The following is a 43925-nucleotide window of genomic DNA, read 5'->3' on the forward strand; positions in this document are numbered from 1 at the left end:
CGCTGGCGCGCTGTTGGGTCCTGAGGCAACACACGTTGTTTCTGGTGTGGTGTTTGAGAACTGTAGAGTGGATGCGAGCATCTTTGTGGTCAAGTTGTTAAGGGCACATGGTGGATGTCTTGGCTTCAGGAGCCGATGAAGGACGTGGGAGGCTGCGATATGCCTCGGGGAGCTGTCAACCGAGCTGTGATCCGAGGATTTCCGAATGGGGAAACCCAGCACCAGTGATGTGGTGTTACCTGCCGGTGAATGTATAGCCGGTGTGGAGGGAACGCGGGGAAGTGAAACATCTCAGTACCCGCAGGAAGAGAAAACAAAAGTGATTCCGTGAGTAGTGGCGAGCGAAAGCGGACGAGGCTAAACCGTTTGCATGTGATACCTGTCAGGGGTTGTGCGGGCGGTGTTGTGGGACCTGTCTTCTCAGGGCTGACACTCTGGGCGTGATGCGGCATGGTTAGCGGAACCGTTTGGGACGGCGGGCCGGAGCGGGTGAGAGCCCCGTACGCGAAAACTGTGTTTGTGTTGTGTGACGGTGTTCCCGAGTAGCAGCGAGCTCGTGGAATTTGCTGTGAATCTGCCGGGACCACCCGGTAAGCCTAAATACTTCCTGGAGACCGATAGCGGACGAGTACCGTGAGGGAAAGATGAAAAGTACCCCGGGAGGGGAGTGAAAGAGTACCTGAAACCGTGTGCCTACAAGCCGTCAGAGCTCACGTTGTTGGGTGATGGCGTGCCTTTTGAAGAATGAGCCTGCGAGTTAGTGCTGCGTGGCGAGGTTAACCCGGGTGGGGTAGCCGTAGCGAAAGCGAGTCCGAACAGGGCGGTTGAGTCGCGTGGTCTAGACCCGAAGCGGAGTGATCTACCCATGGCCAGGGTGAAGCGTCGGTAAGACGTCGTGGAGGCCCGAACCCACTTAGGTTGAAAACTGAGGGGATGAGCTGTGGGTAGGGGTGAAAGGCCAATCAAACTCCGTGATAGCTGGTTCTCCCCGAAATGCATTTAGGTGCAGCGTCGCGTGTTTCTTGCCGGGGGTAGAGCTACTGGATGGTCTAGGGGCCTTACCGGGTTACCGAAATCAACCAAACTCCGAATACCGGTTAGTGAGAGCGCGGCAGTGAGACGGCGGGGGATAAGCTTCGTCGTCGAGAGGGAAACAGCCCAGAACACCAGCTAAGGCCCCTAAGTGTGTGCTCAGTGGGAAAGGATGTGGGATTGCCCAGACAACCAGGAGGTTGGCTTAGAAGCAGCCACCCTTGAAAGAGTGCGTAATAGCTCACTGGTCAAGTGGTCCTGCGCCGACAATGTAGCGGGGCTTAAGCACGCCGCCGAAGCTGTGTCGCTCGTGCAGTACATCCGCCTTCCTCTTCGGGGGTTGGTGCAGTGGCACGGGTGGGTAGGGGAGCGTCCTGCATCCAGGGAAGCGGCCGCGGAAGCGAGTCGTGGAGGGTGCGGGAGTGAGAATGCAGGCATGAGTAGCGAATGCAGAGTGAGAAACTCTGCCGCCGGATGACCAAGGGTTCCTGGGCCAGGCTAATCCGCCCAGGGTAAGTCGGGACCTAAGGCGAGGCCGACAGGCGTAGTCGATGGACAACGGGTTGATATTCCCGTACCCGAGCATGTGCGCCCATGGCGAGGCGGTTGACACTAACCACCCGAAGCCGGCATGGAAGTCTTCGGACGGATATGTCGTGTGGAGCGTGGGNCCTGATTCCGTAGTAGTCAAGCGATGGGGTGACGCAGGAAGGTAGCTCCGCCAGGCGATGGTTGTCCTGGTGTAAGCGTGTAGGAGGAACGGTAGGCAAATCCGCTGTTCACATACTCTGAGACGTGATGCGTAGCCGTTTGAGGCGAAGCGGGTGATCCTATGCTGTCGAGAAAAGCCTCTAGTGAGTGCATGCACGGCCCGTACCCCAAACCAACACAGGTGGTCAGGTAGAGAATACCGAGGCGATCGGGTGAACTGTGGTTAAGGAACTCGGCAAAATGCCCCCGTAACTTCGGGAGAAGGGGGGCCAGGCATCTTGAAGTCCCGTGCGGACGGAGGGGTGGTTGGCCGCAGAGACCAGCGGAAAGCGACTGTTTACTAAAAACACAGGTCCATGCGAAGTCGCAAGACGATGTATATGGACTGACGCCTGCCCGGTGCTGGAACGTTAAGAGGACCGGTTAACTCCTTTCGGGGGGTGAAGCTGAGAATTTAAGCGCCAGTAAACGGCGGTGGTAACTATAACCATCCTAAGGTAGCGAAATTCCTTGTCGGGTAAGTTCCGACCTGCACGAATGGCGTAACGACTTTCCGGCTGTCTCGACCACAGGCCCGGCGAAATTGCATTACGAGTAAAGATGCTCGTTACGCGCGGCAGGACGGAAAGACCCCGGGACCTTTACTATAGTTTGGTATTGGTTTTCGGTTCGGCTTGTGTAGGATAGGTGGGAGACTGTGAAGCGTTCACGCTAGTGGGTGTGGAGTCGTTGTTGAAATACCACTCTGGTCGGATTGGGAATCTGAACCTCGGACCATGATCTGGTTCAGGGACAGTGCCTGATGGGTAGTTTAACTGGGGCGGTTGCCTCCTAAAGGGTAACGGAGGCGCCCAAAGGTTCCCTCAGCCTGGTTGGCAATCAGGTGTCGAGTGCAAGTGCACAAGGGAGCTTGACTGTGAGACAGACATGTCGAGCAGGGACGAAAGTCGGGACTAGTGATCCGGCACCTCCTGGTGGAAGGGGTGTCGCTCAACGGATAAAAGGTACCCCGGGGATAACAGGCTGATCTTGCCCAAGAGTCCATATCGACGGCATGGTTTGGCACCTCGATGTCGGCTCGTCGCATCCTGGGGCCGGAGTAGGTCCCAAGGGTTGGGCTGTTCGCCCATTAAAGCGGCACGCGAGCTGGGTTTAGAACGTCGTGAGACAGTTCGGTCCCTATCCGCCGCGCGCGCAGGATACTTGAGGAAGGCTGTCCCTAGTACGAGAGGACCGGGACGGACGGACCTCTGGTGTGCCAGTTGTCACGCCAGTGGCATGGCTGGTTGGCTATGTTCGGAAGGGATAACCGCTGAAGGCATCTAAGCGGGAAGCCTGTTCCAAGATGAGGTATCCCACCCCGTGTGGGTTAAGGCCCCCAAGAGACGATTGGGTTGATAGGCCAGAAATGGAAGCACAGTAATGTGTTGTCGAGTTGACTGGTACTAATAGGCCGAGGACTTGCCCACAAAGATCGCTCGCATCCACTCTACGGTTCTGAAACACCACACCGGACCCCTGTCCCGAGACGGGCGGGGGGTGTGTTGTTTCGGAGTGTTTCGGTGGTTTTAGCGTCAGGGAAACGCCCGGTCCCATTCCGAACCCGGAAGCTAAGCCTGACTGCGCCGATGGTACTGCAACCGAAGGGTTGTGGGAGAGTAGGACACCGCCGAACTCAACCTGAGAAGTCTGGGCCCCGGTCCGAGAACCCCCCCGCGGGTTCTCCCGGGGCCCAGACTCATGTCACGGACAAAACAAGGCCCGGAACCCCGCNCGCCGAACTCAACCTGAGAAGTCTGGGCCCCGGTCCGAGAACCCCCCGCGGTTCTCCCGGGGCCCAGACTCATGTTCGCGTCCGCTCGGGCAGCGCGCGAGGCGGCTCAGGTCCGCCCGCGCGAGGTTGCTCCGAACGGGCCCGTAGGATAGTCAATCGGCCCTCGTACGGAGGGTCGTCTTCAGAATTCCAGAGTTGTCTATGGCAGGAGGCCAGGTGTCCGAGTTCGGTCGACGTGACTCAGCGGATGAGGGGTCCGGTCGGTCGGCTCGCCGCGACCAGGACTCCCGCGGCGGCCGGTCCGACGCGCCCCGGGGAGACCGGCGCGGCGCGCGGCAGGACCGTGGCGGGCGGGACAGCCACCAGGGCCGGCCCCGGCGGGACGACCGCGGCGCACGCGGGTCGGGCGGGTTCGCCGGCCGCCCCGGCCATGGCGACGGTCCCCGCGAGAACCGCGGATACGCCGGGAAACGCGACGACGACCGCGACTTCCGCCCCCGCGGCAAGCGCGAGTTCGACCGTCCGCAAGGCAAGTCTTACGGCGACCGCTCCGGGCGTCCCGAGGGACGCTCCTCCTACGGCGAGCGCTCCGGCGGGCCCGGCAAGTCGTCCTACGGCGATCGTTCGGGGCGTCCGGAAGGGAAGTCCTACGGCGATCGCGGCGGGCGGCCGCAGGGCAAGTCCTCGTACGGGGAGCGGTCCGGCGGGCGCTGGAACGACGACCGGCGCGGGCCAGGCGGATATCGCGGCAAGGACTCTCAGGGCGGCGGATACCGCGACGATCGGCGCGGATCCGGCGGATTCCGCGACAACGACCGCCGCGGCGGGTACGGCGAGCGCGACAACCGGGGCGGCAAGCCCGGCGATCGCGAGGCGCGCGGCGGGTACCGCGACGATCGCGGCGGCAAGCCCGGCGGCTTCCGGGATGATCGCGGCGGCAAGCCCGGCGGGTACCGGGATGATCGCGGCGGCAAGCCGGGCGGCTTCCGGGACCGGGACGACCGCGGCTCGCGTGAGGGCGGATTCCGTGGCGGGAACCGGGGTTCCGGCGGATTCCGGGACGACCGGTCCGGCGGGAACCGGCGCGACGGCGGGTTCCGCAACGAGCGCGACGAGCGCCGTGACAACCGTCCGGGCGGGTTCCGCAATGACCGCCGGGACGAGGGCGGCTACCGCGGGGATCGCCGGGACGACCGCTCCGGCGGGTTCCGCGACAACCGGCGGGACGACCGTTCGGGCGGGTTCCGCGGTGAACGGCGCGACGACCGCAGGGACGACCGGTCCGGCGGGTTCCGCAATGACCGCCGCGACGAGGGCGGCTACCGCGGGGACCGGTCCGGCGGATACCGCGACGACCGCCGCGACGAGGGGGGCTACCGGGGCGAGCGGTCCGGCGGATTCCGTCGCGATGACCGGGCCGGTGACAAGCGACCTGGCGGGGATCGCCGGGACGAGCGCTCGGGCGGGTTCCGCAAGGACCAGCGCGGCGGCGGATTCCGGAACGACCGTCAGGACGAGGGTGTCCGCGGGCGGCGGGACGAGGTCGAGGAGACCGCGGCGGCCGGCGAGGTGACTGCGGGCTCGGGTGCCGCGGACGTCGAGTCGGCTGCGGGGGACCGGGGCGAGAGCGTCCAGGCCGCTGAGAGCCAGGAACAGCCGCAGGGCAGCCGGGACGAGCGGCAAGATCGCCGGGAGCGCGACGACCGTGGCGACCGTGGCGACCGTGGCAGCAGGGACAGCAGGGACAGCCGTGGTGACCGTGGCAGCAGGGACAGCCGTGGTGACCGCAGGGACGACCGTCCTCGCGCCAAGCGGCCGGTGACGGCCGAGGAGCAGGACGCGGCACTCGCCCGTGAGCTGCTCGAAGCGCCGGAACTGCCTGAGGACATCGAGTTCTCCGACCTCGACGAAGAAGTCCGCCGGGAGCTGCGGACCCTGCCGAAGGGGCTCGCGGAGACCGTCGGGAAGCATCTGGTCGCCGCGGGCGGGCTGGTCGACGAGGACCCGGAGGCCGCGCTCGAGCACGCCCGGTACGCGAAGACCAAGGCGTCGCGGGTGCCGATCGTCCGCGAAGGGCTCGGGCTGGTCGCCTACCACGCGGGCAACTGGCAGGAAGCGCTGTCCGAACTGCGCGCCGTCCGGCGGATGACGCGCAGCGACGAGCACATCGCGATCATCGCGGACGCCGAGCGCGCGCTCGGCCGTCCGGAGCGCGCCCTCGACCTCGCCAAGGAGACCGACAAGGAACGGCTCACGAAGTCGACCCAGGTCGAGCTGGCGATCGTCGCGGCGGGTGCGCGGCGCGATCTCGGACAGCTGGACGCGGCGGTCGTGTCGTTGCAGGGGCCGGACCTCCAGGCGGGCAAGCGCGATCCGTGGAGCGCGCGCCTGTTCTACGCGTACGCCGACAACCTCGATGCTGCCGGGCGCAAGGAAGAGGCGGTGCAGTGGTTCCTCAACGCCGCGGAGGCCGACGCCGAGGACGAGACCGACGCCGCCGAGCGGGCCGCGGACCTGGCGAACGAGGCGGAAACGATCGAGGCGGACGCGAACGAGGCGAACACGATCGAGGCGGACGGATCCAGCGAGTCGGATGACTGACGTGGCCTACGACGCGCTGCTGTTCGATCTCGACGGCACCGTCTACCACGGGCCGCAGGTGATCGAGGGGGCCGCGGAAACCGTGACCGCCGTGCGCGAGCTGGGCACGGCGGTCCGGTTCGTGACCAACAACGCCTCCAAGGCCCCGTCTGCGGTCGCGGAGCATCTCCGGGACCTCGGGATCTCCGCGGACACCGAAGAGGTGCACACGAGCGCTCAGGCGGCAGCCGGGCTCCTCCGGGACCGGCTGCCGGCCGGGGCGAAGGTGCTCATCGTCGGCACCGCCTCGCTCGGCGACCAGATCTCCGCGGCGGGACTGGAGCCGGTGCGGACCGCGGGCGACGGCGTTTCCGCGGTGGTGCAAGGACATTCGCCGGAAACCGGATGGGCGGACCTCGCCGAGGCGAGCATCGTGATCCGGGCGGGCGGCCTGTGGGTCGCCACGAACACCGACAGCACGCTGCCCACCGAGCGCGGGCTGATGCCGGGCAACGGGTCGATGGTCGGGGCGCTCCGGATCGCTACCGGGGCGGAGCCGGTCGTCGCGGGAAAGCCGAAGCCGTTGTTGTTCGAGACGGCCGCGCGGTCGGCGAAGGCGAAGCGTCCGCTGGTGGTCGGGGATCGGCTCGACACCGACATCGCGGGTGCGGTCGCGGCGGGGCTCGACTCGCTGTGCGTCCTCACCGGCATCGCGACTCCGGCGACGCTGCTCACCGCGATTCCGGCGGAACGGCCGACTCATCTCGGTGCCGACCTCACCGCGCTCACACAACCGATGGACGAACTGCGCGTCGGCAAGCAAACCGGGTGGGAGATCAGCGAAGACAGCGGAAAAGATGCGCTGACCGTCCGCGGCGAAGGCGACAAGCTCGACCTGCTGCGCGCGCTGTGCGATGCGGCGTGGCGCACCGGGGTCTCGCAGGTGCGCGCGGACGGCGACGCGGCCGCGGCGGCAGTGACCGGGCTCGGGCTGGCCTGACTGGTAGTTTGGGGCTGTGCACCCGAACGTTCCGCGGCCGGTACCCGGACCCCCGCCGATCCCCGGACCCGGCCCGCAGCAGACTGACCCGCGGGCGGGCATCGACGAGGCCGTCGCCGGGCTCGACGACCTCGACACGCTGCCGCCCGCCGAACACGTGGACCGGTTCGAGGCCGTGCACACCGAGCTGACCGTGGCCCTGTCCAGCATCGACAAGGTCTGACCGGCGTGGCCAAACGGGCCAGGCTCGACGCGGAACTCGTGCGGCGCGGACTCGCGCGCTCCCGCGAACAAGCCTCCGCGCTCATCACCGGCGGCAAGGTCGCCGTGCGCGGCATGGTCGCCACGAAACCCGCCACCGGCGTGGAAAACGACGCGCCGATCGTCGTGAAGGACGAGGACGACCCGGGCTGGGCGTCGCGCGGCGCGCACAAACTCCTCGGCGCGCTTGAGCGTTTCGGTCCCGACGGGCTGACCGTCGAAGGCCGCCGCTGTCTCGACGCGGGCGCGTCCACCGGCGGGTTCACCGATGTGCTGCTGCGGGGCGGCGCCGACAAGGTCATCGCCGCCGACGTCGGGCGCGGGCTGCTCGACTGGAAGCTGCGGACCGACGACCGCGTTGTCGTCCTCGACCGCACGAACGTCCGCAATCTGACGCCGGAGGTCCTCGGCGGCCAGGTGGATCTCGTCGTGGGCGACCTGTCTTTCATCTCGCTCAAGCTTGTGCTGCCCGCGCTCGCCGAATGCGCGCGCGACGGCGCGGATCTGCTGCCGATGGTCAAACCGCAGTTCGAGGTCGGCAAGGACCGGCTCGGCAGCGGCGGCGTCGTGCGCGATCCGGAACTGCGCGTCGCGTCCGTGCTGGGCGTGCTCGCCGAAGCCGCGAAGCTCGGCCTGTCGCTGCGCGGGGTCGTCGCGAGCCCGTTGCCCGGGCCCTCCGGGAACGTCGAATACTTCGTGTGGCTCCGCAAAACGGAGCCGGAAGACGCGGGCGGCGACGACGCCGAACGGCTCGTGCGCACCGCAGTCCAGGAAGGACCCCAGTGACCGCCGAACGTGAAGTGCTCCTCGTGGTGCACCCGGACCGGGACACCACCCGGGAGGCCGCCCGCGAGGTGTCCCAGCGGTTCGCCAAGGCCGGGATCCGGCTGCGCGTGCTCGACGAGGACGTCCTCCAGCTGATCGACCCGGACGGCTGCATGGCGAAGCCGTGCACCGTGGTCGCGCCCGAGCACAATCCGGCCGAGGGGGCCGAACTCGTGTTCGTGCTCGGCGGCGACGGGACGCTGCTGCGCGCGGCGGAACTCGCCCGTCCGGCCGAGGTGCCGGTGCTCGGCGTGAACCTCGGCCGCGTCGGCTTCCTCGCCGAAGCCGATTCGGACGCGCTCGCCGACGCCGTGCAGCGCGTCGTCGACCGCGATTACCACGTCGAGGACCGGATGACGGTCGACGTCACGGTCGCCGCCGACGGCACGGAGATCTACCGGACCTGGGCGCTCAACGAGGCCAGCGTCGAGAAGTTCAGCCGCGAGCGGGTGCTCGACGCGCTGATCGAGGTCGACGGCCGCCCGGTGTCGTCCTTCGGCTGCGACGGCGTGCTGTGCGCGACGCCGACCGGTTCCACCGCGTACGCCTTCTCCGCGGGCGGCCCGGTGCTGTGGCCGGACGTCGAGGCGCTGCTCGTGGTGCCGAGCAACGCACACGCGATGTTCTCCCGTCCGCTGGTCGTCTCGCCCCAGTCGGTGATCACCGTCGGCATCGACCCGAAGGGCCCGAAAGCGGCGCTGACCTGCGACGGGCTGCGGTCGTTCGATCTGCCGCCGGGCGCGCTGGTGCGCGTCGTGTGCGGCAAGCGGCCGGTGCGGCTGGTCCGGCTGTGGGACGGCGTGTTCACCGATCGGCTGGTGTACAAGTTCGGCCTGCCGGTGCGCAGCTGGCGGGACCGGCGCGGCGGGGAGCGCCAGGGCAGCTGATCCGCGACGCGCCCGCACAAGTGTTCGACCAGCGAAAAGAAGAGTTAGCGCACCTCGGACGCACAGAACGTCGGTGCGGGCCGCTACCGTATGCGTCGTGCTGGCCGAGATGCGCATCCAGGGCCTCGGAGTCATCGAGGAAGCCCTGCTGGAACTGCACGCGGGCTTCACCGTGGTCACCGGTGAGACGGGTGCGGGCAAAACCATGGTCGTCACCGGGCTGCATCTGCTCTCGGGCGGACGGGCCGAGGCGTCGAAGGTCCGGAACGGGATGCTGAAGGCATTCGTCGAGGGCCGGTTCACCGTGGGCAAGGACGACGCGGCCGCCCGCATCGTCACCGACGCGGGGGCCGACGTCGACGAGGACGGCAGCGTCATCGCGCTGCGCACGGTCTCGGCCGACGGGCGCTCGCGGGCGCACCTCGGCGGCCGGTCGGTGCCGGTCGGGGTGCTGTCCGACCTGTCCGAGCAGGTGATCGCCGTGCACGGGCAGAACGACCAGCTGCGGCTGCTGCGCCCGGCCGAGCAGCGCGCGGTGATCGACCGGTTCGCCGGCGAGGACGTCGGGCGGCCGCTCGCCGCGTACCGCCAGGTCCGCGAGGAATGGCTGGCCGTGATCACCGAGCTGAGCGAGCGCTCCACCCGCTCCCGCGAGATGGCGCAGCAGGCGGACCTGCTGAAACACGGGCTGAACGAGATCGACGCGGTCGCTGCTGAACCGGGCGAGGACGTCGAGCTCACCGAGCAGATCAAACGGCTCGCCGCGGTCGACGAACTCCGCGCCATGGCCACCGAGGCGCACGCGGCGGTGTCCGGCGCGCAGGACGGCGATCCGGACGCTCCGGGCGCGCTCGGCCTGGTCGGCGAGGCGGTGCGGCGGCTCGCTCCGGCGGAGGACTCCGCGCTGCGCGACCTCGTGCCGCGGCTGGAGGAAGCCTCCACGCTGCTGAGCGACGTCGGCGCGGAGCTGGGCAGCTACGTCGAGAACCTGGACGCCGACCCGGCGCTGCTGGAGAAGGTGCTCGCGCGGCAGGCCGATCTCAAGCGGCTCACCCGCAAGTACGCCGCGGATGTCGACGGGGTGCTGGCGTGGGCTGAAGACGCGCGGCGGCGGCTCGAATCGATGGACACGTCCGAGGAGGCGTTGGCCGGGCNGCCGGGCTGGCGTTGCGCCGGGACGAGCTGGCAGTGCAGCTGGTCGCGCACGCCACCGAGGTTTCGGCCGCGCGCGGCAAGGCGGCCGCGGAACTGGCGACGGCGATCACCAAGGAGCTGTCGGGCCTCGCGATGGGCCAGGCGGAGCTGGAGATCACCGTCGAACAGCGTCCGGCCGAGCACGGCGACCGGCAGGCGCTCGCGATCGACGGACACGCCGTGCACGCGGGTCCGGACGGCGTCGACGAAGTGGAACTGCTGCTGCGGGCGCACAACGGCGCGCCGCCGCTGCCGGTGCACAAGGCGGCTTCGGGCGGTGAGCTGTCGCGGGTGATGCTGGCGATCGAGGTCGTGCTGGCGCACGCGGACACGGTGCAGACGCTGGTGTTCGACGAGGTCGACGCCGGGGTCGGCGGCCGGGCCGCGGTCGAGATCGGACGGCGGCTGGCGCGGCTCGCGCGCACGCACCAGGTCCTGGTGGTCACGCACCTGCCGCAGGTCGCCGCGTTCGCCGACCAGCATCTGGTGGTGGACAAGGGAACCAGCGGCGGCGTCACGCGCAGCGGCGTGAAAACGCTCGACCAGGACGACCGGGTGCGCGAGCTGGCCCGGATGCTCGCCGGCATGGACGGCACCGAGACCGGCCGCGCGCACGCCGAGGAACTGCTTGCCACGGCCGAGAAAGACAAAGCGAAGAACACCGGCGCGAAGCGCAAGCGCGCGAAGAGGGGCTGAGGCGGATTCCATGACCTGGGCCACGCTGGCCGACGTCGAAGCCGAACTCGCCCGCGCGCGGCGGGAGGACGATCTCGACCGCTTCCTCGAACTCCTCGGCGACGAGGAGCTGTTCGTGCCGATCCACCGGGACGAGGCGCGGCGGCTCGCGCAGGACCGGACCTGGTCGCCCGCGAAAGTCTGCTGCGCGCACGGCGGCGAACCGTCGCTGCAGGTGTTCACGCGCGGCGCGCTGCCGGATTTCGGGGCGGACGTGGTGTTCCTCAGCGGCGACCTCGACTGGGCCACGCACGGTCTCGGCCAAGAGGAACAGATCGTCTTCAACCGCGGCACGCTCGGCGAATGGCGGGTGAGCGCGACGGCCGTGCTGCCCTGGGTCGCCGCGAACCCGCACCGGGTCACCGCGGTGGAGCAGCAGGTCGAGCGGCTTTACACGGCCCGGTACGGACTTCTCGACGGTCCGGTCGCGCACGCGCTCGCCTGCGGCGCGCACCAGGCGGTGCTGTCGGCCGAACCGTGGAACGTCCTCGACGCGCGCTACCACGATTACGTCGCCGAGGTCCGCGGCCTGCGCGACTGGTGGGGCGTCGCGGACGCGGCGGGCTGGCGGGCCGCGATGGACCGGCTGCTCGGCGATTCCTACCAGCTCACCACCGGAAACCTCGTGCTCGTGCTGCGCGCCCGCAGCGGGCTGGCGCTGGACGTCTACGGCTGGGTCGAGCTGGTCCGGCAGTGGTGCGCCGACAACGACGCCGAGGACCAGGCCGGGCCGCTCGTCGACGCGGTGCGCCGGATCGTCCGGTACGAACAGCGGTTCCGCGCCGACGGCCTGCTCGCGCCGGACGGCGTGGTGGACAGCATCATCGGCTGGGACGTCGGGCGCGCGGTCGAACTGGCGCGCTGGGGGCTGGCGGTCGGGTACTGCGACGCGCTCACCGCGGAACTGATGGTGCTGGAGGCGGGCGCGATCGCCCGGCGCTACCACGGTTCCTGGGCGGAACTGTCCACCGGATACGTGCTGGGCAGGCTGCTCGCGCTCGACGGCGAGGAATTCGGGCCGGAATACGTTTCGGCCGCCCGCGTCCGCCACCGGCTGCTGAACGATCCCGCGAGCCCCTGGTCCAACCTCGATTTCGAGGCGGGCGGACCGGACAGTTAACCCCGGCTCGCCCACCTCGCGCGACCTGGCTCACCGCAACGAGTCATGTCCGCTTCGGCGCGTCGGCTCCGCAGCCAGGCACAAATTTGTCACCATCAGCCACATGAAGCTCACTGGTCTTCTCGCGCGGAACCAAGAAGCCCTCCCCGGCGTCATCGGTGTCGCGCGGGTCGACCGGCGCACGCGGGAGCTGCTGCGCCGGGTCAGCGTCGGCGACATCGTCGTGCTGGACCAGCTCGACCTCGACCGGGCCACGGCCGACGCGCTGGTCGCCGCCGAGGTCGCCGCGGTGGTCAACGCCTCCCCCTCGATTTCCGGCCGGTTCCCCAACCTCGGCCCGGAAATCCTGGTGGCGGCGGGCATCCCGCTGGTCGACTCGGTCGGCGGGGACCTGCTGCGCAGCGTCAAGGACGGCACGAAACTGCGCGTGCACGAGGGCGCGGTGTACCTGGGGGAGCGGCAGCTGGCGACCGGGGTCGAGCAGACCTCCGAAAGCGTCGCCGACCAGATGATCGAGGCCAAGGCCGGGATGTCGACCCAGCTGGAAGCCTTCTCCGCCAACACGATCGAGTTCCTGCGCCGCGAGCGGACGCTGATCCTCGACGGCGTCGGCGTGCCGGAGCTGAAGGTCCCGGTGCGCGACCGGCACGTGCTGGTCGTCGCCGCGGGGAACGGGCACGCCGAGGACCTCAAGAAGCTCAAGAAGTACATCGGCGAGCACCGGCCGGTGCTGATCGGCGTGGACGCCGGCGCGGACACCCTGCGTGCGCAGGGCTACCAGCCCGACGTCATGGTCGGCGATCCGACCGGGATCGGCACCGCGACGCTGCGCAGCGGCGGCGAGGTCGTCGTCCCCGCGCAGCCGGACGGGCACGCGCCGGGCGTCGAGCGCATCCAGGACCTGGGCATCGGCGCGGTCACTTTCCCCGCGTCCGGCAACGCCGAGGACCTCGCCCTGCTGCTGGCCGACGCGCACGGCGCGAGCCTGGTGGTCACCGTCGGATTCCAGGCCACGCTGCGGGAATTCCTCGACCACGGCCGGTCCGGGTCGAACCCGTCCACGTTCCTCACGCGGCTCAAGCTCGGCACGAAGCTGGTCGACGGCAAGGCCGTCGCGACGCTGCACCGGGCCAGGGTGTCGCTCGGCGCGGTCGCGCTGCTGGTCCTCGCCGCGATCGTCGTCGTCATCGCCGCGCTGCTGGTCTCCGACGTCGGCTCCGTCTATCTCGAGTGGATCCAGCACACCTGGTCCACGTTCGTCGCCTGGGTGAAGGGTCTCTTCACGTGATTTCCCTGCGATACCACATCGTTTCCATCACCGCGTGCTTCCTGGCGCTGGCCGTCGGCGTGGTGCTGGGCTCGACCGCGCTCAACGGTTCGCTGCTGTCCGGGCTCGCGGACCAGAAGAAAGACCTCGGCACGCAGGTCGCCGATCTCGAAGCGCAGCGCAACTCGCTCAACGCGCGGCTGTCCGACGCGGACGCGTTCGCCGGGACGATGGGCCCGAAGGTCGTCGCGGGCGCGCTCGACAAGCGCAGCGTCGTCATCGTCACCACGCAGGACGCGCGCCCGGCCGACCGCGACGCGCTCAAGAAGCTCGTCGGCCAGTCCGGCGCGTCGGTGACCGGCGAACTGCAGCTGACCGACGCGTTCACCGACCCGGCCAAGGCCGACCAGCTGCGCGACGTCGTCACGCGGCTGCAGCCGGCCGGGGCGAAGTTCCCGACCGCGGGCGACTCCGGCACGCTCGCCGGCGCGCTGCTGGGTTCCACGCTGCTGCTGGACAAGGCGAGCGCGAAACCGCAGTCGAGCGGCGACGAACTCGCCGCCGCGCTCGGCGGGCTGACCGACGGCGGGTTCGTGAAGCCGAGCCAGGGCGTGCAGCCCGCGCAGCTGGCGATCGTGCTGACCGGAGCCCAGCAGACCGGCGACGGCGCGGGGGACCGGGCCGCGACGATCGCACGGTTCGCCGCGCAGATGGACCGTTCCGGCGCGGGCGCGGTGCTCGCCGGGGACCCGGGTTCCGCGGAGGGCACCGGCCCGATCGGCGTGGTGCGCGCGGACACCTCGGCCACGTCGATTCTGTCCACTGTGGACAACGCGGACTCGGCGGCAGGCCGGGTCGCGACGATCCTGGCGTTGCAGGAACAGCTCAACGGCGGTTCGGGACGGTACGGCATCGCGGGCAACGCGCAGGCGATCGCGCCGGGTGTGACTGCTTCGGGGAACTGAACGAGAGACTTTCGCCTCCCGCACAACAGCCGGCGGCGGTACCGGATTCCCTTCGTGGGTGAGGAAACCCGGTACCGCCGCTGACTTGTTCGCGGGTGCCGCGGCGGCTGGTTCTCTTTGGGGTGGGGGAATCCGGGTACCGCCGCCGACTTGTTCGCCGACAACGCGGCGGCCGGTTCCCTTCGGGGGTGGGGAATCCATTGCCGCCGCTGATTCGTCGCAGGCAATGCGGCGGCACCGGGTTCCCCTGGGGGTGGAGAATCCGGTGCCGCCGCCGTTATTCCTGCGCCTGCCGCGAGGTCAGCAGGTGCCGTTGTCGGCCCAGGCCGACGCGCTGCCGGGCGTTTCGCCCCGCGTCCACCACTTCGCGGACCAGCGGTGGCCGTTGTAGGACACCACCGCGCCGGCGTTGTAGGACTGGGAGGTGTTCCACGCCGCCGGGCACGCGGTCGTGGGACCGCCGCCGCCGGAGCAGGCTCCGTTGTCCGTCCAGACGTCCGAGGTGCCGGGCTGCTCGCCCTGCGTCCACCACTTCGCCGTCCAGGTGTGGTTGTCGTACGACACGACCGCGCCGCCGTTGTAGACCTTGCCGGTGTCCCAAGCCGCTGCCGTGCACTGGCCGCCCGGCGGGGTCGTGGGCGTGGTCGGGGTCGTGGGCGTGGTCGGGGTCGTGGGGGTGGTGGGCGTCGTCGGGGTGGTCGGCGGCGGGCCGGAGCAGCCCTCCGTCGGCGCGGCGAGCCCGTCCACGACCGCGTGGAACAGTGTCGAGTTCGGATCAAGGTCGTAGAGCGAGAACATCATCGCGCCGCCGAGGCCGTTGCAATGGATGTAATCGGTGCGCGCCTTGATCGACTGTTTCGACGAACCGCCGTAGAAGCTCGTCCCGTCGTAGAACCACGCCGATTGCGTTGCCGGGTCCCAGAACGTGTCCGCCGGGTTGTCGACCACGCCGGAGAGTTCCTTGTACATCGCGACGCCGGGAACGTTGCCGCTCAACGGATGCGGAGCGGACGGACCGGTGGCGGTCTGGTACAGCCCGTGGTTCGGGCCCGCCGGAACGCCGGTCCAGCCCCGGTAGTAGAACGGGATGCCCAGGGTCAGCTTCGCCGCCGGGAACCCGCCGGGGATGCCGTACGCCGGATCGCCTTGCGTGTACGCCTTCATCACCTGGTCGATGGTGTATTTCTCGGTGCCCGGCGGGATCGTCGGGGACGGGTCGTTCGGCGAGGGGTAGAGCGGGTCCTGGAAGTTCGTCGGACCGGTCTTGTCCCACGCGCCGTGCATGTCGTAGGTCATCGGGTCCGCGAAGTCCATGTACTGGTGGATCTTGTCGGTCTGGATCTTCGCGATCTTGTCCTGGCCGCCGGGCAGGGCGGCCGAGAGCGCGTAGTGCTTGCCCAGCGCGTCGAGCTGGCCGCGGAACTCGGCGAGCAGCGAGGTGAAGTTCTGGGTGTCGCCGGGGCTGTAGTGGTTGCCCGTGTGGCCGCCGGGGTGCGCCGGGTACTCCCAGTCGATGTCGAACCCGTCGAAGATGTTCGCGGCGGTGCCGGGGCCGCCGAAGCCGCCCGCGTTGGGGATGTTGCCCTTGATGAACATGTCGATGCAGGAGCTCGCGAACTTCTTGCGCGAGGCGTCCGTGGCCGCGGCGTCGGAGAAGTACTTCGAGTAGGTCCAGCCGCCGAGCGACAGCAGCACCTTCAGGTTCGGGTGCCGGGCCTTGAGCTCCTGCAGCTGGTGGAAGTTGCCGACGATCGGCATGTTGTAGGTGTCGGCGGAGCCGTCGACGCTGATGTCCGAGCCGAACGACTTCTGGTAGTCGGCGAACTGGTCGCCCGCGCCGTCGCCCGCGTTCGGGTCGTCCTCGCCGCCCGGGTCGGGAGTGGTCGCCTTGGTCGTCTCGAAGCAGGTGAGGTTGTTCGGGTCGATGTTCTCGAAGTCGTAGAGCAGGTAGTCGATGTTGTCGGCGATCTTGTCGACGTTCTTGAGGTAGTAGGCGTTCTGGTAGATGCTCCATTGGTCGAAGTAGGCGATGCGCAGGCCTCCCGAGGAGGGCGCGGGCGTCGCGGTGGCCGGGGCGGGCCGGGCCAGGATGGTGAGACCGGCCACGACCACGGCGGCCAGGGCGGCGCAGGCCACGGCCAGCGGTCTCAAGGTCCGGTGGGGCATAAGGGTTCTCCCTCGCACAAGCGAAGTCCGCCTGCCGCACCGGAATGCGCGGCAAGCGTCGGACATCGGGTGATCACTGCAGGAGCGGGGGCCGGCCCGTAGTCGAATGTGAACCAGGGCACAGCCGGAGTCAATACTGTGGACTAGACCAATTTCCGAGCCTGGGTGTTTTGTGATGAAGTGTCCGGAAAGGCCCGACGAACGGCCTGTTCCAAGCGGGGCGAGTGGTCCGGACCACTGCGGGGCACCGGTTCACCCGTACGGGTGTGGCTGATCCGACACCCGTCCCGCGCGGCATCAGCCGGGTCTCAGGAAGATCATGGGTGGTTCACAGCTGCGCACGAGAGCCTGGCACCATGAGCGCCAACGACCCCGGGAGCACGGCCGAACGATGACCACTACCGAGATCCCGCTCGTCCGTTCCGGCGAGCCGGCGCCCGCCCGATCGCCGCACCTGCGTCAGCTCGATGCGTACCGGGTCGTCACGTTCGCCCTGGTCATCCTCATCCACGTGATCGGCTCCACGACCTATCAGCAGGACATCGTCGCCGACGCGATCCAGACGCCGCTGCACCTGACCCGCGAGGCGTTCTTCGCGCTGACCGCGTTCGTGCTCGTGTTCGGCTACCGGGACCGGCCGGTGCGGACCGGGAAGTTCTGGCGCAGGCGGTTCCCTCTGGTCGCGGTGCCGTATGTGACCTGGACGGTCATCTACCGGGTCTACTCGCTGATCACCTCGGAGCAGCCGTTCGGGTCCGCCGGCGCGCAGCTGCGCACGCTCGGGCTGGACCTGCTCACCGGGAACGCCTGGTACCACATGTATTTCATGCTGGTGACGCTGCAGGTGTACCTGCTGTTCCCGCTGCTGGCCACGATGTTCGACCTGATCCGCCGCCGTCCGTGGACCGTGCTGGCGGTGTCCGGCGCGGTCCAGGTGGCGGTCGCGATCTTCATGAGCTACCCGCCCGCGGCGCTGGGCTACGGCTTTGTCAGCAACTTCTTCGCGACTTTCCTCGTGTACCAGTTCTACATGCTGCTCGGGGCCGCGGCGGCGCTGCACTTCGAGGCGGTGCACGCCTGGCTGCGCACGCATGCGCGCTGGGTCCTGCTGGCGATGGCGGGCGGGCTCGCGCTCGCGGAGGCCGGCTACTTCGTGAGTGTCCGCTTCGGCGAGTGGCCGGAGATGGCGTCGGACGCCTTCCGCCCGTACCTGATCCCGTGGTTCGTCGCGGTGATCGCCGGCATCTACCTGGCGGGCGCGCGCTGGGCGGAGAGCAGCCAGCGCGGCGGGCGGTTCGTCTCCTGGGCGGTGAACCGGTCGTTCGCGGTGTTCCTGACCCACCCGATCGCGATCGCGCTGCTGGACCCGCTGTTCGTCTTCGTCGGCGACCGCTACGGCGCGCCGTGGACGACGCTGGTGGCGTACCCGGCGACGGTGGCGCTGACCTTCGCGATCGTCGAGGTGCTGCGGCGGCTGCCGTGGAGCAAGGCGCTGACCGGGCGCGCCCGGGTGCCGGTGCGCGCCTCGGCCTGAGGTGCCACCGCGACTTCGCAGCGAGAGCCGTGAGGGAATCAGAGTCAATGAGGGTTCCCTTCACGGACCGCGGAGCTGCTTCAGGCACCGGGCCAGGTGCGGTGTTTGTCCAGGGGGCGGGCGTAGGACCCGGCCCGGCTGGTGCGCAATCCCAGCGCCACCAGGGATTCCGCGAGCCGGACCGCGGCGGCGACCCCGTCGACCACCGGGACGTCGAGCATCGCCGACATCGTGCGGTCCAGCCCGGTCATCCCGGCGCAGCCGAGCACGAGCACCTCGGCGCCGGCGTCGCGAGCCCGCAATCCGGCGGTGAGCAGGGCTGATTCCGCGCGTTCCGCGTCGCGCAGCTCCAGCACGCTGAGCCCGGTGCCGACGACCGCGACGCAGTTCCGGCCCACTCCGGCCGAGTGCAGGCTGTCCTCGATCAGCCCGCAGGCGCGGTCCAAGGTCGTCACCACGCCGTACCGGCGGCCGAGCAGCCCGGCGAGATGTGCCGCGGCCTCGGTGATGTCGACCACCGGCACGTCCAGCAGTTCGCGCGCGCCCTCGCGGCCGTGCTCGCCGAAACCGGCGAGGACGACCGCGTCGAACGTTTCCCCGGTGGTGCGCAACAGGTCCAGCACCGCCGCCGCGGACAGGAAGCTGTCGAGCCAGCCCTCCGCCGATTCCGGGCCCCACTTCGGCGTCAAGGCGACGATCTCGGTGCCGGGGCTGGCCGCCGCCCGCGCCCCGGCCTCGATCTCCTTCGTCATGGCCTCGGTGGTGTTGCAGTTGGTGACGAGGATCCGCATCAAGCCCTCCGCTGGCGGTGTGAAACGGCGTAGTAGAGCAATCCGGCGCTAGCGGTGCCGAGGAACCAGGAATACGGTGCGGCCGGTGCGAAGAACGGCACCAGCGCGACCACCGCGGACAGCACGGCGCACGGGAAGAAGGCCGCCATCGCGCGCGGATTCACCTTGGGGTACTTGCCGTCGCGCACGAACAGCTGCGCGACCTCGACCTTGCCGCGGCGGATCAGGTAGTAGTCGACGACCATGATCCCGAACAGCGGCCCGAGGAACGCGCCGAGCCCGCCGAGGAAGTAGTTGACCACCACCGGCGACGAGTACAGCTTCCACGGCAGCACGCACAGCGCGGCGACGGCGCTGATCATCCCGCCGACGGTGAACGAGATCCGCTTGGGCCAGATGTTGGCCAGGTCGTAGGCGGGGGAGACGAAGTTCGCGACGATGTTGACGCCCATGGTGGCGATGGCGAAGGTGAGCGCGCCGATGATCAGCACCGGGGTGTTGTGCACGCGGGCGAGCAGTTCGGCCGGGTCGGTGATCGCCTCGCCGAACACTTGCAGACTGCCCGCGGTGACGATCACCGACAGCAGCGCGAAGGCCGTCGAGTTCACCGGCAGGCCCCAGAAGTTGCCGCGCCGCACTGTTTTCTGGTCCAGGGCGTTGCGGGAGAAGTCGCAGAAGTTGAGCATCAGCGTGCCGTAGGTGGACAGGATCAGCCCGGCCGCGCCGAACCACTGCCGCACCTGCTCGCCGCCGGAGAGGTGCCGCGGGCTGCTGGTGAACGAGATGTGCCAGTGGCTCGCGGCGAGGATCCAGACCGCGAGCGCGATCATCACGATCCAGATCAGCGGGCCGCACCAGTCCTGGAATTTCCGCACCGCCTCCATGCCGCGGGTCAGCACGAGCGCCTGCACCAGCCACAGCGCCACGAAGCACATCCAGCCGAGCGCGTGCAGGCCGAGGAAACCGTGCTCGGTCAACGGTTTCAGGCCGGGGTCGATCGCCAGCACGAGCAGGGTGATCGCGACGCTCGCGAGGTAGGTCTGGATGCCGTACCAGAAGATCGCGATCACCGCGCGGATCAGCGCGGGAAGATTTGCCCCGAACGTGCCGAAGCTGATCCGCGCCACCACCGGGAACGGGACGCCGGTGCGCTGGCCGATCCGGCCCATCAGGTTCATCCCGAAGAAGATGACCACGAACCCGAACAGCAGTGCGGTGAACACCTGCCACGCCGACAGCCCGAGCACGAACAGCCCGGCGGCGAAGGTGTAGTTGCCGAGGTTGTGCACGTCCGACATCCAGAGCGCGAAGATGTCGTACACCTTCCAGCGCCGTTCCTTGGCGGGCGCGAGGTCCTCGTTCCACAGCCGAGGATCGGGTTCCGGCTGGACGTCCGCGCTGGTTTCGGTGGACGGGGCGTGCGTCATCGCTGACCTCCGGTCGACGTGCCGGCAGCTTTGGGATCCCAAACTTGGGATCCCAATATCGCGCCGGACGGCTGCTGCGTCAACCCTCTTCCCGATAAACTCGGCGATGTCCGAGGTCGGCGAGAGGGGGACAGGTGGGCGCCACGGAGGGCCGGCAGCCGCTCGCGGCGACGCGCGCCCGGGTGCTCGACGAGCTGCGGGAACGGATCCTGACCGGGCGGCTGAAGCCGGGGGACCGGCTGGTCGAGCGCGAATTGGCCGAGGATCTCGGGGTGTCGCGGGTGCCGGTGCGCGAGGCGATCCGCAGCCTGGAGTCCGAGGGCTTCGTGGTCGTGCCCTCGCCCCGGCGGGTGGTGGTGCGGCAGCTGGCGCGAGCGGATGTCGAGGAGCTGTTCGACGTCCGGGAGGCGCTGGAGAGCCTGGCCGCCGCGCGTGCCGCGGAACGGGCCGGGAAGCCGGAGATGCGGCGGCTGGAGCGGCTGCTCGCCGAGTCCGCGCGGGTCACCCAGGGTGGTGACGGTGCGCGGATTTCGGAGGTCAACAGCAGGCTGCACGACGAGATCATCGCCATCGCGGGCAACCGGCTGCTCACCACGATGCTGCATCCGCTCGAAGGTCAGCTGCGCTGGCTGACCAGCCAGAACGAGCATTGGGACGCATTGCTCGACGAGCACCGCCGCCTGGTGGACGCGATCGGATCCGGCGACGTGGAGCGGGCGCGCGAGTACGCCGCCGAGCACGTCCGGGTCAACCGCGCGGTGACGCTGCGCGACCTGTTCGGGGACGACGAGCGGGACGAGCGACCGGCGGGCTGAGCTGGGCCTCGTGAGGGGGGATGCCGGTTCTAACCGGTGCCAGCACGCACGACATCCCGCGGGTAAGGTGACCCTAACTTCAAGCGGAGGGGGTCGCCGGTGTCACACGTGCAGGGCGAGCCGGAGTGGGTGTCCACAAGGGACGGACGGCGGCTGTACGCGATGGTGCTGCCCGGTCCCGGTCCCGGCTCCGGGCCGACGGTCGTGTTCGAGGCGGGTGCGGCGGCGAGCCGATCGTCGTGGGGGCTCGTGCAGCCGCTGGTCGGCGAGTTCGCGCGGGCGGTGGTGTACGACCGGTCCGGGCTCGGCCGCAGCGCGCCGGATCCGTCCGGGCGCACGCTGGACCGGATGGCCGACGATCTCGTCGACGTGCTGCGCCACTTCGGGCCGGGGCCGTACGTGCTCGCCGGGCACAGCGCCGGGGGGCCGATCGTGCGGCTCGCCGCGTCGCGGACCTCGGCGAAAATCGCGGGACTGGTCCTGGTCGACCCGACCGACGAGGCGGCGGAAGTGGTGTTCTCGCCTCGATTCCGCGGCCTCGAACGGAAGCTGCTGCGCACCGGCCGGATCCTCGCGGCGACCGGTTTGCTGAAGTTCTTGTACCGGCCCATGGTGCGGGCGGTTCCCGAAGACGTCCGGCGCGACCTGGTGCGAGAAGGCTTTACACCGCAGGTGTTGCGCACCCAGACCGAGCAGGCGCGGACCTTCCTCGACGAACTGGAGACCTGGCGGGCGGATCCGCCCGCACCGGGCGACTGCCCGGTGACGGTCGTGTCCGGCGGCCGGGCCGGGGACGGGATGAACGCCGCCCTGCGCGCGGAGGCGAATGCCGCGCACGCGCAACGAGTTTCCTCCGGAGGACGGCACCGGATCGCGGAGAAGTCCGGGCATCTGGTGCCGGTCACCGAACCCGAGGTGGTGGCCGACGAGGTCCGCCGGTTGCTCAGCTGACGGCGTCGCTCCACGTCTCGACGAACTTCGGGAACGTCTTGCCGACCGTCTCCGGGTTCTCGACCAGCACACCGGGCACGCGCAGGCCCAGTACCGCCGCGGCCATCACCAGCCGGTGGTCCTCGTAAGTGCGGAAAACGCCGCCGTGCATCGGGGCCGGAGTGATTTCCAGGCCGTCTTCAAGTTCGGTGACGCCCGCGCCCAGACCGGACAGCTCGGTCGCCAGCGCGGTGAGCCGGTCGGTCTCGTGGCCGCGCAGGTGCGCGACGCCGGTGATGCTCGACGGGCTCTCGGCGAAGCACAGCATCGCCGCGATGACCGGGGTCAGTTCGCCGACCTCGTGCAGATCGAGGTCGATGCCGGGGAACGCGCCGCCGCCGGTGACGACCAGGCCGTCGTCGTCCAGCGTCGCCTTCGCGCCCAGTTCGGCCACCAGGCCGCGCAGCCAGTCGCCCGGCTGGGTGGTCTGCTTCGGCCAGCCGTGCACCCGGACCGTCCCGCCGCCGACGACCGCGGCGGCCACGAACGGGGCCGCGGTGGACAGGTCCGGCTCCACGACGTACTCCGGGCACGACAGTTTCGCCGGCTCCACACGGAATTCCGTGCCGGAACGGTCCACAGCGGCCCCGAACCGGCGCAGCATGTCCAGCGTCATGGCGATGTGCGGTTCGCTCGGCGGGGCACCGCCGACCAGCCGCACCGTGACGCCCTGCTCGAACGCCGGACCGGCGAGCAGCAGCGCGGACAGGAACTGGCTGGAGGCCGACGAATCGAGATCCACCCGGCCGCCGCGCAACCCGCCGGTGCCGTGCACGGTGAACGGCGGCGCACCGCGCCCGCCGTCGTCGATCCGCGCGCCGAGCTTGCGCAGCGCGGCCAGCAGCGGGTCGATCGGGCGGCGGCGGATCGCCTCGTCGCCGTCGAACCGCACCGACGCGTCGCCGAGCGTGGCGAGCGCGGGCGTGAAACGGGCGACAGTTCCGGCGTTGCCGAGGGTGACGGCCGTTTCGTCGCCGCGCCCGCTGATGGTGCCGAGCGGGTGGACGAGGAAGCCGTCGATGGTCTCTTCCGAAAGCGCGCCCAGCGAGGCGAGTGCGGCCAGCATCAGCCGGGTGTCGCGCGAATCGAGCGGATGGCGCACCCGCGTGGGGGCGCCCGCGAGCGCGGCGAGCACGTAGGCCCGGTTGGTGATCGACTTCGATCCGGGGACGCGCACCGCGGCGTCCAGCGAGGCGCCCGCGGCCGGGGCGGTCCAGTGGTCATCGCGGATGTTCGGCACGCCGCGCAGCCTAGCGCGGGGCGGGTGAACCGATTCCGCCGCGCCGGGAAGAGGCGTCGGCGAGCGATCTGCCGGGAGTGGGATATGCTGGCGGCCCGTGGGACTTCAGTCGCGGGCTACCAAGTATGTCTTTGTCACCGGAGGCGTGGCCTCCTCTCTGGGTAAGGGTCTGACGGCGTCCAGCCTCGGACAGCTGCTCACCGCGCGCGGACTTCGCGTCACGATGCAGAAGCTCGACCCGTACCTCAATGTCGACCCCGGGACGATGAACCCGTTCCAGCACGGCGAGGTGTTCGTCACCGACGACGGCGCCGAGACCGATCTCGACATCGGGCACTACGAGCGCTTCCTCGACCGCTCTCTCGACGGCAAGGCGAACGTCACCACCGGGCAGGTGTACTCGGAGGTGATCGCCAAGGAACGCCGCGGCGAGTACCTCGGCGACACCGTCCAGGTGATTCCGCACATCACCGACGAGATCAAGGCGCGGATCACCGCCGCGGCCGGGCCGGACGAGAACGGCGTCGCGCCGGACGTGGTGATCACCGAGGTCGGCGGCACGGTCGGCGACATCGAGTCGCTGCCGTTCCTCGAGGCGTGCCGCCAGGTGCGCCACGACGTCGGCCGGGAGAACTGCTTCTTCCTGCACGTGTCGCTGGTGCCCTACCTCGCCCCCTCCGGCGAGCTCAAGACCAAGCCGACCCAGCACTCGGTCGCCGCGCTGCGCAACATCGGCATCCAGCCGGACGCGCTGGTGTGCCGCGCGGACCGGGAGATCCCGGACGACCTCAAGCGCAAGATCGGCCTGATGTGCGACGTCGACACCGAGGCGGTCATCGCCTGCCCGGACGCGCGCTCGATCTACGACATCCCGAAGGTGCTGCACGGCGAGGCGCTCGACGCGTACGTGGTGCGCCGGCTGGGCCTGCCGTTCCGGGACGTCGACTGGACGGTGTGGGGCGACCTGCTCGACCGCGTGCACAACCCGAGCGAGATCGTCCGGGTCGCCGTGGTGGGCAAGTACATCGACCTGCCGGACGCGTACCTCTCGGTCACCGAGGCGCTGCGCGCGGGCGGGTTCGCGCACCGCGCCAAGGTCGAGATCGTCTGGGTCGCCTCGGACGACGCGCAGACCGGATCCGGCGCGGCGTCCGTGCTGTCCGATGTGGACGGTGTGCTGATCCCGGGCGGGTTCGGCATCCGCGGCATCGAGGGCAAGGTCGGCGCGATCCACTACGCGCGCACGCACGGCGTGCCGCTGCTGGGGCTGTGCCTCGGCCTGCAGTGCATGGTCATCGAGAGCGCCCGGAACCTGGCGGGCATCGAGGACGCGAACTCGGCCGAGTTCGACGAGAACACCCAGCACCCGGTGATCTCGACCATGGCCGACCAGCGCGACGTCGTCGCGGGGGAGCGGGACATGGGCGGCACGATGCGGCTCGGCGCGTACCCGGCGAAGCTCAAGGCCGGTTCGCAGGTGGCCAAGGCGTACGGCGGCACCGAAGTGTCCGAGCGGCACCGGCACCGCTACGAGGTGAACAACGCCTACCGCAAGCAGATCGGCGACGCGGGCCTGGTCTTTTCCGGCACCTCGCCGGACGACCGGCTGGTCGAGTTCGTCGAACTGCCCGCGGACGTGCACCCGTTCTTCGTGGGCACCCAGGCGCACCCCGAGCTGAAGAGCCGCCCGACCCGGCCGCACCCGCTGTTCAGCGCGTTCGTGAAGGCCGTCGTGGACCGCAAGGTCGCCGAGCGGCTCCCGGTCGAACTGCCCGAAACGCCCGTGGCGGCTCGGTGAGCGCGCCCGGCACGCACGAGTTCTCCGTCGCCGGCAGCACGGTCGTCCACGTGGGACGCGTCGTCGGCCTCCGGGTCGACGACGTCGTGATGCCCGGCGGGAAAACCGCCCAACGCGAGGTGGTCGAACATCTCGGCGCGGTGGTGATCGCGGCGCTGGACAGCGAGGACAACGTCACCCTCGTGCACCAGTACCGGCATCCGCTCGGGCGCAGGCTGTGGGAGCTGCCCGCCGGGCTGATCGACCACCCGGGGGAGGAGCCGGTCGAGGCGGCGAAGCGCGAGCTGGCCGAGGAATCCGGGCTGGCCGCGGCCCGCTGGGAAACCCTGGTCGACGTCGCGGCCTCGCCCGGGTTCACCGACGAGGTGGTGCGGGTCTTCCTCGCGCGCGATCTGTCCGAAGTGGACCGCGAGGTGCTCGGCGAGGAGGAGGCCGACCTGGTGGTGCGGAAGTTCCCGCTCGCCGAGGCGGTCCGGATGGCCCTTTCCGGCGAGCTGGTCAACGGGGCGACCGTGTCGGGAGTGCTCTCGGCGCACGCGGTGCTGACCGGCGCGGCGGCGACGCGCCCGGCCGACGCGCCGTGGCGGGACCGGCCTTCGCGGTTCGCTCGCCGACTGGCCGAGGGCTGAATTTCCGGATTCTGCCGGTGCGCCGTCCTAGAGTGGCGGCGTGAATGACGCGAGGGTCGAGGTGCGGGGCGCGATCGCCACGTACCTCGACCACCTCGTCGTCGAACGCGGCACTGCCCGCAACACCCTCGACAGCTACTCGCGCGACCTCCGCCGCTACGCCGCCCATCTGGAAGCGGCGGGGATCGTGCGGCTGACCGAGGTCACGCCCGCGCACGTCACGTCGTTCGGAGCCGCGCTGCGCGAGGGCGACGAAGAACACCAGCCGCTGGCAGCGTCGTCGGCCGCGCGGGCGCTGGTCGCGGTGCGCGGGCTGCACAAGTTCGCGCACGCGGACGGGCTCACCGAACACGACCCGGCCCGCGACGTCCGCCCGCCCGCCGCGGCGAAGCGGCTGCCCAAGGCGTTGCCGGTCGGGGACGTCCTCAAGCTGCTCGACACTCCGCCGCCGGACGGCGAACGCGCCCTGCGCGACCGTGCGCTGCTGGAACTGCTCTATTCGACCGGAGCCCGGATTTCCGAGGCCGTCGGGCTCGATGTGGACGATGTGGACGACACCGAGCGCACCGTCCTGCTCGACGGCAAGGGCGGCAAGCAGCGGCTGGTGCCGATCGGCCGTCCCGCGCTGGAAGCACTCGACGCGTACCTGGTCCGGGCCCGCCCCGCGCTCGCCGCGAACGGCCGGGGCGCCTCGGCGATCTTCCTCAACGCCCGCGGCAGCCGGCTCTCCCGGCAGAGCGCGTGGCAGGTGCTCAAGGACACCGCCGAGCGAGCCGGGATCACCGCCGCGGTGTCGCCGCACACCCTGCGCCACTCGTTCGCGACCCACCTGCTGGAGGGCGGCGCGGACGTCCGCGTGGTGCAGGAACTGCTCGGCCACGCCTCGGTGACCACGACCCAGGTGTACACGCTCGTCACGGTCACGACGCTGCGAGAGGTCTACGCCACCGCGCATCCGCGCGCGCTCGGCTGAACGCTCGACCCGCCCTAGAGCCTTCCCACGCTGCGGTGACTCGGCCCGTGCGGCCCGGCGCGGCGCTTTGCCGGTGCTCCGGAAATCCGCATAGGCTCCCCGGAGACCCCGCCGAACAAGGAGCTTTCGCGCCATGTCGACACCGACCCCGAACCAGCCGGAGGACCCGGCAGCGTCCGCCGGGCCAGCCGGGCTGTCCGGGTCCGCCGGGTCCTCCGGTTCGGCCGCGGCGAACCTGGAGCACGCGCGGATCGCCACGCCGGCGGACCACGAGGGCGACGAGCCGGAACGGCCGCTGACCCGCGCCGAACGCGCCCGGATGCGGGCGAAGGAGCGCGCGGAGAGCGGGATCGGGCCGACCGGGCGCCCGCTGCGCGAGATCCCCGAGCCGCCGCCGCTGGAGCGGCACGGCCCGGCGAAGGTGCTCGCCATGTGCAACCAGAAGGGCGGGGTCGGCAAGACCACGTCCACGATCAACCTCGGCGCCGCGCTCGCCGAATGCGGCCGCCGGGTGCTGCTGGTCGACTTCGACCCGCAGGGCGCGCTGTCGGTCGGGCTCGGCATCCAGCCGCACGAACTGGACCAGACGGTCTACAACGTCATCATGGAGCGCTCGGTGCAGATCGAGGACGTGCTCCGCAAAACCCGCGTCGACGGCGTTGACCTGCTGCCGAGCAACATCGACCTGTCCGCGGCGGAGGTCCAGCTCGTCGCGGAGGTAGGGCGCGAGCACACGTTGTTACGGGTCCTTCGTCCGGTGCTGAACGACTACGACTATGTTCTTGTCGACTGCCAGCCCTCGCTCGGCCTGTTGACGGTGAACGCATTGACCGCCGCGGACGGTGTGATCATCCCCCTGGAGTGCGAGTTCTTCAGTCTGCGAGGCGTCGCGCTCCTGATCGACACGATCGAGAAGGTGCAGGAACGCCTCAACCCCAAACTGGACATCACGGGGATTCTCGCCACGATGTACGACCCGAGAACCCTGCACTCGAAGGAGGTCATGGCTCGCGTGGTCGAGGCATTCGGCGACACCGTGTTCGACACGGTGATCAACCGCACCGTGCGGTTCCCCGAGACGACGGTCGCGGGCGAGCCCATCACGACCTGGGCCCCCAAGTCCGCCGGCGCCGCGGCTTACCGCGCGCTGGCCCGTGAGGTGATCGCGCGGTGAGCAGGCGCGCTTCCCTGCCCGGAGCGTCGGAGCTTTTCCGCCTCACCTCCAGTCCGGCCGCCCCCGCGCTCGAACGACCCGCCGTGCCCGCTCCCGCGGAACCGGTGGCTCCGCGCAAGCCGAGCGCGCCCGCCGAGGCCGACCAGCTGTCCCGCAACGCGGCGCGCAGCGGGTCCGGGCGCACCAAACACGACGCGAAGATCACCGTGTACGTCTCCGGCGAGGAACTGCTCGCGATGGAGCAGGCCCGGCTGAACCTGCGCGCCAAGCACGACCTGGTGGTCGACCGCGGCAGGCTGGTTCGCGAGGCGGTCGCCGTGCTGCTCGCCGACTTCGACCAGCGCGGCGAGGACTCCGTGCTGGTGCAGCGATTGCGGGCGAACAGCGAGGACGGCGGAACCGAGGGCTGATGGACGAACCGGCATCGGCCGAGCTGCCGGAGCCGGAAGCGGCAGTCTCGGAGAACACTGCTAGCGCTGAGAACACCGACGGTGCCGCGGCCGCGGACGTCCCGGAGACTCCCGGCGACGCTCCGGCCGAGCACGAGACGGTGCACGGCGGCACCATCCCCGAGGGATACGCCGCCGACGAGGGCTCCTCGAAGTTCAAGGTGCGGCTGCAGAACTTCGAGGGCCCGTTCGACCTGCTGCTGCAGCTGATCTCGCAGCACCAGCTGGACGTCACCGAGGTCGCCCTGCACACGGTCACCGACGACTTCATCGCCTACACCCGCGCGCTCGGCCCGGACTGGAACCTCGACGAGACCACCGAGTTCCTGGTGATCGCCGCGACCCTGCTCGACCTCAAGGCCGCCCGGCTGCTGCCCGCGGCCGAGGTCGAGAACGAGGACGACCTCGCGTTGCTGGAAGCCCGCGACGTGCTGTTCGCGCGGATGCTGCAGTACCGCGCGTACAAGCAGGTGGCCGCGCTGTTCGGCGAGCTGGAGGAAGGCGCGCTGCGGCGGTACCCGCGGTCGGTGGCGCTGGAGGAGCGGTATCTCGGGCTGCTGCCGGAGGTGATGCTGGGCGTCACGCCGGAACGGTTCGCGGAGATCGCGGTCGCGGTGTTCCGGCCGAAACCGCCGCCGCAGGTGTCGATCGCGCACATCCACATGGGCCGCGTGTCCGTGCGCGAGCACGCCGCGCTGCTGCGGCTGAAGCTCGCCGAGGCCGGGCAGGCGACGTTCAAGGAACTGACCTCGGACTGCGAGCACACGGTGGAGGTCGTGGCCCGGTTCCTGGCGCTGCTGGAGCTGTACCGCGAATCGTCGGTGCAGTTCGACCAGCTGGAGGCACTGGCGGAACTGCACGTCCGCTGGACCGGCGGCAGCGTGGCCGAGGCGTCCGCCGCCGCCGAGCACGACCGCGCGGCGGCCGAGGAGGAGGAATACGGGTGAGCACCGAAGACGACGGCGCACCGGTCGAGCAGGCCGAGGAGACTGAGCCGGAAACCGCGCCGCAGCCGGAAAACGAGGCGGAGCCTGTCGCGTCAGCTCCTGCGGCGGAAGCCGAGGCCCCGGAGCCAGCCGAAACCGAGCCGCAAGCAGAAGCCGAGCCTGTCGCGTCAGCTCCTGCGGCGGAAGCCGAGGCCCCGGAGCCAGCCGAAACCGAGCCGCAAGCAGAAGCCGAGCCCGAAACAGAAGCCGAGCCCGAAGCTGACGGAACCCCCGAAGCCGATCCGGAAGCCGCGGAGCCTCCCGACGACGAAGGCCTGGTCGCCGTGGACAGCGGCCTGCCCAGCGTCGAGGACGACGAGGCGCTCGAAGCCGCCCTCGAAGCCTTGCTGCTCGTCGTGGATTCGCCGATCGCGGAGGATTCTCTCGCCGAAACGCTGGACCAGCCGGTCGCCAGGGTGACCGTCGCGCTGCGCACCATGGCGCAGAAGTTCGCCGAGCGGGCCAGCGGGATCGACCTGCGGCGCGTCGGCGAAGGGTGGCGGTTCTACACTAGGGACACCTACGCCCCGTTCGTGGAGAAGCTCCTGCTGGACGGCCAGCGGTCGAAGCTGACCAGGGCCGCGCTGGAGAGCCTCGCCGTGATCGCGTACCGGCAGCCGGTCACCCGGGCCCGGGTCGCGGCGGTGCGCGGGGTGAACGTGGACGGCGTGATCCGGACCCTGCTGGCGCGGGGGCTCATCGAGGAGATGGGCACCGACCCGGAGACCACGGGCACGCTGTACGTGACGACCGAGCTGTTCCTGGAGCGACTGGGGCTGTCGTCGCTGAACGACCTGCCCCCGATCGCTCCGCTGCTACCCGAAGTGGACACCATCGATGACATCTGAGCAACACCCCGACGGCATCCGCCTGCAGAAGGTCCTGTCGCAGGCGGGCGTGGCGTCGCGCCGGGCGGCCGAAGACCTGATCGCGGCCGGCCGGGTCGAGGTGGACGGCGAGGTCGTCACCGAACTCGGTCGCCGCGTGCACCCGGACGAGGCGGTGATCCACGTCGACGGCACGCGGGTCAACCTCCGCGACGACCTCGTGTACCTCGCGTTCAACAAGCCCAAGGGCGTGCACTCCACGATGTCGGACGACCGGGGCCGCCCGTGCGTCGGCGACTACCTGCGCGGCCGGTGGGAGGAGACCCCGGGCGTCGTGCACGTCGGGCGGCTCGACGAGAACACCGAGGGCCTGCTGCTGCTGACCAACGACGGCGACCTCGGGCACCGGCTGATGCACCCGTCGTACCGGGTGCTCAAGACCTACTTCGCCGAAGTCGAGGGCCTGGTGCCGCGCGGGCTGGGCAAGGAGCTGCGCGCGGGCTGGGAGCTGCCGGACGGGATCGTGAAGGTCGACCAGTTCCGGGTCAAGGACATGCATTCCGGCCGGAGCATGATCGAGCTGGTGATCCACGAGGGCCGCAAGCACATCGTGCGCAGGCTGATGGCGGCCACCGGGCATCCGGTCCGCAAGCTGGTGCGCACCGCGGTCGGCGACGTGCAGCTGGGCAATCAGCGCCAGGGCACGATCCGCAGGCTGAACCGCGGCGAGGTCGGCACGCTGTACCGCACCGTGGGACTCTGACCGGTTCCCCACTTTCGGCCCTGCTGCCGGACCCCGCCGCCCGGGTTGAGTTGTCGGTACCCGACGACGACTCTGGAGGGCGACGGGAATGCGTGTGCTGACAGGGCTGTGCGCCGCCGCGGTGCTGGCCGCGGGAGTGGTGGCGCCGGCGGCCGCGACGGCCGCCCCGGCGAGAACCGGCACCGAACCGGTGTACGACTACGCCGGGGCGATCCGCGAGACGGTGTGGGTCGACCTCGGCCGGGACGGCGACGGGGACGGCGTGCCGGACCGGGTCGCCGCCGACATCGTGCGGCCGAAGGAACCGGCCGAGGCGGGCAAGAAGATCCCGGTGATCATGGACGCCAGCCCGTACTACTCCTCGGTGGGGCGCGGCAACGAAACCCAGTTCAAGACGTACGACGCGCAGGGCCGCCCGGTCGGCTTCCCGCTGTTCTACGACAACTACTTCGTCCCGCGCGGCTACGCGACGGTGCTCGTGGACCTGGCGGGCACCAACCGGTCGACCGGCTGCGTCGACGTCGGCGGCAACTCGGACGTCCAGTCGGCCAAGAAGGTCGTGGACTGGCTGAACGGCCGCGCGACCGGCTATACCGCGAAAACCGGCGGCACGAAGATGTCGGCGGGCTGGAGCGACGGCGGCGTCGGGATGATCGGCAAGTCCTACGACGGCACCATCGCCAACGGCGTCGCCTCGACCGGCGTCGAGGGGCTCAAGACCATCGTGCCGATCTCCGCGATCAGCTCCTGGTACGACTACTACCGCTCGGACGGCGTCTCGTTCGGCTTCAACCCGGACGGGCTCGCGCAGACCGTCGAGCAGCGCAACGGCGGCCAGGATTGTTCGGCGCAGAACCGGAAACTCGCCGAGGGCGCGACCGGGAACGGCGATTACGGGCCGCTGTGGGCGGAGCGCGACTACGTGGCGAACGCGAAGAACGTGCGCGCCAGCGTGTTCATCTCGCACGGCGTGAACGATCTGAATGTCATGCCGATCAACTACGGCCAATGGTGGGACGCGCTCGCCGCGAAGGGCGTGCAGCGCAAGATCTGGCTTGCGCAGACCGGCCACGTCGACCCGTTCGACTACCGCCGCACCGAGTGGGTCGACACCCTGCACCGGTGGTTCGACCACTACCTGATGGGCGTCGACAACGGCATCGAGAAGGAACCGCAGGCGACCGTCGAGCGCCAGCCGGACCAGTGGGCGAACGAAGCGACCTACCCGGCACCGGGCACGAAGGCCACGATCCTGCGTCCGCAGCCAGGCCGTACGGCAGGCGTCGGCACGCTCGGCACTGCGGGCAGCCGGGGCACCGCGTCGTTCACCGACAACCCGAACGCGGGGGAGAACGAGTGGGCGGCGAATCCGTCGGCCACGTCGGCGAACCGCGTGCTCTACAGCACCGCCGCGCTCACCTCGCCGGTGCAGGTCTCGGGCACCTCGTCGATCACCGTGACGGCCACGCCGAGCACCTCGACCGCGCATCTGTCGGCGATGCTGGTGGACTACGGCCCGGCGACGATCCGCAATTTCTCCGGCCCTGGCGAGGGAATCGTGACCGGCACGGACCGCACGTGCTGGGGTTCGAGCACTGACGGCGACAGCGCCTGCTACAAGGTGACCAGCGCGGACACGAAGAACGTGGACTACACGATCATCAGCCGCGGCTGGGCGGATCTGGCGAACTACCAGTCGCTGAGCCGGGAAGCGCGGCTCACGCCGGGCAAGGCGTACACGATGACGTTCCGTCTCGCGAGCACCGACCACGTCGTCCCCGCTGGGCACCGACTGGCGCTGGTGATCGGCGGGACGGACGCCAATTTCATCACCGCGCCGGCGAATCCGCCGAAGCTGACCATCGACCTGGCCAAGACCTCGGCCCAGGTCCCGCTGGCCGGTGCGGTTCCGGCGCGTCCGCGGACGGAATCCGCCCCCGCGGGCCCCCTGGCGCACGTCCCCGCGGCCGCGCGCTTCGACCTGCGTTGACGAAAGCCGTGAGGGGGACCCTGAGGGAATCAGATTCCCTCAGGGTCCCCCTCACGNACTTCTGGTGGTAGGTGAGGGGGACCCTGAGGGAATCAGATTCCCTCAGGGTCCCCCTCACGAACGTCAGCTGGCGGTGACGGTTTCCTTCGCGGCGGCCTTGCGCTGCATGGCTTTCGCGATCGGCTCGACCACTCGCGCGGCGGTCGGCCCGAGGATCGCCATCAGCAGTACGTAAGCCGTCGCCAGCGCGGCCAGTTCGCCGTCCACCGCGCCGGCGGTGACCGCCAGCCCGGCGATGACGATCGAAAACTCGCCTCGTGCGACCAAAGCCGCCCCGGCACGGGCCCGGCCCAACCGGCCGATCTTCTGCCGTCGAGCAGCCCACCATCCAGTAGCCACCTTCGTCACAGTGGTCACGACAGCGAGCACGGCGGCCCAGCCGAGCACCGGCGGGATCGACGACGGATTGGTGTTCAGCCCGAACACCACGAAGAACATCGCGGCGAACAAATCCCGCAACGGCTCCAGCAGCCGGGTCGCGTTGTGCGCGGTCGATCCGGACACCGCGATGCCCAGCAGGAACGCCCCGACCGCCGCCGAAACCTGCAACGCCGAAGCGATCCCGGCCACCAGCAGCGCCGCACCGAGGATCTTGAGCAGGAAGACTTCCCGGTCGTCGCTGTCCACCAGCGCCGACACATACCGCCCGAACTTGAGCGCGATCACCAGCACCACGGTGATCACCAGCAGTGAAATCCCGACCGCTTCCAGCCCGCCGAGCAGGCTCACCCCGCCGAGAATCGCGGTCAGGATCGGCAGGTACAGCGCCATCACGAGGTCCTCGAACACGAGGATCGACAGCACCACCGGCGTCTCGCGGTTACCAAGCCGCCCCAAATCGCCGAGGACCTTCGCGATGATTCCGGACGACGAGATGTACGTGACGCCCGCCATGACGATCGCGCCGATCGGGCCCCAGCCCAGGAGCAGCGCGACCGCCGCGCCGGGGGCGGCGTTGAGCACGATGTCCACCAGGCCTGCGGTCCAGGACCGCCGCATCCCGTTGAACAGTTCGGCCGCGGAGTACTCCAGGCCGAGCAGCAGGAGCAGCAGCACCACGCCGATCTCGCTGGCGAGGTGGGAGAAATCGCCGATGTCGGCGAGCGGGATCAGCCCGCCCGAGCCGAAGCACAGGCCGCCGAGCAGGTACAGGGGGATGGGGGAGAGGCCGATCCGGCCGGCGAGCCTGCCCAGCGCGCCGAGCACGAAGAAGACCGCGCCGAGTTCGACCAGCGAAAGTGCGGTGTGATCCATCAGCCGTGCTTGAGGATCTTGGCGGCGGCTTCCAGGCCCTCGGAAGTCCCGACCACGACGAGCAGGTCGCCCGCGGTGAAGAGGAAGTCCGGTGTCGGCGAGGGGTGCACCTGCCCGGCACGCATCACCGCGACGATCGAGACGCTGGTGCGCGTGCGCATCGCGGTGTCGCCGAGCGAACGGCCGTCGAACGGGCTGTCCGCCGTGATCGGCAGCTGCTTCGTGTTGATGCCCGGCAGCTCGCGGTGCTCCTCGTTCAGCTGCGCCACCAGCTGCGGCGCGCCGAGCAGGTTCGAGAGGGCGCCCGCCTCGTCCGCGGTCAGCGGCAGCGACGCGAGGCAGGCGTCCGGATCGTCGGACTTGGAGACGATCAGCTCGATCTTGCCGTCCCGCTGGGTCACGACGCCGATGCGGCGGCCCGCGCGGGTGGCGAAGTCCTTGCGGACACCGATTCCGGGAAGAGGGGTGACTTCGACGTTCACATCAGCCACGGTAACTCATTGTCCGATTCGCCGAGTTCAGCCCAGCAGGAACAGCACCGAGGTGGCGGCCATGAACGCGGCGGTCGCGCCGTGCACTCCGTAGGCCGCGCTCTTCTTGCCCTTGTGCCGCAGGATGATCAGCATGTCGCAGACCGGCATGACGGTCGCGGCCAGCAGCAGCCAGCCGGCCAGGTGCGCGCTGCCCGCGAGCATCGCGACGCCGAGGATCAGCCCGGTGCCGAGGTCGCGGTTCCCCTTGATCTCGAAGAACGCCGTCGATCCGGCCGGGATTTCCCGCAGGCCGAACGTCGCGGCGGTCTTCGCCGGGGCGAACAGATAGGCGAACCCGACGTAGATGATGCCGAGNGCCGAGGACGGGGATGGCGGCGAGGACGTAAGCGGTGATCAGCATGGGAACCCCGGTGAGTTAGCAGTGCTAGGAACAAACGCAACGCTAGCTTAGCGCCGCTAGATTGTCTAGCGACGCCTGAAACTCCGCCGCGGGCACCGCCTGAGGTGCCGGGATCGGCTACGGGCAGAATGAACCGGACGGGGTGTGCGGGACGAACGTGAGGAGAGCATCGGTGACGGGAGCCCTACGTGGGGTGGTCGCGCTGGACGGCCCGTCGGGAACCGGCAAGACCACGGTGGCGCGCAAGCTCGCCGGACGGCTGAGCGCCCGCTACCTCGACACCGGAGCGATGTACCGCGTCGTCACGCTCGCCGTGCTGCGGGCCGGGATCGATCTCGACGACGAACACGCCGTCGGCGCGCTCGCCCACGACGTCGGCTTCTCGCTCGGCACTGACCCGGAACGGCCGGACGTCCGGCTGGCCGGCGAGGACGTCGCGGCCGAGATCCGCGGCCCCGAGGTGACCCGCGCGGTGTCGCCGGTGTCAGCCGTGCCGCAGGTGCGCGAGGTGCTCGTCGCCCGTCAGCGCCGGATCATCGCCGACGCGGTCGAGGGCGAGGGCGGGATCGTCGTGGAGGGCCGCGACATCGGCACCACCGTCGCGCCGGAATCGCCGCTCAAGATCTACCTCACCGCCTCGGCCGAGGTCCGCGCCGCGCGGCGGAACACCCAGGACTCCGCGGCGGGCCGCGCTTCGAGCGTCGAGTCCGCCCGCGAATCGGTGGAGCGCCGCGACCGGATCGACTCCACGCGCGCCGCCTCGCCGCTGCGCGCGGCCGGGGACGCGGTCCAGGTGGACACCTCCGAGCTGACGATCGACCAGGTGATCGTCGCGCTGGCCGAACTCGCCCGCGGGCGGGGGCTGCTCGGCGACTGCCCGGCCGAACCCGCCGCCGCCGAGGCCGGGGTCAGCCGGTGAGCGGCGCCCTGCCCGAAGGGGCGAACGGCCTCCTGCACGACGTCGGCCGGATCTCCGGCCGGTATTATCTGCGTCCGGCGTTCCGGATCCGGGTGCACGGCCGCGACCGGGTGCCCGCCGGCGGGCCGCTCGTGGTGATCGCGAACCACAGTTCGAACGTCGATCCGCAGCTGGTGATCGGTTTGCTTCCGCGCCGCAGCGCGTTCTTGGCCAAAGCCGAGCTGTTCACCGGGATCGGCGGCCGGTTCCTGCGGGCGATCGGCCAGATCCCGGTCCGCCGGGGCGAGATCGACCGGACGCCGCTGACCACGGCGGTCGGAGTGCTCAAGGCGGGCGGGGCGATCGGGGTCTTCCCGGAAGGCACGCGCGGCGGGGGCGACGTCGGGGCCGCGGAGCGCGGTGCGGCGTGGCTGGTGCGCGCTTCGGGAGCCACCGTGCTGCCGATCGCGATCCGCGGGACGCGCAAACCCGCCGACGGCAAGCGCCGCTGGCGCCCGCGCGTGGACCTCCTCTTCGGGGAGCCGTTCGCGCTGAAGGTCGGTCCGGGCCGCAAGGGCTTGGACCAGGGCACCGAAGAGCTGCGCACGCAGCTCGCGGCGCTCGTGCAGGCTTTGGACGACTGGCGTGGCGAACACGGGTTCGCCACGCCGTAGGTGAAGTTGGGAAACGATGACAGGGTTTGACGCCGCCGACAGTGCGGTGGACGGGCTGGGCGAGGTCGACGGAAGCTGGTCCGACGAGTCCGAGTTCGCCGCGCTCGACGCACAGATCGAGGCCGAGGAAGCGGACGGCCGGGCGGCCGCCGCGCAGCCGGTGCTCGCCGTGGTCGGGCGGCCGAACGTGGGCAAGTCCACGCTGGTCAACCGCATCCTCGGCCGCCGGGAAGCGGTCGTGCAGGACGTGCCGGGCGTGACGCGCGACCGCGTCGCCTACGACGCCTTCTGGGCCGGGCGCCGGTTCACGCTCGTCGACACCGGCGGCTGGGAGCCCGACGCCACCGGCTTGCAGGCCTCGGTCGCGGCGCAGGCGGAGATGGCCATGCGGACCGCGGACGCGGTGCTGCTGGTCGTCGACGCGACGGTGGGGGCCACCACCACCGACGAGGCCGTCGCGCGCGTGCTGCGCCGTTCGAAGAAGCCGGTCCTGCTGGCCGCGAACAAGGTGGACGACGACCGGCTGCTGGCCGACACCGCGTCGCTGTGGTCGCTGGGTCTCGGCGAACCGCATCCGGTCAGCGCGCTGCACGGGCGCAGCTCGGGCGACCTGCTCGACTCGATCATGGCCGCGCTGCCCGAGGCCCCGCGCGAAGCGGGCACGGCGACCGCCGGGCCGCGCCGCGTCGCGCTGGTCGGCAAGCCGAACGTCGGCAAGTCCAGCCTGCTNCCGGCTTTCCGGCGAGCAGCGCTCGGTGGTCGACTCGGTCGCGGGCACCACGGTCGACCCGGTCGACTCGCTGGTCGAGCTGGACGGCGAGATCTGGCGGTTCGTGGACACCGCGGGCTTGCGCAAGCGCGTGAACTTCGCCGACGGCGCGGAGTACTACGCCTCGCTGCGCACCAAGACCGCGATCGACGCGGCCGAGGTCGCGCTCGTGCTGCTGGACGCCTCGGAACCGCTGACCGAACAGGACCTGCGGGTGCTGACGATGGTGGTCGAGGCGGGCCGGGCGTGCGTGCTCGTGTTCAACAAGTGGGACCTCGTCGACGAGGACCGCCGGTACGCGATGGTGCGCGAGCTGGACCGCGGCCTCGTGCGGGTGCCGTGGGCGGAGAAGGTCAACGTCTCCGCGCTCACCGGGCGCGCGGTGCGCAAGCTCGCGCCCGCCCTGCGCACGGCGCTGTCGTCGTGGGACCAGCGCGTGTCGACCGGCCAGCTCAACGGCTGGCTGTCCGACCTCGTCGCGGCCACGCCGCCGCCGGTGCGCGGCGGCAAGCAGCCGAAGGTGCTGTTCGCGACGCAGGCGGGCATCCGCCCGCCGACGCTGGTGCTGTTCACCACCGGGTTCCTGGAGGCAGGCTACCGCCGGTTCATCGAGCGGAAATTCCGCGAGCAGTTCGGCTTCGCGGGCAGTCCCGTCCGGGTGAATGTGCGCGTCCGCGAAAAGAAGCAGAAGCCCAAGGCGGGCGGAAAAGCGGCCCGCAACCGCTGATTCCTTTCCCGGCAAGGAATTCCCGGAGAACTCGATTTCCCGGGATTCCCTTGCCCGGCCTGCGTGTCGTGACGTCCGACACGCGGCCGTTACCCGGACGCGACCTGGGCTTGATTGCCGCGTAAGGTGGACGGTCGCTACGGGCGCCTCATTCGGACGGCAAGCCCGAATGACGCTCGCGAAAGGTGAGTGATGGGCTTGCGCGCCCAGAGTTCGACCGTGCCCACCTCGTTCCGGAATACCGGAGCGCGCCCGGCCGCCGAGGTGGCCCGGTGACGCTGACCGCCGATTCCGGCAGCACCGAAGCCCTGACCCTCGCCGTCGAGGCCGCGCTCTCGCCCGCTCTGTTCGAGACCGCCGCCCGCGCCGCCGAGCGCACCCTTCTGGACGTCTTCACCGCGACCGCGGAGCGGCACCCGAACGCCGCCGCGCTCGACGACGGCACCGGCCCGCTGAGCTACCGCAGGCTGACGGAAGAGATCGACGCCTACGCTCGCAAGCTGCGCGAGCACGGCGTCGGCCTCGGCGACCGCGTCGGCATCCGGATCTCCTCCGGCTCCGCCGAGCTGTACGTCGCGATCCTGGCGACGCTGTCGGTCGGCGCGGCCTACGTGCCGGTCGACGCGGACGATCCCGACGAGCGCGCTGAGCTGGTGTTCGGCGAGGCAGGCGTCGCGGCGATCGCCACCGACGGCGAGATCACCGTCGCCGGGACCCCGAGCGGCGTCACCGGACGGCCCGGCCCGGCCGACGACGCGTGGATCATCTTCACCTCCGGCTCCACCGGCAAGCCGAAGGGCGTCGCGGTCACGCACGCCTCGGCGGCGGCTTTCGTGGACGCCGAAGCACAGCTTTTCCTGACCGACGAGCCGATCGGCCCCGGCGACCGGGTGCTGGCCGGGCTGAGCGTCGCGTTCGACGCCTCCTGCGAAGAAATGTGGCTCGCCTGGCGGCACGGCGCCTGCCTGGTGCCCGCGCCGCGCGCGCTGGTGCGCACCGGTGTCGACCTCGGCCCGTGGCTGGTCGCGCAGGGCATCACTGTCGTCTCGACGGTGCCGACGCTGGCCGCGCTGTGGCCGGCGGATGCGCTGGAGGACGTGCGCCTGCTCATCTTCGGCGGCGAAGCCTGCCCGCCGGAGCTGGCCGAGCGCGTGGCCGTCGAAGGCCGCGAGGTGTGGAACACCTACGGCCCGACCGAAGCGACCGTCGTCGCCTGCGCCGCGCAGATGACCGGTGAGGGTCCGGTGCGGATCGGCCTGCCGCTGGTCGGCTGGCAGCTGGTCGTGGTGAACGAAGCGGGCGAGCCGGTCGCCATGGGCGAGACCGGCGAGCTGGTCATCGGCGGGGCGGGGCTCGCCCGGTATCTCGACGCGGAGAAGGACGCGCAGAAGTTCGCGCCGCTGCCGTCGATGGGCTGGGAGCGCGCCTACCGCAGCGGCGACATGGTCCGCGCGGAGCCGGAAGGCCTGCTGTTCCTCGGCAGGCTCGACGAGCAGATCAAGCTCGGCGGCCGCCGGATCGAGCTGGGCGAGGTGGACGCGGCGCTGCAGGCGCTGCCCGGCGTGCGCGGCGCGGCCGCCGCGGTCCGCCGCACCAAGGCGGGCAACCAGGTCCTGGTCGGCTACATCGTGTCCGAGGACGGCGAAACGCTCGACACCGACGACGCCGCGACCCGGCTGCGCGCGCAGCTGCCCGCCGCGCTGGTGCCGCTGCTCGCGACGATCGAGGACCTGCCGACCCGCACGTCCGGCAAGGTCGACCGCGCCGCGCTGCCGTGGCCGCTGTCCACTGTGGACGCGAGCGCGGCCGGGCTGTCGCCGACCGAGGCGTGGCTGGCCGAAAGCTGGAGCGAGATCCTCGGCGTGTCGGTGAGCAATGCCGGTGCCGACTTCTTCACCAACGGCGGCGGCAGCCTCACCGCGGCGCAGCTGATCGCGCGCATCCGCACCCGCTACGCCGAGGTGTCGGTCAGCGACATCTACCAGAATCCGAAGCTGGGCGCGCTGGCCGCGAAGCTGGACGCGCTGAGCGGCGAGGAGACCGAGCGCCGCGAGATCGCGCCGACGCCGCGCCGCGCCGGGCTCGTGCAGTCCCTGCTGATGATCCCGCTGATGGGTCTCGTCGGCCTGCGCTGGACCACGCTCGCCGCCGCCTGCTCGAACGTGCTGGCGCTGCTGGGCGTTTCCTGGGCGCCGACGCTGGACTGGGCGTGGCTGGTGCTCGCGTGGCTCGTGCTGTTCACCCCGGCGGGGCGGATCGCCATCGCCGCGGGCGGCGCGCGCGTGCTGCTGTCCGGGGTCCGCCCTGGTGCCTACCCGCGCGGCGGGAGTGTCCACTTGCGACTGTGGACCGCCGAGAAGCTGGCCGAGTTCAGCGGCGCGGACAGCGTCGCGGGCGCGTCGTGGATGACGACGTACGCGAAGGCGCTCGGCGCGCGCATCGGCAAGGACGTCGACCTGCACTCGCCGCCGCCGGTCACCGGTTTCCTCAAACTGGGCCGCGGCGCGGCGGTGGAGCCCGAGGTCGATCTGTCCGGCCACTGGGTCGACGGCGACCTCGTGCGCATCGGCAAGATGCGGATCGGGGCCGAGGCCCGGGTCGGCGCGCGCAGCACACTGTTCCCCGGTGCCCGGATCGGCAAGGGCGCGGAGATCGCCGCCGGTTCGACCGTGCGCGGCGCGGTCCCGGCGGGCCAGCGCTGGGCCGGTTCGCCCGCGGTGCGCTCGGACCTGAAAGACGCGCTGAAGTGGCCGTCGAGCCGTCCGCCGCGGTCGCGGTTCTGGGCTTCGGTGTACGGCGCGACCTCGGTGTTGCTCGGGCTGCTGCCCGGGATCGCCGCGCTGCCCGGAGTCGTGGTGATCGGTTATGCGGTCGCTGGCACCTCTGATTTGGGTGCTGCGCTGGGCAAGGCGCTGCTGTTCGTGCCGGTCGCCACCGTCGCCTACTTCCTGACCTACGCGCTGCTTGTGCTGGCCGGGGTCCGCGCGCTGGGCGTCGGCATGGTCGAGGGCTACCACCCGGTGCACGGCCGCGTCGCGTGGCAGGTCTGGGCGACCGAGCGGCTGATGGGGATGGCCCGCGAAGGCCTGTTCCCGTTGTACGCCAGCCTGTTCACGCCGGTGTGGCTGCGGCTGCTCGGCGCGAAGGTCGGCCGCAACGTGGAGGCGTCTACGGTGCTCGCGCTGCCGAAGATGACCAAAGTCGACAGTGGCGCGTTCCTCGCCGACGACACCATGGTCGCCACCTACGAACTGGGCCACGGCTGGCTGCACGCCGCCCCGGCGCGGATCGGCAAGCAGGCCTTCCTCGGCAACTCGGGGATGACCGCGCCGGGCCGTTCGGTGCCCAAGCGCGGGCTGGTCGGGGTGCTGTCCTCGACGCCGGCGAAGGCGAAGAAGGGCTCGTCGTACCTGGGCATGCCGCCGCTGCCGGTGCGCCGCGCGGTGGAGGAGAGCGACACCAGCCGCACGTACACACCGCCGCCGCACCTCAAGGCGGCGCGGGCGCTGGTCGAGCTGTGCCGGATCCTGCCGGTGATGTGCGCGGTCGCGCTGACCGTCGGCGTCGCGGGTTCCCTGCTGGCGCTGGCGGCGTGGGGCGGTTTCTGGGCCGCCGCGCTGCTGGCCGGGCCGGTGCTGCTGGCGGCCGGAATCGTCGCCGCGCTCACCGCGACCGCGGCGAAGTGGCTGCTGGTCGGGAAGTTCCGCGAGATCGACCATCCGCTGTGGAGTTCGTTCGTGTGGCGCAACGAGCTGGCCGACACGTTCGTCGAGGCGCTCGCGGTACCGTGGCTGATCGGGTCGCTCGGCGGCACGCCGCTGCTGCCCGCGTGGCTGCGCACGATGGGCGTCAAGATCGGCCGCGGCGTGTGGCTCGACACCTACTGGCTGCCCGAGTCGGACCTGGTCGAACTGGGCGACGGCGCGACGATCAACCGCGGCTGCGTGGTGCAGACGCACCTGTTCCACGACCGGATCATGACCATGTCGCGGGTGCGGCTGGAAGAGGGCGCGACGCTCGGCCCGCACGGGATCGTGCTGCCGGGCGCGAGCATCGGCGCGCGCACCACGGTGGGCCCCGGCTCGCTCGTGACGCGCGGCGACGCGGTGCCCGCCGACAGCCGCTGGCTCGGCAATCCGATCTCGGCCTGGCGGCGGTGAGGCCACGACCGTTGCGGACCCCGCCCCGGCGCCTCATCCTGGAAAAGATCACGGCGGCGGGCGAAAGCGGGTTTCGGTGCGGGTGAACGGGAAAGCGGCCGCGCCCGGAGCGGAGACCTCGGGCGACGGGTACCTCCCCGCGCACGGGAACGGCGGCTACCGGGTCCGGCACTACGACCTCGATCTCGACTACCGGATCGGGCCGAACCGGCTGGCCGCCACCGCGGTGCTCACCTGCGAGGCCACCCAGGCGCTTTCCCGGCTGACGCTCGACTTCGGCGAGTTCCGGGTGTCGCGCGTGCTGGTCGAGGGCAAACCGGCGAAGTACGTGCGGCGCGGGCTGAAGCTGCAGGTCAAACCGGCGCGCTCGGTGCCGGCCGGTGCCGAGTTCCAGGTGGAGGTCCGCTACGCGGGCAATCCGCGGCCGGTCGGCAGCCGATGGGGAGACATCGGCTGGGACGAACTGACCGACGGCGCGCTGGTGGCGAGCCAGCCGGTGGGCGCGCCGTCGTGGTTCCCGTGCAACGATCATCCGGCGGACAAGGCGAGCTACCGGGTCGCGGTGGCCACGTCGTCGCCGTATCTCGTTGCGGCGACGGGGAATCTCGTGTCGCGCTACCAGTCGGCGAGCACCACGAAGTGGGTGTTCGCACGGCCGGAGCCGACCTCGACGTATCTGATGAGCGTCCAGATCGGCCGGTACGAGGACCTCGAATTGTCTTCCGGGGCTTGGGTTCCGGAGATCTCGGTCGACCGTCCGGGCGGCGTCGTGCAGCGGGCCGCGGTGCCGCCTCGGCTGCGGCGGGCGTTCGCGCGGGACTTCGGGCGGCAGGGGCGGATGATGGACGCGCTGGAGGAGTGGTTCGGGCCGTATCCGTTCGGCGAGTACGTGGTGGTCGTGACCGACGACGACCTCGACGATCCGATCGAGGCGCAGGGGATGGCGATCTTCGGGGCCAACCACGTGGACGGCAAGCGGACTCATGAGCGGCTCGTGGTGCACGAGCTGGCGCATCAGTGGTTCGGGAACAGCCTGACTGTCGCGGATTGGCAGCACATTTGGCTCAATGAGGGCTTCGCCACTTACACCGAGTGGTTGTGGTCGGAGCGCTCCGGCGGTGCGTCGACGGAGGAGCTGGCTCGGGCGTGGCATGCGCGGGTGCGGGCCAAGCCCGCGGATGTGGCTATCGGTGATCCTGGTGTGGCGCGGATGTTTGACGAGCGGGTGTACAAGCGTGGGGGGTTGACGCTGCATGCGTTGCGCGGGGAGATGGGGGACCCGGCGTTTTTCGCGCTGGTGAAGGCTTGGGCGGTGGAGAACCGGCATGGGGCGGTGACTACGGGGGAGTTCGTGTCGCTGGCCGAGTCTTACGCGGGGCGGTCGTTGCGGGGGTTTTTCGCGGGGTGGTTGGGGCGGGTGGAGTTGCCGGAGTTGTGAGGGCGGCTCGTCGCCTGGGGGGCGACATTGCTTGTGGGGGTTGCGTGGGGCGCCCCGAAGCGCTCGTGGGGGTTGCGTGGGGCACCCCGAAGCTTGAGTGTGCAGGGAGGCTTCGGATCGGGGTGCGGGGGAGGGGCTGGGTGCCTCG

The 43925-nt window shown here is 70.3% G+C and carries 31 protein-coding genes, 2 rRNA genes and 2 pseudogenes; 28 read left to right on the forward strand and 7 right to left on the reverse strand.

Annotated features, from left to right (window positions below):
• Window positions 1-87: 87 nt before the first annotated feature.
• The 11 genes and pseudogenes from A4R44_RS31955 to A4R44_RS32005 all read left to right on the forward strand — a co-directional run bounded on the left by A4R44_RS31955 (window position 88) and on the right by A4R44_RS32005 (window position 14351).
• A 23S ribosomal RNA gene (locus A4R44_RS31955) occupies window positions 88-3212 on the forward strand.
• An 89-nt stretch (window positions 3213-3301) separates the two neighbouring features.
• Window positions 3302-3418: ribosomal RNA gene (gene rrf / locus A4R44_RS31960) — 5S ribosomal RNA — on the forward strand.
• Window positions 3419-3733: 315 nt separating this feature from the next.
• Complete coding sequence (locus A4R44_RS51025) at window positions 3734-6118, forward strand: hypothetical protein (RefSeq protein ID WP_067588966.1); 2385 nt, start codon at window positions 3734-3736, stop codon at window positions 6116-6118.
• On the forward strand, window positions 6111-7097 hold the full coding sequence (locus A4R44_RS31970) for an HAD-IIA family hydrolase (protein WP_067588968.1): 987 nt from the start codon (window positions 6111-6113) through the stop codon (window positions 7095-7097). The genes A4R44_RS51025 and A4R44_RS31970 overlap by 8 nt, the downstream gene beginning before the upstream one ends.
• A gap of 16 nt (window positions 7098-7113) precedes the next feature.
• Window positions 7114-7320, forward strand: coding sequence for a hypothetical protein (locus tag A4R44_RS31975; RefSeq protein WP_009079580.1), 207 nt, complete (start codon window positions 7114-7116; stop codon window positions 7318-7320).
• Window positions 7321-7325: 5 nt separating this feature from the next.
• Complete coding sequence (locus tag A4R44_RS31980; RefSeq protein WP_067588970.1) at window positions 7326-8144, forward strand: TlyA family RNA methyltransferase; 819 nt, start codon at window positions 7326-7328, stop codon at window positions 8142-8144.
• Entirely contained in the window at window positions 8141-9070 is a 930-nt protein-coding gene (locus tag A4R44_RS31985) for an NAD kinase (RefSeq protein WP_067588972.1), read from the forward strand. The genes A4R44_RS31980 and A4R44_RS31985 overlap by 4 nt, the downstream gene beginning before the upstream one ends.
• A gap of 97 nt (window positions 9071-9167) precedes the next feature.
• A pseudogene (recN, locus tag A4R44_RS31990) lies at window positions 9168-10960 on the forward strand (DNA repair protein RecN).
• Between the two features lie 10 nt (window positions 10961-10970).
• Window positions 10971-12119: a DUF1266 domain-containing protein gene (locus A4R44_RS31995; protein ID WP_067588974.1), complete on the forward strand. Its 1149-nt coding sequence runs from the start codon at window positions 10971-10973 to the stop codon at window positions 12117-12119.
• A gap of 103 nt (window positions 12120-12222) precedes the next feature.
• Window positions 12223-13407 carry a putative cytokinetic ring protein SteA gene (steA, locus tag A4R44_RS32000; RefSeq protein WP_067588976.1) on the forward strand — a complete coding sequence of 395 codons (1185 nt, stop codon included), beginning with the start codon at window positions 12223-12225 and terminating at the stop codon, window positions 13405-13407.
• Window positions 13404-14351: a copper transporter gene (locus A4R44_RS32005; RefSeq protein ID WP_067588978.1), complete on the forward strand. Its 948-nt coding sequence runs from the start codon at window positions 13404-13406 to the stop codon at window positions 14349-14351. Before steA ends, A4R44_RS32005 begins: the two co-directional genes overlap by 4 nt.
• Before the next feature lie 300 nt (window positions 14352-14651).
• Here the strand turns inward: A4R44_RS32005 and A4R44_RS32010 are convergent, their stop codons facing one another.
• Entirely contained in the window at window positions 14652-16517 is a 1866-nt protein-coding gene (locus A4R44_RS32010; RefSeq protein WP_067588980.1) for a glycosyl hydrolase family 18 protein, read from the reverse strand.
• A 391-nt stretch (window positions 16518-16908) separates the two neighbouring features.
• Here A4R44_RS32010 and A4R44_RS32015 point away from each other — a divergent pair, with 391 nt between their 5' ends.
• Entirely contained in the window at window positions 16909-18051 is a 1143-nt protein-coding gene (locus A4R44_RS32015) for an acyltransferase (protein ID WP_067588982.1), read from the forward strand.
• An 80-nt stretch (window positions 18052-18131) separates the two neighbouring features.
• On the opposite strand, the gene A4R44_RS32020 is transcribed toward A4R44_RS32015, so the two are convergent.
• Together A4R44_RS32020 and A4R44_RS32025 are read right to left on the reverse strand one after the other, a co-directional pair.
• Window positions 18132-18842, reverse strand: coding sequence for an aspartate/glutamate racemase family protein (locus A4R44_RS32020; protein ID WP_067588984.1), 711 nt, complete (start codon window positions 18840-18842; stop codon window positions 18132-18134).
• Entirely contained in the window at window positions 18842-20269 is a 1428-nt protein-coding gene (locus tag A4R44_RS32025) for an NCS1 family nucleobase:cation symporter-1 (RefSeq protein WP_067588986.1), read from the reverse strand. Before A4R44_RS32025 ends, A4R44_RS32020 begins: the two co-directional genes overlap by 1 nt.
• Window positions 20270-20403: 134 nt before the next feature.
• Here A4R44_RS32025 and A4R44_RS32030 point away from each other — a divergent pair, with 134 nt between their 5' ends.
• Together A4R44_RS32030 and A4R44_RS32035 are read left to right on the forward strand one after the other, a co-directional pair.
• Entirely contained in the window at window positions 20404-21084 is a 681-nt protein-coding gene (locus A4R44_RS32030; protein ID WP_067588988.1) for a GntR family transcriptional regulator, read from the forward strand.
• A 99-nt stretch (window positions 21085-21183) separates the two neighbouring features.
• Window positions 21184-22035: an alpha/beta fold hydrolase gene (locus tag A4R44_RS32035; RefSeq protein ID WP_067588990.1), complete on the forward strand. Its 852-nt coding sequence runs from the start codon at window positions 21184-21186 to the stop codon at window positions 22033-22035.
• On the opposite strand, the gene aroA is transcribed toward A4R44_RS32035, so the two are convergent.
• Window positions 22028-23314, reverse strand: coding sequence for a 3-phosphoshikimate 1-carboxyvinyltransferase (gene aroA / locus A4R44_RS32040; protein ID WP_095213767.1), 1287 nt, complete (start codon window positions 23312-23314; stop codon window positions 22028-22030). The two genes, A4R44_RS32035 and aroA, sit on opposite strands and share 8 nt — an antisense overlap.
• A gap of 97 nt (window positions 23315-23411) precedes the next feature.
• On the opposite strand from aroA, the gene A4R44_RS32045 reads away from it, so the two are divergent.
• The 9 genes from A4R44_RS32045 to A4R44_RS32085 all read left to right on the forward strand — a co-directional run bounded on the left by A4R44_RS32045 (window position 23412) and on the right by A4R44_RS32085 (window position 32903).
• Window positions 23412-25112, forward strand: a complete 1701-nt coding sequence (locus tag A4R44_RS32045; protein WP_067588992.1) for a CTP synthase — start codon at window positions 23412-23414, stop codon at window positions 25110-25112.
• The gene (locus A4R44_RS32050) at window positions 25109-25741 is read left to right on the forward strand and encodes an NUDIX hydrolase (RefSeq protein WP_067588994.1); all 633 of its coding nucleotides are present in this window, start codon (window positions 25109-25111) and stop codon (window positions 25739-25741) included. The genes A4R44_RS32045 and A4R44_RS32050 overlap by 4 nt, the downstream gene beginning before the upstream one ends.
• Window positions 25742-25781: 40 nt before the next feature.
• On the forward strand, window positions 25782-26714 hold the full coding sequence (gene xerD, locus A4R44_RS32055) for a site-specific tyrosine recombinase XerD (protein ID WP_093577031.1): 933 nt from the start codon (window positions 25782-25784) through the stop codon (window positions 26712-26714).
• Window positions 26715-26847: 133 nt separating this feature from the next.
• Window positions 26848-27888: a ParA family protein gene (locus tag A4R44_RS32060; RefSeq protein ID WP_232791877.1), complete on the forward strand. Its 1041-nt coding sequence runs from the start codon at window positions 26848-26850 to the stop codon at window positions 27886-27888.
• Window positions 27885-28298, forward strand: a complete 414-nt coding sequence (locus A4R44_RS32065) for a cobyrinic acid a,c-diamide synthase (protein WP_067588996.1) — start codon at window positions 27885-27887, stop codon at window positions 28296-28298. The genes A4R44_RS32060 and A4R44_RS32065 overlap by 4 nt, the downstream gene beginning before the upstream one ends.
• Window positions 28298-29284 carry a ScpA family protein gene (locus A4R44_RS32070; RefSeq protein WP_202505646.1) on the forward strand — a complete coding sequence of 329 codons (987 nt, stop codon included), beginning with the start codon at window positions 28298-28300 and terminating at the stop codon, window positions 29282-29284. The genes A4R44_RS32065 and A4R44_RS32070 overlap by 1 nt, the downstream gene beginning before the upstream one ends.
• On the forward strand, window positions 29281-30171 hold the full coding sequence (gene scpB / locus A4R44_RS32075; protein ID WP_067588998.1) for an SMC-Scp complex subunit ScpB: 891 nt from the start codon (window positions 29281-29283) through the stop codon (window positions 30169-30171). Before A4R44_RS32070 ends, scpB begins: the two co-directional genes overlap by 4 nt.
• Complete coding sequence (locus tag A4R44_RS32080) at window positions 30161-30913, forward strand: pseudouridine synthase (protein WP_037815466.1); 753 nt, start codon at window positions 30161-30163, stop codon at window positions 30911-30913. The genes scpB and A4R44_RS32080 overlap by 11 nt, the downstream gene beginning before the upstream one ends.
• Window positions 30914-31001: 88 nt before the next feature.
• Window positions 31002-32903: a Xaa-Pro dipeptidyl-peptidase gene (locus A4R44_RS32085; protein WP_095213768.1), complete on the forward strand. Its 1902-nt coding sequence runs from the start codon at window positions 31002-31004 to the stop codon at window positions 32901-32903.
• A 123-nt stretch (window positions 32904-33026) separates the two neighbouring features.
• Here the strand turns inward: A4R44_RS32085 and A4R44_RS32090 are convergent, their stop codons facing one another.
• Genes A4R44_RS32090 through A4R44_RS32100 form a run of 3 tightly spaced genes read right to left on the reverse strand, consistent with a single transcriptional unit; the run spans window position 33027 to window position 35059 of the window.
• Window positions 33027-34217: a cation:proton antiporter gene (locus A4R44_RS32090; RefSeq protein ID WP_067589000.1), complete on the reverse strand. Its 1191-nt coding sequence runs from the start codon at window positions 34215-34217 to the stop codon at window positions 33027-33029.
• The gene (locus tag A4R44_RS32095) at window positions 34217-34699 is read right to left on the reverse strand and encodes a cation:proton antiporter regulatory subunit (protein ID WP_009079551.1); all 483 of its coding nucleotides are present in this window, start codon (window positions 34697-34699) and stop codon (window positions 34217-34219) included. The genes A4R44_RS32090 and A4R44_RS32095 overlap by 1 nt, the downstream gene beginning before the upstream one ends.
• 36 nt (window positions 34700-34735) lie before the next feature.
• Complete coding sequence (locus tag A4R44_RS32100; RefSeq protein WP_369805972.1) at window positions 34736-35059, reverse strand: DUF4267 domain-containing protein; 324 nt, start codon at window positions 35057-35059, stop codon at window positions 34736-34738.
• 245 nt (window positions 35060-35304) lie between these two features.
• Between A4R44_RS32100 and cmk the strand changes: the two genes are divergently transcribed.
• The 5 genes and pseudogenes from cmk (at window position 35305) to A4R44_RS32125 (ending at window position 43777) form a co-directional block, all read left to right on the forward strand.
• Entirely contained in the window at window positions 35305-36030 is a 726-nt protein-coding gene (gene cmk / locus A4R44_RS32105) for a (d)CMP kinase (protein ID WP_067589003.1), read from the forward strand.
• A complete protein-coding gene (locus A4R44_RS32110; protein WP_067589005.1) occupies window positions 36027-36683 on the forward strand; it encodes a 1-acyl-sn-glycerol-3-phosphate acyltransferase in 657 nt (218 codons plus the stop codon). Before cmk ends, A4R44_RS32110 begins: the two co-directional genes overlap by 4 nt.
• A gap of 16 nt (window positions 36684-36699) precedes the next feature.
• Window positions 36700-38179: pseudogene (gene der / locus A4R44_RS32115) on the forward strand (ribosome biogenesis GTPase Der).
• A gap of 272 nt (window positions 38180-38451) precedes the next feature.
• Window positions 38452-42339 carry a Pls/PosA family non-ribosomal peptide synthetase gene (locus tag A4R44_RS32120; protein WP_067589007.1) on the forward strand — a complete coding sequence of 1296 codons (3888 nt, stop codon included), beginning with the start codon at window positions 38452-38454 and terminating at the stop codon, window positions 42337-42339.
• Between the two features lie 82 nt (window positions 42340-42421).
• On the forward strand, window positions 42422-43777 hold the full coding sequence (locus A4R44_RS32125) for a M1 family metallopeptidase (RefSeq protein WP_093577048.1): 1356 nt from the start codon (window positions 42422-42424) through the stop codon (window positions 43775-43777).
• Window positions 43778-43925: the final 148 nt, after the last annotated feature.

This window comes from Amycolatopsis sp. M39, assembly GCF_001651785.1.
Classification (GTDB): domain Bacteria; phylum Actinomycetota; class Actinomycetes; order Mycobacteriales; family Pseudonocardiaceae; genus Amycolatopsis; species Amycolatopsis rubida.

Bases quoted from the DNA above. Each gene is read 5' to 3' on its own strand.
- A4R44_RS31970 (WP_067588968.1), top strand. From the start codon at position 6,111: ATGACTGACGTGGCCTACGACGCGCTGCTGTTCGATCTCGACGGCACC.
- A4R44_RS31995 (WP_067588974.1), top strand. From the start codon at position 10,971: ATGACCTGGGCCACGCTGGCCGACGTCGAAGCCGAACTCGCCCGCGCG.
- steA (WP_067588976.1), top strand. From the start codon at position 12,223: ATGAAGCTCACTGGTCTTCTCGCGCGGAACCAAGAAGCCCTCCCCGGC.
- A4R44_RS32010 (WP_067588980.1), bottom strand. From the start codon at position 16,517: ATGCCCCACCGGACCTTGAGACCGCTGGCCGTGGCCTGCGCCGCCCTG.
- A4R44_RS32015 (WP_067588982.1), top strand. From the start codon at position 16,909: ATGACCACTACCGAGATCCCGCTCGTCCGTTCCGGCGAGCCGGCGCCC.
- A4R44_RS32020 (WP_067588984.1), bottom strand. From the start codon at position 18,842: ATGCGGATCCTCGTCACCAACTGCAACACCACCGAGGCCATGACGAAG.
- A4R44_RS32025 (WP_067588986.1), bottom strand. From the start codon at position 20,269: ATGACGCACGCCCCGTCCACCGAAACCAGCGCGGACGTCCAGCCGGAA.
- A4R44_RS32060 (WP_232791877.1), top strand. From the start codon at position 26,848: ATGTCGACACCGACCCCGAACCAGCCGGAGGACCCGGCAGCGTCCGCC.
- A4R44_RS32070 (WP_202505646.1), top strand. From the start codon at position 28,298: ATGGACGAACCGGCATCGGCCGAGCTGCCGGAGCCGGAAGCGGCAGTC.
- A4R44_RS32080 (WP_037815466.1), top strand. From the start codon at position 30,161: ATGACATCTGAGCAACACCCCGACGGCATCCGCCTGCAGAAGGTCCTG.
- A4R44_RS32085 (WP_095213768.1), top strand. From the start codon at position 31,002: ATGCGTGTGCTGACAGGGCTGTGCGCCGCCGCGGTGCTGGCCGCGGGA.
- A4R44_RS32090 (WP_067589000.1), bottom strand. From the start codon at position 34,217: ATGGATCACACCGCACTTTCGCTGGTCGAACTCGGCGCGGTCTTCTTC.